The sequence below is a fragment of the Pseudarthrobacter sp. NPDC059871 genome (genome assembly GCF_042731175.1).
Taxonomy (GTDB): domain Bacteria; phylum Actinomycetota; class Actinomycetes; order Actinomycetales; family Micrococcaceae; genus Arthrobacter.
Window position 1 is genome coordinate 109,059 of sequence record NZ_JBHWJV010000004.1, and the last position, 48,657, is coordinate 157,715.

General features: G+C 66.6%; 42 protein-coding genes, 1 tRNA gene, 1 other RNA gene and 1 pseudogene (1 of these 45 cut by a window edge). 20 read left to right on the plus strand and 25 right to left on the minus strand.

Translation table 11 applies throughout. The features are described 5' to 3' along the window. The 3 genes in view from purL to purS are tightly spaced (at most 1 nt apart) and all read right to left on the minus strand, a layout consistent with a single transcriptional unit that may run on beyond the window. Positions 1 to 618, minus strand: the start of a protein-coding gene (purL, locus tag ACFV4R_RS07365; protein ID WP_377201747.1) for a phosphoribosylformylglycinamidine synthase subunit PurL. Its footprint begins 1,692 nt before the window's first position; only the first 618 of its 2,310 coding nucleotides appear in the window; its start codon is at positions 616 to 618; the stop codon falls past the left edge of the window. Next, on the minus strand, positions 615 to 1,400 hold the full coding sequence (gene purQ, locus ACFV4R_RS07370) for a phosphoribosylformylglycinamidine synthase subunit PurQ (protein ID WP_377201748.1): 786 nt from the start codon (positions 1,398 to 1,400) through the stop codon (positions 615 to 617). Before purQ ends, purL begins: the two co-directional genes overlap by 4 nt. A 1-nt stretch (position 1,401) precedes the next feature. Beyond that, positions 1,402 to 1,653: a phosphoribosylformylglycinamidine synthase subunit PurS gene (gene purS, locus ACFV4R_RS07375; protein ID WP_015935902.1), complete on the minus strand. Its 252-nt coding sequence runs from the start codon at positions 1,651 to 1,653 to the stop codon at positions 1,402 to 1,404. A 266-nt stretch (positions 1,654 to 1,919) separates the two neighbouring features. On the opposite strand from purS, the gene ACFV4R_RS07380 reads away from it, so the two are divergent. Together ACFV4R_RS07380 and ACFV4R_RS07385 are read left to right on the plus strand one after the other, a co-directional pair. Then, on the plus strand, positions 1,920 to 2,105 hold the full coding sequence (locus ACFV4R_RS07380; RefSeq protein ID WP_377201749.1) for a hypothetical protein: 186 nt from the start codon (positions 1,920 to 1,922) through the stop codon (positions 2,103 to 2,105). Between the two features lie 114 nt (positions 2,106 to 2,219). Continuing rightward, the gene (locus ACFV4R_RS07385; protein ID WP_377201750.1) at positions 2,220 to 5,549 is read left to right on the plus strand and encodes a S8 family serine peptidase; all 3,330 of its coding nucleotides are present in this window, start codon (positions 2,220 to 2,222) and stop codon (positions 5,547 to 5,549) included. A 109-nt stretch (positions 5,550 to 5,658) separates the two neighbouring features. Here the strand turns inward: ACFV4R_RS07385 and ACFV4R_RS07390 are convergent, their stop codons facing one another. From ACFV4R_RS07390 to ACFV4R_RS07405, 4 genes are all read right to left on the minus strand, one after another. Continuing rightward, on the minus strand, positions 5,659 to 6,036 hold the full coding sequence (locus tag ACFV4R_RS07390) for a serine protease inhibitor (protein ID WP_377201751.1): 378 nt from the start codon (positions 6,034 to 6,036) through the stop codon (positions 5,659 to 5,661). After that, positions 6,014 to 7,030, minus strand: a complete 1,017-nt coding sequence (locus tag ACFV4R_RS07395) for a 3-methyladenine DNA glycosylase (protein WP_377201752.1) — start codon at positions 7,028 to 7,030, stop codon at positions 6,014 to 6,016. The genes ACFV4R_RS07390 and ACFV4R_RS07395 overlap by 23 nt, the downstream gene beginning before the upstream one ends. Further along, positions 6,963 to 7,547 carry an SSI family serine proteinase inhibitor gene (locus tag ACFV4R_RS07400; RefSeq protein ID WP_377201753.1) on the minus strand — a complete coding sequence of 195 codons (585 nt, stop codon included), beginning with the start codon at positions 7,545 to 7,547 and terminating at the stop codon, positions 6,963 to 6,965. Before ACFV4R_RS07400 ends, ACFV4R_RS07395 begins: the two co-directional genes overlap by 68 nt. A gap of 100 nt (positions 7,548 to 7,647) precedes the next feature. Continuing rightward, positions 7,648 to 8,115 carry a MarR family winged helix-turn-helix transcriptional regulator gene (locus ACFV4R_RS07405; RefSeq protein WP_377201754.1) on the minus strand — a complete coding sequence of 156 codons (468 nt, stop codon included), beginning with the start codon at positions 8,113 to 8,115 and terminating at the stop codon, positions 7,648 to 7,650. A 76-nt stretch (positions 8,116 to 8,191) separates the two neighbouring features. Here ACFV4R_RS07405 and ACFV4R_RS07410 point away from each other — a divergent pair, with 76 nt between their 5' ends. Continuing rightward, a complete protein-coding gene (locus ACFV4R_RS07410) occupies positions 8,192 to 8,434 on the plus strand; it encodes a hypothetical protein (protein WP_045730092.1) in 243 nt (80 codons plus the stop codon). Between the two features lie 166 nt (positions 8,435 to 8,600). Beyond that, positions 8,601 to 8,816: a hypothetical protein gene (locus ACFV4R_RS07415; RefSeq protein WP_015935910.1), complete on the plus strand. Its 216-nt coding sequence runs from the start codon at positions 8,601 to 8,603 to the stop codon at positions 8,814 to 8,816. 94 nt (positions 8,817 to 8,910) lie between these two features. Here ACFV4R_RS07415 and ACFV4R_RS07420 read toward each other — a convergent pair whose 3' ends face one another. Further along, the gene (locus ACFV4R_RS07420) at positions 8,911 to 10,269 is read right to left on the minus strand and encodes an aspartate kinase (RefSeq protein ID WP_377201755.1); all 1,359 of its coding nucleotides are present in this window, start codon (positions 10,267 to 10,269) and stop codon (positions 8,911 to 8,913) included. A 206-nt stretch (positions 10,270 to 10,475) separates the two neighbouring features. Between ACFV4R_RS07420 and ACFV4R_RS07425 the strand changes: the two genes are divergently transcribed. From ACFV4R_RS07425 to ACFV4R_RS07435, 3 genes are all read left to right on the plus strand, one after another. Beyond that, the gene (locus tag ACFV4R_RS07425) at positions 10,476 to 11,435 is read left to right on the plus strand and encodes an ABC transporter ATP-binding protein (protein WP_377201756.1); all 960 of its coding nucleotides are present in this window, start codon (positions 10,476 to 10,478) and stop codon (positions 11,433 to 11,435) included. After that, positions 11,432 to 12,565, plus strand: a complete 1,134-nt coding sequence (locus ACFV4R_RS07430; RefSeq protein ID WP_377201757.1) for an ABC transporter permease — start codon at positions 11,432 to 11,434, stop codon at positions 12,563 to 12,565. The genes ACFV4R_RS07425 and ACFV4R_RS07430 overlap by 4 nt, the downstream gene beginning before the upstream one ends. 172 nt (positions 12,566 to 12,737) lie before the next feature. Further along, positions 12,738 to 13,856 (plus strand): hypothetical protein, encoded by a 1,119-nt coding sequence (locus tag ACFV4R_RS07435; RefSeq protein WP_377201758.1) that lies wholly within the window; start codon positions 12,738 to 12,740, stop codon positions 13,854 to 13,856. Between the two features lie 54 nt (positions 13,857 to 13,910). Here the strand turns inward: ACFV4R_RS07435 and recR are convergent, their stop codons facing one another. The 3 genes from recR to ffs form a co-directional block, all read right to left on the minus strand. Continuing rightward, positions 13,911 to 14,510 carry a recombination mediator RecR gene (recR, locus tag ACFV4R_RS07440; protein ID WP_091718033.1) on the minus strand — a complete coding sequence of 200 codons (600 nt, stop codon included), beginning with the start codon at positions 14,508 to 14,510 and terminating at the stop codon, positions 13,911 to 13,913. Positions 14,511 to 14,586: 76 nt separating this feature from the next. Next, the gene (locus ACFV4R_RS07445) at positions 14,587 to 18,327 is read right to left on the minus strand and encodes a DNA polymerase III subunit gamma and tau (protein ID WP_377201759.1); all 3,741 of its coding nucleotides are present in this window, start codon (positions 18,325 to 18,327) and stop codon (positions 14,587 to 14,589) included. A gap of 21 nt (positions 18,328 to 18,348) precedes the next feature. Next, positions 18,349 to 18,445: signal recognition particle sRNA small type (gene ffs / locus ACFV4R_RS07450), an RNA gene on the minus strand. A gap of 427 nt (positions 18,446 to 18,872) precedes the next feature. On the opposite strand from ffs, the gene ACFV4R_RS07455 reads away from it, so the two are divergent. Next, a tRNA-Ser gene (locus ACFV4R_RS07455) sits at positions 18,873 to 18,960 on the plus strand. A gap of 81 nt (positions 18,961 to 19,041) precedes the next feature. On the opposite strand, the gene ACFV4R_RS07460 is transcribed toward ACFV4R_RS07455, so the two are convergent. Further along, positions 19,042 to 19,962, minus strand: coding sequence for an oxygenase MpaB family protein (locus ACFV4R_RS07460; RefSeq protein WP_377201760.1), 921 nt, complete (start codon positions 19,960 to 19,962; stop codon positions 19,042 to 19,044). A 632-nt stretch (positions 19,963 to 20,594) separates the two neighbouring features. Between ACFV4R_RS07460 and ACFV4R_RS07465 the strand changes: the two are divergent. After that, positions 20,595 to 20,948, plus strand: a pseudogene (locus ACFV4R_RS07465) (M23 family metallopeptidase); the annotation flags it as partial. Positions 20,949 to 21,214: 266 nt separating this feature from the next. Here the strand turns inward: ACFV4R_RS07465 and ACFV4R_RS07470 are convergent. Next, the gene (locus ACFV4R_RS07470) at positions 21,215 to 21,652 is read right to left on the minus strand and encodes a hypothetical protein (protein WP_377201881.1); all 438 of its coding nucleotides are present in this window, start codon (positions 21,650 to 21,652) and stop codon (positions 21,215 to 21,217) included. Between the two features lie 158 nt (positions 21,653 to 21,810). On the opposite strand from ACFV4R_RS07470, the gene ACFV4R_RS07475 reads away from it, so the two are divergent. Next, positions 21,811 to 22,323, plus strand: a complete 513-nt coding sequence (locus tag ACFV4R_RS07475) for a glutathione peroxidase (protein WP_377201761.1) — start codon at positions 21,811 to 21,813, stop codon at positions 22,321 to 22,323. 164 nt (positions 22,324 to 22,487) lie between these two features. After that, entirely contained in the window at positions 22,488 to 23,417 is a 930-nt protein-coding gene (locus tag ACFV4R_RS07480) for a phosphodiesterase (RefSeq protein WP_377201762.1), read from the plus strand. Between the two features lie 64 nt (positions 23,418 to 23,481). Here ACFV4R_RS07480 and ACFV4R_RS07485 read toward each other — a convergent pair whose 3' ends face one another. Both ACFV4R_RS07485 and ACFV4R_RS07490 read right to left on the minus strand, forming a co-directional pair. Then, entirely contained in the window at positions 23,482 to 25,119 is a 1,638-nt protein-coding gene (locus tag ACFV4R_RS07485; protein ID WP_377201763.1) for a stealth family protein, read from the minus strand. A 107-nt stretch (positions 25,120 to 25,226) separates the two neighbouring features. Further along, positions 25,227 to 26,156, minus strand: coding sequence for a hypothetical protein (locus ACFV4R_RS07490; protein ID WP_377201764.1), 930 nt, complete (start codon positions 26,154 to 26,156; stop codon positions 25,227 to 25,229). 147 nt (positions 26,157 to 26,303) lie between these two features. Between ACFV4R_RS07490 and ACFV4R_RS07495 the strand changes: the two genes are divergently transcribed. Both ACFV4R_RS07495 and ACFV4R_RS07500 read left to right on the plus strand, forming a co-directional pair. Next, positions 26,304 to 26,603 (plus strand): type II toxin-antitoxin system VapB family antitoxin, encoded by a 300-nt coding sequence (locus ACFV4R_RS07495; protein ID WP_171908923.1) that lies wholly within the window; start codon positions 26,304 to 26,306, stop codon positions 26,601 to 26,603. Further along, on the plus strand, positions 26,596 to 27,273 hold the full coding sequence (locus ACFV4R_RS07500) for a LytR C-terminal domain-containing protein (protein ID WP_377201765.1): 678 nt from the start codon (positions 26,596 to 26,598) through the stop codon (positions 27,271 to 27,273). Before ACFV4R_RS07495 ends, ACFV4R_RS07500 begins: the two co-directional genes overlap by 8 nt. A gap of 66 nt (positions 27,274 to 27,339) precedes the next feature. Here the strand turns inward: ACFV4R_RS07500 and ACFV4R_RS07505 are convergent, their stop codons facing one another. Together ACFV4R_RS07505 and ACFV4R_RS07510 are read right to left on the minus strand one after the other, a co-directional pair. Beyond that, positions 27,340 to 27,990: a TetR/AcrR family transcriptional regulator gene (locus ACFV4R_RS07505; RefSeq protein WP_377201766.1), complete on the minus strand. Its 651-nt coding sequence runs from the start codon at positions 27,988 to 27,990 to the stop codon at positions 27,340 to 27,342. A 56-nt stretch (positions 27,991 to 28,046) separates the two neighbouring features. Beyond that, positions 28,047 to 28,745, minus strand: coding sequence for a DsbA family oxidoreductase (locus ACFV4R_RS07510; RefSeq protein WP_377201767.1), 699 nt, complete (start codon positions 28,743 to 28,745; stop codon positions 28,047 to 28,049). 220 nt (positions 28,746 to 28,965) lie between these two features. Between ACFV4R_RS07510 and ACFV4R_RS07515 the strand changes: the two genes are divergently transcribed. Together ACFV4R_RS07515 and ACFV4R_RS07520 are read left to right on the plus strand one after the other, a co-directional pair. Next, positions 28,966 to 30,027, plus strand: a complete 1,062-nt coding sequence (locus ACFV4R_RS07515; RefSeq protein WP_377201768.1) for a glycosyltransferase family 4 protein — start codon at positions 28,966 to 28,968, stop codon at positions 30,025 to 30,027. 59 nt (positions 30,028 to 30,086) lie between these two features. Beyond that, positions 30,087 to 32,267, plus strand: a complete 2,181-nt coding sequence (locus ACFV4R_RS07520; RefSeq protein WP_377201769.1) for a glycogen debranching N-terminal domain-containing protein — start codon at positions 30,087 to 30,089, stop codon at positions 32,265 to 32,267. Positions 32,268 to 32,288: 21 nt separating this feature from the next. On the opposite strand, the gene ACFV4R_RS07525 is transcribed toward ACFV4R_RS07520, so the two are convergent. Further along, positions 32,289 to 32,822 carry a GNAT family N-acetyltransferase gene (locus tag ACFV4R_RS07525; RefSeq protein WP_377201770.1) on the minus strand — a complete coding sequence of 178 codons (534 nt, stop codon included), beginning with the start codon at positions 32,820 to 32,822 and terminating at the stop codon, positions 32,289 to 32,291. A gap of 15 nt (positions 32,823 to 32,837) precedes the next feature. Beyond that, a complete protein-coding gene (locus ACFV4R_RS07530; protein ID WP_377201771.1) occupies positions 32,838 to 33,797 on the minus strand; it encodes a D-2-hydroxyacid dehydrogenase family protein in 960 nt (319 codons plus the stop codon). 146 nt (positions 33,798 to 33,943) lie between these two features. Between ACFV4R_RS07530 and ACFV4R_RS07535 the strand changes: the two genes are divergently transcribed. Continuing rightward, entirely contained in the window at positions 33,944 to 35,140 is a 1,197-nt protein-coding gene (locus ACFV4R_RS07535) for a CynX/NimT family MFS transporter (RefSeq protein WP_377201772.1), read from the plus strand. Positions 35,141 to 35,377: 237 nt separating this feature from the next. Here the strand turns inward: ACFV4R_RS07535 and aceB are convergent, their stop codons facing one another. Next, positions 35,378 to 37,030, minus strand: coding sequence for a malate synthase A (gene aceB, locus ACFV4R_RS07540; protein ID WP_377201773.1), 1,653 nt, complete (start codon positions 37,028 to 37,030; stop codon positions 35,378 to 35,380). Between the two features lie 222 nt (positions 37,031 to 37,252). Beyond that, complete coding sequence (gene aceA, locus ACFV4R_RS07545) at positions 37,253 to 38,569, minus strand: isocitrate lyase (protein WP_377201774.1); 1,317 nt, start codon at positions 38,567 to 38,569, stop codon at positions 37,253 to 37,255. Between the two features lie 175 nt (positions 38,570 to 38,744). On the opposite strand from aceA, the gene ACFV4R_RS07550 reads away from it, so the two are divergent. Next, positions 38,745 to 40,229, plus strand: a complete 1,485-nt coding sequence (locus ACFV4R_RS07550) for a helix-turn-helix domain-containing protein (protein WP_377201775.1) — start codon at positions 38,745 to 38,747, stop codon at positions 40,227 to 40,229. A gap of 266 nt (positions 40,230 to 40,495) precedes the next feature. Here ACFV4R_RS07550 and ACFV4R_RS07555 read toward each other — a convergent pair whose 3' ends face one another. Genes ACFV4R_RS07555 through ACFV4R_RS07565 form a run of 3 tightly spaced genes read right to left on the minus strand, consistent with a single transcriptional unit; the run spans position 40,496 to position 43,627 of the window. Next, positions 40,496 to 41,533, minus strand: a complete 1,038-nt coding sequence (locus ACFV4R_RS07555; protein WP_377201776.1) for a TAXI family TRAP transporter solute-binding subunit — start codon at positions 41,531 to 41,533, stop codon at positions 40,496 to 40,498. Continuing rightward, positions 41,520 to 42,962, minus strand: a complete 1,443-nt coding sequence (locus tag ACFV4R_RS07560) for a sensor histidine kinase (RefSeq protein WP_377201777.1) — start codon at positions 42,960 to 42,962, stop codon at positions 41,520 to 41,522. Before ACFV4R_RS07560 ends, ACFV4R_RS07555 begins: the two co-directional genes overlap by 14 nt. Beyond that, entirely contained in the window at positions 42,959 to 43,627 is a 669-nt protein-coding gene (locus ACFV4R_RS07565) for a response regulator transcription factor (protein ID WP_377201778.1), read from the minus strand. Before ACFV4R_RS07565 ends, ACFV4R_RS07560 begins: the two co-directional genes overlap by 4 nt. 239 nt (positions 43,628 to 43,866) lie before the next feature. Here ACFV4R_RS07565 and ACFV4R_RS07570 point away from each other — a divergent pair, with 239 nt between their 5' ends. Continuing rightward, complete coding sequence (locus tag ACFV4R_RS07570) at positions 43,867 to 45,285, plus strand: MFS transporter (protein ID WP_377201779.1); 1,419 nt, start codon at positions 43,867 to 43,869, stop codon at positions 45,283 to 45,285. A gap of 162 nt (positions 45,286 to 45,447) precedes the next feature. Here the strand turns inward: ACFV4R_RS07570 and ACFV4R_RS07575 are convergent, their stop codons facing one another. Continuing rightward, on the minus strand, positions 45,448 to 45,735 hold the full coding sequence (locus tag ACFV4R_RS07575) for a hypothetical protein (protein WP_377201780.1): 288 nt from the start codon (positions 45,733 to 45,735) through the stop codon (positions 45,448 to 45,450). 99 nt (positions 45,736 to 45,834) lie between these two features. Here ACFV4R_RS07575 and ACFV4R_RS07580 point away from each other — a divergent pair, with 99 nt between their 5' ends. Both ACFV4R_RS07580 and ACFV4R_RS07585 read left to right on the plus strand, forming a co-directional pair. Beyond that, positions 45,835 to 46,467: a TetR/AcrR family transcriptional regulator gene (locus ACFV4R_RS07580; RefSeq protein ID WP_377201781.1), complete on the plus strand. Its 633-nt coding sequence runs from the start codon at positions 45,835 to 45,837 to the stop codon at positions 46,465 to 46,467. 102 nt (positions 46,468 to 46,569) lie between these two features. Beyond that, positions 46,570 to 48,657, plus strand: a 2,088-nt coding sequence (locus ACFV4R_RS07585) for a carboxypeptidase regulatory-like domain-containing protein (RefSeq protein WP_377201782.1), incomplete at its 3' end; no start/stop codon positions are given.

The following is a 48,657-nucleotide window of genomic DNA, read 5'->3' on the forward strand; positions in this document are numbered from 1 at the left end:
GCCGACAGCCAGCGCGTTAACCAGCGGGTTGCCCTGGTAAACGGAGTCGAAGACCATTTCGCCGCCGATGTTCGGCAGGCCCAGCGAGTTACCGTAGCCGCCGATGCCCGCCACGGCGCCGTGCATGACGCGGGCGGTGTCCGGGTGGTCGATGGCGCCGAAACGCAGCGGGTCCATGACGGCAACGGGGCGTGCACCCATGGAGATGATGTCGCGGACAATGCCGCCGATGCCGGTGGCCGCGCCCTGGTAGGGCTCAACGAACGACGGCGAGTTGTGCGATTCGATCTTGAAGGTCACGGCCCAGCCGTCCCCCAGGTTGGTGACGCCGGCGTTTTCGCCGATGCCTACCAGCATGTCCTTCTTCATCTCCTCGGTGACCTTTTCGCCGAACTGGCGCAGGTGGTTCTTGGAGGACTTGTAGGAGCAGTGCTCGCTCCACATCACGGAGTACATCGCCAGTTCGGCGCCGGTGGGGCGGCGGCCCAGGACCTTGACGATTTCGTCGAACTCGTTCTGCTTCAGGCCGAGCTCAGCCCACGGCAGGTCCGTCTTCGGAGTCTTGCCGGCGTTCTCCACCGTGTCGATGTTGAACTTCTTGGTGGTGTCGATGCTCACTTGTCGCCTCCCACAATCTTGGTCAGTACGGAGGTGAAGAATCCGAGGCCGTCGGTGTCGGAACCGCCGACGCCGGCGGAGCCGGACAAAACAGTTTCGGGGCCGAAGCCCGGCTCCACTGCGTGCTCGGGGTGCGGCATGAGGCCCACCACGTTGCCGGCCGCATTGGAGATGCCGGCGATGTCGCGGCGCGAACCATTCGGGTTGAAGCCCACGTAACGGAAGACGACGCGGCCCTCGGCCTCAAGGGCGTCCAGCGTCTTGTCATCAGCGATGTACTGGCCATCCTGGTTCTTCAGCGGGATGGTGATCTCCTGGCCCGCCTCGTAATCCAGGGTCCAGGCAGTGTTGCTGTTCTCGACGCGCAGGATCTGGTCGCGGCACAGAAACTTCAGGTGATCGTTCTTGATCATCGAACCCGGCAGCAGGTGCGATTCCGTGAGGATCTGGAAGCCGTTGCAGATGCCCAGGACGGGCAGCTTGGCGTCGCTGTTGGCGGCGTCGATGATCTTGGACATCAGCGGCGCAAAACGGGCGATGGCGCCGGCACGGAGGTAGTCGCCGTAGGAGAAACCGCCGGGGATGACGACGGCGTCCACGTCGCCAATTTCCGTGTCGCCGTGCCAGAGTTCGACGGCGGTGGCACCGGCCAGGCGCACGGCGCGGGCCGCGTCCCGGTCGTCAAGGGTGCCGGGGAAGGTAACGACGCCGATCCGGGCGCCGGCGAGGCGCGGCTCCGCCGCGACGGCGATGGCCTCGCCGATCAGGGGAAGTTCAGTCATCTCAGGCCTCGACGACCTCAACGTTGACGACGTCCTCGATCACGGGGTTGGACAGGAGGGTTTCGGCGGCGTCGCGGGCCTGGGCCAGGATCTCCTCCGTCACCTCGCCGTCCACGGTCAGTTCGAAGCGCTTGCCCTGGCGGACAGAGCTGAAGCTGGTGAAGCCGAGGCGGGGAAGAGCGCCGACAATCGCCTTTCCCTGGGGGTCAAGAATCTCGGGCTTGGGCATGACGTCAACAACGATCCGGGGCATCCGGCAACTCCTGTGCGTGAGCTTGGGTAAGGGCGCAGCGGAGTGGTGCCGTCTCACGCCGTACCGGGTTGGGGGCACACTGTAAGGTAGTGTTCCAGACTTTGTGGACGGGCGCTCCGCGAGCTTGCCCTATTATTCTACCGGCCCGGGGGCCTCACCCTGCATTCGGTAGATCCACGTCACGGTGGGGCCCGCGTATGGGCTATCCGGCACTTCCGTCCAATCCCGCTATGGAGTTGAAAGAGACCCTTCACTAGGATGACGGGATGGCAGAGAATTCGAAGTCCGTCCTTTTGCCAGTGATGGCCGTAGCCGTATTTGCCGGCTTGGGCCGGATGGTCTTCCAGAAGATCCAAGCCGACCGCCGTGCCCGGGAAACCCGCACTGCCGGTCCGGTGGACGAGAAGACCCGGCAGTGGATCAGCGACGTGGTCCGGACCCCCCGGCAGTAGCGTCCTGCCGCGGATTCCTCCGCCCTGCCCCTGACAGGCCGCGCTTCCCGGGCTGCCCGTTCAGGCCCCCGCCAGCGCTGTGTATGACTGGCGAAAATTCGCCGTATGTGCCCTATGTCATATTCGGCTATCAGTCTGTACTCTGTGAACCGGCTGGTCTTATCGAATTACAAAACCTGTAATTCTCTGTACCAAGCCGGTCGTTTCCGGCCCTCTAATCCTGACAGGCCGGTTCATCGTGAAAGGGTGCACGTGAAATTAACAGGAAAGAGCCCTGCGAGGGGCAGCGGGTTCCGGAGGGCTGCAGCGTTCTCCGTCGGCATTCCGCTGCTTCTTGGTTCAGTGGCAGCCGTGCCGGCCACAGCGGCCCCCGCCACGGGGCAGGTTCCGTCGGTCCAGCAGAAAAACCTTGATCCCAAGGACTACCAGGCCGGCAGGTACATCGTGGTGCTGGCGGAAAAGCCCGCAGCCACCTATGCGGGCGGCACGGGCGACCTAGGCGCCACCAAGCCTGAAAGCGGAAAGAAGCTCGACGCCGGGCGGCCAGAGGTGCAGCGCTACCAGCAGCATCTCGAAACGCAGCAGCGCGAGATTGCCAAGGACGAAAGCGTCCAAATCAAACGCAACTTCACCGCAGCCATCAATGGCTTCGCCGCGGATCTCTCCGCCGACCAGGCGCTGAAGCTGGCCAAGGACCCGAAGGTCCTCATGGTGGCGCCGGATACCGAGAACGCGCCGGACTACTCCACCACCGATTTCCTCCAGCTCTCCGGCCCGCAAGGCATCTGGAACACATCCTTCGGTGGCACGGAGAACGCCGGCAAGGGCGTTGTGGTGGGAGTCATCGACTCCGGCTACACCCCCTCCAGCCCCTTCTTCGCCGGAACCGACGTCAAGCCGCTGGCCGGAAACCCCGAGGTGGGCGTGCCCTACCGGACAACAGACGGCAAGATCGCCATGTTGAAGTCCGACGGCGACACGTTCGTGGGCGAATGCCAAAAGGGCGAAGGTACCGGGGCTGCCTTTGACGGCAGCGCCTGCAACTCCAAGGTGCTCAGTGCCCGCTACTTCGCCGACGATTTCAAGAAGTACGTCCCGGAGGCCAACCGGGCCCCAGAGGAAGTTCTCTCTCCCGTTGACGTCGGAAGCCACGGCACCCACACCGCCAGCACCGCAGCCGGAAACGCGAACGTCCGGGCCAACCTGGGCGGCCGCGACATGGGCATCACCGGCGGCGTCGCCCCGGCGGCCAAACTCTCCATCTACAAGGTCTGCTGGGAAGACACCGACCCCAACACCGGCGGCTGCTACAGCTCCGCATCGGTGGCCGCCATCAACCAGGCGATCCTGGACGGCGTGGATGTCCTGAACTACTCCATTTCGGGCAGTACCTCCACCACCACGGACCCTGTTGCCCTGGCCTTCCTCTCCGCCGCTTCAGCCGGAGTCTTCGTTTCCGCATCCGCAGGCAACAGCGGGCCCACGGCCAGCACCGTCAACCACGGCGCACCCTGGCTCACCACTGTCGCTGCCTCGTCCTTCTCCACCGAGCTGCAGGGAACTGTTGAATTCGAGGACGGCAGCAAGTACCGCGGTGCCAGCCTGATGGCCAATAACGTCCCGGCCAGCCCGCTGGTCCTCGCAGCATCGGCTGCCGCGGCAGGAGCTGCAAGCCCTGAGCTCTGCGGACCGAACACGCTGGACCCCGCCAAGGTGGCCGGAAAGATCGTTGTCTGTGACAGGGGAGTTGTTGACCGCGTGGCCAAGAGCGCCGAGGTCAAGCGCACCGGCGGCGTCGGCATGATCCTCGTCAACGTCACCCCGTCCTCCGAGGACGTGGACCAGCACGCCGTTCCCACTGTCCATGTGAATCCGCCGGCAACGCAGCAGATCAAGGACAAGCTGGCGGCCAACCCCGCCATCAAAGCCGCGCTGGTGAACAAGGACACCACCGGCCTGCCGCAGGAGCCCCAGCCTCAGATCGCCGGATTCTCCTCGCGCGGCCCGCTGCTTGCCACCGACTCCGACCTGCTGAAGCCGGACGTCGCCGCTCCCGGCGTCGCCGTGCTGGCCGGTGTTTCACCCATCGGTGAGGCTGGCGCCCAGTTCGGCATGATGTCCGGCACATCGATGGCCGCCCCGCACGTGGCAGGCTTCGGTGCGCTGGTCCTGGGCAAGAACCCCACGTGGTCACCCGCCACGGTCAAGTCAGCCATGATGACCACCGCTACGGACGTCAAGAACGCGGACGGCAGCCGCAACACGGATGTGTTCGCTACCGGCGCCGGCCAGGTGTCCGTTGCCAAGGTCCTGGACCCGGGCCTCGTGTACGACGCCAACGAGACCGATTACCTGAAGTTCATCCAGGGAACCGGACTGGACCTGGGCATCCCGGATCTGGGAACTACGGCGCCGCGTGACATGAACGTGGCCTCGTTTGCACTCGGTGCGCTGACCGGCAGGACCGAGGTGACCCGCACGGTGACGGCACTGACCCCCGGCCTGTACCGCGCCCAGGTGAATGTGCCGGGCGTAAAGGTCACGGTGACGCCCTCGATCCTGAACTTCAGCGCGGTGGGCGAAAAGCGGACGTTCAAGGTCAAGTTTGAAAACGCCTCCGCTCCCACGGGCCAGTTCGCCATGGGCAGCCTGGTCTGGCAGGGTGCCGGCAAGAACGTGGCTTCACCGGTAGCGGTCCGTCCGCAGTCCGTGGTGGCGCCGGCGAATGCCGCCTTCAGCTCAGTGGGCGGTACCGGCCAGGGGAAGATTCCCGTGGTGTCCGGAACCAACGCACCGGTCAGCATGACGGTGGACGGCCTGTCCAAGGCGGATTCAACTGCCGTGGAACTGGTCCCCGGGCCGCTGGCCCTGGCGAACAACACCTCCAACGCCATGAAGCAGGTGACGGTGGCGGCGGGTTCGCCGCTGGCCAAGTTCTCCGTCTTCTCCTCCGACGAGAACGCTGACTTCGATCTCCTGGTGTTCACCCCGGATGGGAAGCAGCTTGCCTCCCAGACGGTGTCCGCCAGTGAATCGGTGTCCGTCACCAACCCCAAGGCCGGCGTGTACACGATGTTCGCCAACCTCTATGCCAGCCCTAACGGCCAGCCCACCAAGGCATCGTTGGATGCTGCGGTCCTCGGCGCCAACATGGGCAACGCCTCGGTCAGCCCCAACCCGCTTCGGCTGGCGAACGGCACTGCCGGTGACGTGACGTTGTCGTGGCAAAAGCTTGAACCGGGTTCCTACATCGGCCGGGTCAACTACTCGGGCGGTGCCACTCCCACCTTTGTCTCGGTGGTAGTAACCCCGGGTGCCGGTGCCGTCGTCCCGGATGACGAGCAGACGGACCCGGGCAAGAAGGACAAGAAGGACAAGGTCAAGAAGGAAAAGAAGAAGAAGGAGTTCCAGGACGAATCGGGGAGCCCCGACCTGGGAATCTAGGCGCCAGCCTCCCAGGAGGCCCCGAGCCTGAATAACCCGGACAAAGGATGGCCGGCGGATCGACTGCGATCCGCCGGCCATCCTTGTCTTGGGCCGGGTAACCGTTCGCCTAGGTGGTGCCGGCGGCTCCGGCAGTTCCGCCCAGCAGTGGCGCAAGGGCCCGCCACCGGGAAATCTCGCAGCCATCCGTCAAGGTCAGCGTGGTGTGAACACGCCTGCCGCGGAACGTCCCCGTGACGACGGCCTGCTGGGGCCCGCCGTACTGCTGGGTACACAGGCGCGGCGGCCCGGGTTCCGGGAAGAAGATCGCAGGTCCGTGTTTCAGGACGGCGTCGAGGGCGGCCTGCGGGTCCGGTACGGTCGAGCCGGGGGACACCTTGCCGTGGCTGGCCTGCAGTGTGAACTCATGGTGCGGGCCGTCAGGCGTTTCGCTGAGGTTGATTACCAGGTGGACGGATCCGGGATCAGGCTGCGCCTTGTTCTCCATGGAGGGCTCCTTTCGCGGACCTGGTGGCCAGGCCTGTGGCAGCCGCCAAAGACGCTGCCAGCCGGCCCCGAAGGGTTGCGGCTTCCTGGGCAAAGCCGCGCTGCCGGGCAACGTAGTCGGCCTTTCCATCGGCGGTCTCAATCCGGATGGGCGGGTAGCCCCAGCCGGCGAGGTCGTAGGGGGAGGCCTGCATATCCATGGCGCGGATCCGCCACGAAAGCTCGAAGCAGTCCATGACCAACTCGCTCGGAAGTGCCGGAAGCAGCTTGTAGGCCCACTTGTAGAGGTCCATGTTGGCATGCAGGCAGCCGGGCTGCTCCATGTGCCGTTGGGAGTCGCGGGTAGGCAGGTGCTCATTGAGCGGCAAAGCATCAGGGGTATAGAAGCGGAACGCGTCAAAGTGCGTGCAGCGGATTCGGTTATCCTCCACCACCTGGTCGGTTCCCTCCGAACCCAGGCGCAGTTTCAGGTATTCGTGGCGCAGGTCGAACTTGTCCTGGCGGTACACCATGGCCCATTCGTGCAAGCCGAAGCAGCCGAACTGGGCAGGCCTGGCGGCGGTTCCGCGCAGGATGACCTCGGCAAAGGCCACCGCGTCCGCACGGTCGGCCAGGAAGGCGGCCCGGTCGAAGGTGACCGCCGTGCTTCCCGCAGGCAGGCCGAGCGCAGCCAATTCGCCGTCGTCGAGCACCCGGTAGTGCTTCCAACCTCGCCGTGCTTCGCCCGCGCTGCCCGCCAGGACGGTTCCGGCGCCCGGGTGCCAGCGGCGAAGCTGACCGGGTTTTTGCGTGTAGTAGGTGAAAAGGAAGTCCTCCACCGGGTGTTTCCGTCCGGCGGACCTCCGCTCCAAATAGGGATCGGCGTAGCGGCCGACGCGCAGTTGGTGGGCCTCTTCCCTCGCCCGCCACTCGTTGGCCGCCAGGAGCTTAAGTTGCTCCACCGGCGCCTCCCAGAATGTCTTTCGCAGCGTCCCACGCGCTGATTTCGCAACCATCCGTGCGGGCGAAAGATGCTTCGACGGCGGTTCCGTCAACCACTCCGGTCACGGTCGCCTTTTCCGGTCCGCCATATTGCTGGGTGCAGGCCTGGGCCGTGCGGGGTGCCGGGTTCAGTAGGGCCGCATTCCGTTTGAGGGCGGCGCACGCTGCGTCAGCCGTCGGGTGGCTGCTTTCGCCTGCCGGCACTCCGGCTTCGCACACCAGCGTGTAGTTGACTGCGGCTTGGCCTTCAGCCGGAATGACAGTGACGGCAAGTTCGGCATTGCCCTGGCCAGGCCCGGCAGGCAGCGCGGAGGGCGAAGCAGGTGGCGGGGCCGGAACTGACGTTTCGGTGTCCGGGGACGGAGTGGCTGTTGACGGAGGTGCGGTTGCCGAAGACGTGGCGGAGGAGGTTGGCGACTGATCCGGGGACGTGGAAGAGGGCGGCGGGTTGCCGTCCGGGCCGCCGGTGCAGGCGGAGAGCAGCCCCGCCGTGACGGCAAGGGCCGCTAGGTGAAGCCGCACATTACGCATGGTCCGACGCCTCATTCATGCCTCGATTCTAACTTCCCCGGGTTGTCCCGCGGGCTGCGCTGATCCGGGCCGGGGCGCTGGAGGGAGTGTGCAGCGCTGCCTATGGCTCCGTGCTGCCGGACGTGGCGGCGATGAGCGCCATCATGCTGGCGTGCAGTTCGGTGACCTGCCCGCGGGTCAGTCCCAGCCTTTCCATCATGGTGCCGGGAACCTTAAGCGCCTCCTGCCGGAGGGTGGCGCCTTTCGGCGTGAGTTCCACCGACAGGGCACGTTCGTTCCCGTCAGCCCGTTGCCGGGTGATGTATCCGGCCGCTTCAAGGCGACGAAGCAGCGGTGAAATGGTGGCGGGTTCCTGGGCCAGGGCCTCGCTGATGTTCCTGACGGTGCGGGGGCTGGTTTCCCAGAGCGCGAGCATGACGAGGTACTGCGGGTGTGTCAGGTTCAGTTTTTCGAGGACGGGCTTGTAGGCGCCTACGACGCTGCGGGAGGCCACTGTCAGGGCGAAGCACAACTGGTGCTCCAGGAGCAGGTCGTCTTCGCGGGCGTCCGGGGCGGCTGCGGTGGTCATTGGTCCTCCAACTGTTAGTGCACTAATAATTAGCGTACACTCTTGGTAGGCAGGATGTCAGATGGAAGGAAAGTTCATGGCCAGGCGCAACACTGAAGACAGGGGCAACGCTTCCCAGCGGTTCATGCGGGCCACCGGCAAATTGCGGGCAGTCTTCGGGCCGGCCAACCGTTCCGCCCTCGGCCACGCCATGACCGAGGAAAACCGCCGGCTGCTCGCTCAGCGCCAGGCAGAAAGCCAGCAATGGGAAACCATCACCAGGCCCGACGGAAGCACCTACGTGGTGCCCAAGGATCCGGGCGACAAATCCCTGCGCTGACCGGCCTGCGGCCCCCTCACTCGCTGATGGGCCGCCGCTCCCCGCCGCGAGGTGACGCCGGATGGTCCGGAGCTTTTTACCCCTTCCCGGCGTAAAATGAGGGGCACCGGCTCCCGGGTGGAGCCAATGGCTCATTCCCTCGCACCGGGGAAGGGGGTGGAAAACAGTGGCACACGTACTCAGCGGATTTATGAGCATGACGGACCGGCTCCGCTTCTTCTTCGGTCCCGCGACCCGGCTTGATGCCGATACTCCGGTGATCCACAGGCACGACGATTTCGAGCAGGCCTCGGAGGAGGACCTTTCGCATTTCGTGGTGGAAACCGACTCAACAGGCCACCACTACGCCGTCCGGCGGGAAGACCTGGAACGGGAAAGCTGAACCCTTCCAGCATTCAGGCCGCACAGCATGAAAAAGCCGGGCCGCCTTCCATAAATTAATGGAAGGGCGGCCCGGCTTTTTCTGCCCGCGGCGGTCAGCGGCCGGTGCCGCCATACACGGTGGCTTCGTTGTCGCTGTCCAGCTCGAACGCATTGTGGATGACGCGCACGGCCTCATCCAGCAGGTCTGCATGGGTGACTACGGAAATCCTGATTTCCGAGGTGGAGATCATGTTGATGTTGATGCCGGCGTCGGACAATGCCTTGAAGAAGGTGGCCGAGACACCCGGGTGGGACCGCATGCCGGCGCCGATCAGGGAAAGCTTGCCGATCTTCTCGTTGTACTCGATGGTTTCGAAGCCGATCTTGTCCTGCGCGGCGTGCAGGGCTGCAAGGGCATCGGCGCCCTCAACGATGGGCAGCGTGAACGAGATGTCGGTCTTGCCGGTTCCGTGGGTGGACACGTTCTGGACGATCATGTCGATGTTGGAATGGGCGTCGGCGATGACCTGGAAGATGGCCGCGGCCTTGCCCGGGATGTCCGGAACGCCCACAACGGTGACCTTGGCTTCCGAGCGGTCGTGCGCAACGCCGGAGATGATTGGCTGCTCCAAGGCAACTCCCTCTTGAGTGGTGATCTTGTCTTCGGCGCTGGGGATGACCCAGGTGCCTTCGTGCTGGCTGAATGAGGAGCGGACGTGCAGGGGCACGCCGAACCGGCGGGCATACTCGACGCACCGGAGGTGCAGGATCTTGGCGCCGGACGCCGCGAGCTCCAGCATCTCTTCGCTTGAAATGGTGTCGATCTTCTGGGCGGACGGGACCACCCGGGGATCGGCCGTGTAAATGCCGTCTACGTCGGTATAGATCTCGCAGACGTCAGCTTCCAGCGCCGCAGCCAGGGCCACTGCCGTGGTGTCTGAACCGCCGCGGCCCAGGGTGGTGATTTCGTTGGTGCTCCGGCTCATGCCCTGGAAACCGGCCACGATGGCGATATTTTCCTTGTCCAGCGCGGTGCGGATGCGGTGGGGGTCCACGTCGATGATGCGGGCCTTGCCGTGGATGCCATCGGTGATCATGCCGGCCTGCGACCCCGTAAAGGACTGGGCGGACGCGCCGAGTTTGTTGATGGCCATGGCCAGCAGGGCCATGGAGATACGTTCGCCGGCGGAGAGCAGCATGTCCATCTCGCGGGCAGGGGCGGAGTCGGTGACCTGGGCGGCGAGGTCCAGGAGTTCGTCGGTGGTGTCGCCCATGGCGGAGACCACCACAACAACCTCGTTGCCGGCCTGCTGGGCGTTTACCACCCGGGCGGCCACACGCTTAATGCCGTCAGCGTCCGCAACGGAGGACCCGCCGAACTTCTGCACGATGAGTTGTTTGGTTACCGCACCGCCGGCCTGCAGGCCCTGCGGCTGCGTCGCGTTGTGCACTTCGGTAGTGGGCGTACTCATGGCGCATACCTTCATCGGATCAATGGGATTTTCGGAAGCAAGGCAGCGGGGCGGCCCGGCATCCTCCGACAGTTTATCGCCGCCCGTACCGCGCCGCTGAATTGTGACCGAATCTCAGCCCGGAGGACGACAATCCGGCCATGGCCGCTGGCGTACGCTCGGAGGATCAGCATGCAGCAACACTGTGGGGGACAGGTGCGCACACTATGGCAATAATTTCGGAACAGCCCGGCGGGCAGCAGGTTCCCGACGACGGAATCACGGCCCAGGGAGTCAGCCGCAGCTTCGGCGCGGTCCGCGCGGTTGACTACATGGACTTTCACGCGCCGGCGGGCAGGGTCACGGCCCTCATCGGCCCCAATGGTGCAGGAAAGACCACCTTGCTTCTCATGCTGGCCTCGCTGCTGGCCCCGGACCAGGGCAACATTACGGTTGGCGGCCTGGACCCCGTCCGGAACCGCGCGGAGGTCCGGAGCCGGCTGGGCTGGATGCCGGACACCCTGGGCGTGTGGGAATCGCTGACGGCCCGGGAGATCCTGACCCAGATGGCCAGGTTCTACCGGCTGCCCGCGTCCGGGATAGCCCCGCGGGTCACCGGCATGCTGGAGCGTGTCCGGCTGGCAGACCTCGCCGACCAGCCCGCCAGGGTCCTGTCCCGCGGGCAGCAGCAGCGGCTGAGCCTGGCGCGCGCACTCATCCACGATCCGTCGGTGCTGCTCCTGGACGAGCCTGCATCAGGCCTGGACCCCGGGTCCCGCGTTGAGCTGCGGACCATGCTCCGCCAACTCGCCGCCGAAGGAAAAGCCGTGGTGGTGTCCTCGCACGTCCTCAGCGAACTGGATGAGATCGCCGACGGTGCGGTGTTCGTCAACAACGGACGCACCGTCCGGCAGCAAACCACCGAGGAAGCGGCCGCCGCCGGCCGCCGTTATGCCATCACCGCGGCCGATACAGCGGCGCTCGCCGCGGAACTGGCGCGGCTGGGACTCGAATTCCGCCGCGAGGAAGGCCGCCGGCCGGGCGTCAGCCTCGTTCTGCACAACGAAGTCGGGGCGGAGCGGCTCCTGCGGGACCTGGTGCTCGCCGGCGTCGGAATCCGTTCCTTTGCCCCGGCCGTCGGCGCGTTGGAGGAGACTTACATGAACCTCGAGGGGGAGCGACGATGAGCAGCATGACGGAAAACCGGGAAGGCGCTGCCCGCCGCGGAGCGCCCGGCCCCTACATGGCGGGGATCGGGCATGTGGTGGCCCTGGAGCTGAAACAGCGGCTCCGGTCCCGCGGCTGGTACATCATGCTGGCCATCTGGTTCGCCCTGACCGGACTGGTGACCTGGCTGACGTGGGCGAGCTGGAGCGCGTCGAATGCCTTCCAGCGCGACTTCGGTGGCGTATCCGGAACAGGATTCACCGGCCCGGGCTCTCTGATCTTCGAAGTAGTCCTGGCGTTCGTCTTGCTGTTCGCGCTGCTGGTGGCGCCAGCACTGTCTGCCAACGCTGTGAATGGTGACAGGGCGGGCGGCACCCTGGCCATCCTCCAAGTCACACTGCTGGAACCGGGACAGATCCTGTGGGGCAAGTTTTTCGCGGCTTGGGCTGCTGCCCTGGCGTTCCTGGTTGCCAGTACCCCATTCCTGGTGATTGGTGTTGCCCTGGGCGGTCTGACGCCCGCGTACATACTGGTATCGCTGGTGATGCTGGCCGTTGAGGTGGGCATTGTGTGCGCCATCGGCGTCGGGATTTCCGCGCTGGCCGGGCGCCCGCTGTTTTCCATTGTGGTGACTTACCTGGCGGTGGCCGGCCTGGTGGTGGGCACCCTGATCTCCTTTGGGCTGGGCACAGGGCTGACCCAGGGCACGGTGATGGCCAACAACCCGCAGTACCGTGCCTACGCGCCGCTGCAGTCAGAGCCCATGGACGCCGGATACACCTGTGCCGGACCTCTGCAGGAACAGTCCGCCCTGCATACCGAGCGGGTGGCCTGGACGCTTGCCATGAATCCCTTCGTGGTGGTGGCGGACGCCATTCCGGATCCGGACAGGACGGAGCGGCAGAACTTCACGTCCATCGGCGCGATCGAAGGCATCAGCCAGGCGGCCCGCCAAGCAATGGCCGGGCCTGAGGGGACCATGCCGTGCGCCAACGGCAAGGTCCAACCAACATACTTGGGACAGAAAACTCCGCTGTGGCCGCTGGGCTTCGGCCTCCAGCTCGTGCTGTCCGGGCTCCTGCTGTGGCTCGGCTGGCGTTCGCTCCGGACGCCCGCCCGCAAGCTCGCCCGCGGGACCCGCATCGCCTGAGCGTGGCGGCGGGCTGAACCGGCCGGCCGGGCTGGACCTTTCGAGGTTCGGCCCGTCGGGATCTGGACAGTCAGGCGCCGGTATCCCACGATTGAACCAGCTGTAACTCAACTGGCCGGCAACCGCCGGACACTTCCGGGGCTGGGGCCTGTCCAGGGAAGGCGGACCCGGTATGCCCGATCAGCGGCAACCTTCCGGAAGTCCCACGCCGGAGCCGTTCTTTGAACTGATCGGCCGGGACCCTGCCCAGCCGGGCATGGATCCTTCCGAATCCCCAGGCGCACGGGATGACGCCGACGACGACGCCGGGCGCGCGGCCGGTCCGACGTTCCGGGCGGCGGTGCTTTCGGCAGTTGTGGCCTGGCGGGGCAGTATTGCCTCGCTTCGCTTTTGGGCCGTTGCCGTGGGCGCAGCGTGTGCGACGTGGGCCGTCGCCGCAGGCCTGGTGTGGGTGTCGGCCGCCGCGGAGGGCGACCAGTCCGGCTTGGCTCCTGCTGGGCTGCTGGTCTACGTCCTTGCATCCTCGCTGCTTCCGGGTGCGGCGGCCCTGGTGGGGATGCACTGGGGCATGGCCTGCCAGCTGCGGCGAGCCTCGGCCGGAGAGCCTTATTCGGGTTATCTTGCCGCCGTCCTGGCAACTGCACTGCAGGGCCTGGTGTTCGCCGGGTTGGTGCTGGTCAGCCTCCTCATCCAGGCAGCGGCTGCCGGTGGCCCAGGATCCGTTGCTCTCACCGCATCAGGGCTGGCGGCGGTGGAAGGGACCCTGTTCGGTGCCATGGGTGTTGCGGTGGCCGTCCTGGTGGGCCGCCCTGTCCTGGCGAGGGTGGCGGGTTGGGTGCTCAGCCTGTTCCTCGTGGCGGGTACCCTGGTTGCCGGTACCCTGCTGGTGCCGGCTGTCCGCTCCGAAGAACCGGTCACTGTGGCCCAGAACGTGCACCGGGCCGCAGACGGAACTCCCCTTGCCTACGAGTGCTCGCAGATCCCGGCCGGCTCCGTGGAGGTCTACCGCACGGAACGGATCATGTGGTTGCCGGCTGTGAGCCCCATTGTGGTGTTGACGATGCTGGCCGGCGAACCGGGGCCGGGGCAGGAACTGCCCGGCTGGCTTTCGGCGGAACTGCAGGCCGCGGCCGACGGCCCCAGGGTTCCATGCGTCAACGGGGAACCAAGGAACATGGATTCGCCGCGGACTCCCCTCGCAGCGGCTGGCCTCCTACTGCAGACCGGCTTGACCGGCGCCCTGCTGGGTGGCGCGCACGCGGCTGCGTCCCGTCGTCGTCCGCCTGCCTGACAGATACTGGCGCTCTGCACTCGCCGGACACCGGGTTCTTTCCCGACCCTGTGGTCAGCTCAGGGCGTTCCGCCGGCCTTCGAACGCGCGGCCCAGCGTGACCTCGTCCGCGTACTCCAGGTCGCCGCCCACGGGCAGCCCGGAGGCCAACCTGGTGACAGCAATTCCGATGGTCTTGAGCATCCGCGCCAGGTAGGTGGCTGTAGCCTCGCCCTCCAGGTTGGGGTCGGTGGCGATGATGACTTCCTGGATGGCGCCGTCGTTCAGCCGGGTGAGCAGCTCACGGATGCGCAGCTGTTCGGGGCCGACGCCGGCAATCGGATTGATGGCTCCGCCCAGCACGTGGTACCGCCCGCGGAACGAGCGCGTACGCTCCACCGCAAGGACATCCTTGGACTCCTCCACCACGCAGATGATGGCAGGATCGCGGCGCGGGTCCCGGCAGATGTTGCAGAGCTCCTGCTCCGTGACGTTGCCGCAGACCGTGCAGAATTTGACCCGGTCCTTGACAGTGGTGATGGCCTCCACCAGCCGCTTCATATCCTGTGGATCCGCCTCAAGGATGTGGAATGCCAGCCGCTGCGCCGACTTGGGACCGACTCCCGGAAGGCGTCCGAGCTCGTCGATAAGCTCCTGGACCGCACCTTCGTACACAATTCCCTCTTTAGCTTGGTTTGGTTGTCTTGCAGGTCATGGCGTCGTCGCCGCCCCGTTGCTGGACTGGCCGCCGTCAGTAGCGCGGCGCCAGGGGGCTGCCGTCCGGCGAGCGTTCTTCGATCAGCTTCCCGCCCAGAATACGTTCCACGGCAGCGCGTCCGAAGACGCCGGACTCCTCGATGGTTTCGTCGTCCGCGCTGGGAATGTCCTGCACATAAGTGGCTGCTGCCGCGGCCGCCCGCGCGGGGGCCTTGGCACGTCCGGCCTCGGCTTCCGGGCTGTTGGACAGCCTTTGGTAGAGGCTTTGACGTGTCGCGGCGGCAGTGGCAGACGCCGGGGCGGTTGCAAGGGCCGGCGAAGGTGCGGATGCCGGGGCGGAGGATGCCATGGCGTACTCGCGCGCCTGCTGCGGTTCCGCGCTGGCCGGCACCGGCGGCGCTGCTGGCGGTGCCGCCGGTGCGGATGCCGGTGGTGTGGCCGCCACTGGTGCCGACGGTGCTGCCGCCGGTGTGGCGGCTGCTACTGGTGCCGACGGTGCTTCCGCTGGAACGGCGCGGGCCGGTCCGGCCGCCGGAGTAACGGGGATGGACGGTGGGACCTGGGCGGTGGCGGGCTCGTAGTGCGGGGTGCTGGTCACAGCCGAGACACCTGCTGGCCTGGACGGGTTGTCCAGTTCCGCTCTGGCCCCGCCTGGGACGGGAGCGGCTCCCACGTTGCTTTCCGTCCCCACAACCCAGACGCCGGGTGCCTGTTCCACAGCCCGGGTCCAGGGGTCGTGGGCGCCGTCGGCTGTGCCTGAAGCCCGCTGCGGGGCTTCCACGGCGGGGGATGCCGCTGGTGCCTGTGAAGACGCGGGCGCCGGTGAGGACCCCGGTGTTTGGGTGGACATGGGGGCCGGTGCTGGCGCTGGATTGCTTCCCTTTAAGGGCGAGGGAGCCCAGTCCATGGGAGGTTCTTCCTCAAGCGGGGGAGCGTCCTCGTCCCTCGGCGGCCCCCAGTCGTCGTCTGAGTAGGAGTAGTCGCCTGCAAGGGCCGCATAGGGGTCCCCTCCGGCGGCTGCGTTGGTACCTGAAGGTGCGGCGGAGCCGGCCGGACTGTTGACGGTAGAACGCGCCGAAGCGCTGCCGGCCGTGCCGGCGCCGGACAGTGCGGGTCCGCTGGAGTTACCGGCAGCGCCGGGGTTGCCAGGGGCGTGGCTGCCGGGAAGGTGGCTGCCGGGCGCCCGGACATCGGCCAGCCCACCCTGCGTCTGGTCCTGCGACGTTGGCGGCGTGGAGACTGCTTCTGCGTTTTCGGCCGCTTGCGCTGCGCCGGTTCCCGCAGGCACAGCGGAGGAACCGGTGCGGGTTGGCTGGGAGGATGTCGCGTTGTGGCCTGAACGTCCGGTGTCGGCAGGTTCAGTCGCTGGTGTAGGCGCTGGTGCTGGTGCTGGTGTGGGCGCCGGGGCGAGGCCCCAGGCAACGTCAGCTGAGCTGGCCGGAGCCGCCTGGAGCGCAGAAGCTACCTGGCTGGCGGGTGCCACCCGGCTGGCCGCGGGCACCTCATTGGCCGGAGCCACCTGGCTGGCGGGTGCTTTTGGGTTTGGTTCAGCGCTCGCTTGGCCTGCGCCGGCCGCTACTGCGTTGATCTGGCAGTCGATGCCCACGGTTTTGTGGATCGCCTGGCGGAGGTTGTCGGAGTGGTCCGCCCGCCCGAAGGCACCGGCGAGACCAGAGGTTGCGAAAGCGAGCGTGAGGACGCTGCCATCGAAGGCGCTGACCTGGGCGTTCGGTTCCACCAGTGCCCAGGTGCTGCGCTTGATTTTGGACAGGGTCTGCAGCACGTCTGGCCACGCCCGGCGAAGGACTTCAACGTCGCCCATGCCTGCCGGGCCGCCAGGGGCCGCAGTAACGCGTGGCGCGTTCTGTCCGGCACTGCCCGTGCTGCCGGCGCCAGCAGTGGCGTCGCCGCGACCCTGCGACGTGGATGCTGAACTTGCCGGGGCGGATGCGTCCTGCGTCGCGGAGGACGAAGCGGGCTGAGCCTGCTCCGGTGCGCCCTGTGGGCCCTGCACCGCAGCGGCAGGTCCGGACGCGGGCGCCGGTCGGCCCGCAGCGGGCTGGACCGGAGAGCTGCTGCCGCCCGGTTGGCCCTCGTTGCCAGGTTGATCCACGGGCCAGTCGTTGGTGCTCACGCGCGGGGCCGTCAGCGTCGGGCGGACGGCCGCGGTTTCTGCACCCGGAGCGCCTTGAGTTGTCCGGGGCGAAGATTCCCCTGGTGCACGGTGGGAAGGTGCATCTGGACCAGCCTGCGGCTGGGCCGACGCGATGGGGGCCGTGGGAGTCTGCTCCGGAGTCCCGGCCGCAGGGTCCTGCACTGAAGGCGCCTGCGGTGCCTGAGCCTGGCCCGCGTGTGCCTGCCCAGCGGGAGCACGGCCAGCTGCGCCCTGCTCAGCGGGAGCCTGGGCTGTGTGGGACTGGGCTGCAGGAGCGTGGGGCTCGGAAGCCTGGCCGCCGGTGGCAGCGGCAGCCTGCGTTGCTGCCGGACTCGGTGCAGCTGCAGGGGCGTGTGGTGCCGAGCCGGCACCCAGCGCGGAGCTGGCGCCCTGGCCGGCGGCAGCACCGGCGTCGTTCCCGGAGTAGTTCAGCCGCCGCTCGACGCGGTCGATGCGCGCAGCAATGCCGCGTTCATTCTGTTCCGAACTTGGCAGCAGGATACGGGCGCAGAGCAGTTCCAGGTGCAGCCGCGGAGACGTGGCACCTGTCATCTCGGTCAGCGCCGTGTTGGTGACATCGGCAGCACGGGACAACTCTGCGGCGCCAAGGTTGTGGGCCTGGTTCTGCAGCCGGGCGATCTGGTCCGCGGGCATCCCGCGCAGGATGACCTGGGCGCTCTCCGGCATGGCCTGGACGATGATCAGGTCTCGGAAACGCTCCAGAAGGTCTTCGACAAAGCGCCGCGGGTCATGACCGGTTTGGATGACGCGGTCCACCGCACGAAAAACGGTGGCTGCGTCCGAGGCAGCAACGGCCTCCACGACGTCGTCCAGGAGCGAGGCGTGCGTGTAGCCGAGCAGCGCAACGGCGAGTTCGTAGTCGAGGCCGTTCGGCCCAGCGCCCGCCATGAGCTGGTCCAGGACGGACAGGGAGTCACGGACGGAACCGCCGCCGGCGCGGATGACCAGGGACAGGACACCGGGGGCCACCGGGACGTTCTCCTGGTTGCACAGCAGCTCCAGGTAAGCCATCAGCGGCTCGGGCGGCACCAGACGGAATGGGTAGTGGTGCGTGCGGGAGCGGATGGTGCCAATGACCTTGTCCGGTTCCGTGGTGGCGAAGATGAACTTGATGTGTTCCGGCGGCTCTTCAACGATTTTCAGCAGGGCGTTGAAGCCGGCCGAGGTGACCATATGCGCTTCGTCGATGATGAAGATCTTGTAGCGGTCGCGGACCGGGGCGTAGGTGGCGCGTTCACGGAGATCGCGGGCATCATCCACACCGCCGTGGCTGGCCGCGTCAATCTCGATCACATCGAGGGAGCCGGAGCCTCCGCGGGCCAGTTCAACACAGCTGGGGCACACGCCGCAGGGGGTGTCAGTGGGGCCCTCGGCGCAGTTCAGGCACCGGGCCAGGATGCGGGCGGAAGTGGTCTTACCGCAGCCCCTGGGGCCGGAAAACAGGTAGGCATGGTTGACGCGGTTCTTGCGCAAAGCCGTCATCAGTGGTCCGGTGACATGCTCCTGCCCGATAACGTCTGCGAACGAATCGGGACGGTATCTGCGGTAGAGAGCGGTAGTAACTGTCACAGGAAAAACCCTACCAATCCGGGCCGACATCCTGCCGCCCTGTGGGGGAATAGTAAAGACCCCCCATGCACCCGCCAGAGCCCGTCTACCCTTGCTACCTTCCGGTCCTGGGGGAGTTCAACAGGATGACGCCACATGAGGGGCCGTCAGATACTTTACCCGAACATCGGGCCCGACTCGAATCGGGAGCGGTCCCGCCCATCCTCCGCCCGTCCCGCCAGCCCGGGGATGGAACAGAGAGTACGGAGGGGGCCTATTTTCATTGCTTATCCCGTCCGTAGCCGCGATCATTGGTAAGTACACCGATTGGGGCAATCTCAAGGTTGTGAGCTGTGTGGCCTGGCTGAACGGGCCGGACCCGGCAGCTCAACGGTGTCCGATGGAATGGGCGCGTTGGGGGCGCCCATTTCTGGCGCATGGACCTTTTGGGTGGCTGGCCAGCCGGGCGGGTGGAACCCTGTAACAGCCTCCGCGCGGCGGCCGGCCAAGCGCCGTCGTAACGCTGAAAATGGCCCAATTGGGTGATGCGGGAATCTTCAGGTAGTCTAGTATCTGCTTTTGATTCAAGAGCAGCTGGAGAATTCGCCTAGCGGCCTATGGCGCACGCCTGGAACGCGTGTTGGGTTAACGCCCTCGGGGGTTCAAATCCCCCATTCTCCGCCAGCCAGGAACCCGGTCCCACAATGTGGGGCCGGGTTTTTGCATGTTCTGGCCAGAATGCGGGCATTCTGAAAGTCACTGTGCTCAGGCTTCCGGTGCTGCCATTCCCAGCCGTAGCAGACGCGCCCGCGCGGCAATTTCACTCGGCCCACGGGGACCAAGCGTGAGGCGTACGACGCCGAGGACGGCTTTGGTCGCCAGCCTCACCGGCAGCGGGAACGGGCCCAGCCGCGGGACAGAGAGCCCCAGCATCTCGCGGTACCTGGGCTCGAGGCTGTACACGGCGCCGGCAAAGAGAACACGATAGCCAGGCCGCAGCATCGGGTGCAACGGAGCCTTCCGGATGAACTCCACCGTCTCGGCGACCCGATGGTCCGCGCGCAGCTGGCCGCTTTCGTACCAGCGGTCCAGTTCGGCCCGCATCTCAGCCTCCGTCAACGGTGGCTGGTCGACCCCCATCAACCTGCCGGCCTGGGCCCACTCACGGACGTAGGCGTCAGGGCCTCCCGGGACAGGCCCGCCCCAGATTTTGTGGGAGGCCAGGAACGCGTCCGTGAAGGCGATGTGGATCCAGCCTGCAAGGCGGGGATCGTTGGCGCTGTAGCTGTGGGCTTGGCCATCGTTGCCGTCATAGGTCCCGCGCACGGGCACATGCAGGCGGCGGACCCTGCCCGAGGCTTCTTCGGCGGCTTCCCGTGAACCGTACGTCACCGTGAAGATCCAGCGGATCGTGTGGGCAAGGCGGCCCAGCGGGTCCTCGCGGAAGTTCGAATGCTCGTGGACACCCGCCAAAGCCCCCGGATGGAGCGACTGCATCAGGAGCGTCCGGATTCCGGCCACGATAGGGGACATGGAGCCGTGGACTGCCCACACGGCGGAACCAGGGTGGTGGTATCCGGCGTCGTCCCCCTCCTCAAGCCGCACGGCCCAGTCCGGAGGGGCGTCCGACCTTCCAGTGAACGTCTTCCTGATTTCGCCCTGCCACTTCCGAAGAAAGCTCCGCATACCCCATTGTTGCCCGGTTCTGCCGGTCGATGGGAGGAACCTGCCCTGCACGGCACACCTGTGACCAGGGTTTGGATGTCCCTCGCCAGTCCAGCCTGCGGTTTTCCACATAATCCCCGCAATGTGTTGTTAGGGGTTCACACCGGTCCGCCCGTATGGTCCCATGAGATGTACCGTCATGAAAGCGCGGGTGGCTACCTTCTGGAGCCAGTCAATTGGGCAAGCATTGGGGAACCGGTATGGGCGGAGATGCCCGGCGCTTCAGCCATCCGGCCGCGCGTGCGCTGGTTGCTACCGGTGCTTTAGCAGTGGCCTTCGGTGTGGTGAACCTCAGTGCTTCTTCCACCGGTCTTTGGCCAGGTTCAGCCGATACCTTCCGGACTGCGGCCACACCCGGGGCGAATGAGCCGTTAACGGGTGCGGGGAACAGTTTCCAACTTCCCGGTGCACCTGCCCAGGACACCCAGGCGTCCGGCCGTGTTGGTCCCGGCCTGCTGTCCCCGGCAATCCTTACGGATCCCGGGGCTGCCATCGCTTTTCCACGCCCCCAGGTGGGCAGCTCGGGAGTTGGCTCCCAATCCACGGTGTCAATGGAACTGTCGGGTATCGGCAGGCCGCCCGCCGGTTTCCTGATGGCACCGCTGGCCCTCCTGAATGCGAGCTCTCCCTTCGGGTTCCGCACCAGCCCGCTGACGGGGACGGCAGGTGATTTCCATCTTGGCCAGGACTACGCGGCTCCGTGCGGCACCACCGTTTACGCCGCCGATTCCGGCGTTGTGCGGGCTGCCGGCTGGCATCCCTGGGGCGGCGGCAACCGGGTGGAAATCGACCACGGCAACGGCCTCATCACCACCTACAACCACCTTGAGTCGATTGCCGTCGGCGCGGGTGACAAGGTGCAGGTTGGCCAGGCCATCGCCAGGGTGGGCACCACCGGGTGGTCCACCGGTTGCCACCTGCACTTTGAAACGATCATGGACGGCCGGTACGTCAGCCCCCGGGGGTGGAGCCTGATGACGCTCCGCGCACTGGGAGGACCTGCATCCGAGCCCATGGTTTCTTATGCCCCTGGCGCCGGAGCCTCCTCAGGAGCCACGGTGTGGACCATACCTTTGGGGGTGGGAGCGGATCCGTCGGCCGGCCAGGAGGAAACCGCGGCGACGACGACGCCCCCCACTACTGCGTCTCCGTCTCCCTTCCCGTCGGTAACGCCAGGACCCACAGGGACAGTTTTGCCTCCGCCGGGAGCGCCTCAGGCACCGTCGCCATCGCCATCGCCATCGCCATCGCCTACGGCTACGCCGACACAGACCCCGACACCGTCGCCTAGTCCGACGGCGCCGGCCGCAACTCCCAGCCCGACGCCGACACCTTCGCCCTCACCTGGCCCGACGCAAACGCCCAGGCCCACTCCAACACCAACGCCTACCCCGTCGGCACCAACGCCTACCCCGTCGGCACCACCGCCAACACCAACGGCAACGCCCACGCCCTCACCCGCTCCGTCTACGAGCCCGACGCCCACTTCTACGCCAGTGCCCACTCCTACGCCGCCTCCGACGCCGGTCCCCACACTGGCGCCCACTCCTGCGCCCACACCGACGTCGTCTGCCCTGACGCCGACTGCACCGCCGCCGTCGTCCGCGCCGCCCAGCCCGGTGCCGAGCTCCACCGCAACTCTGACCCCCACCGTCGCGCCGACCCCAATGCCGCTGCCCTCCGCCACTTTGCCTGCAACCGACCCGTAGGCCGGGAGCCCCTCAGGCCCGGGCCGGACCATATCCCCGCACGTACAGGAAACACGCAGCCGCGACCAGTACCGTGGGCGGTTGGCAACGAAGCACCGGCATGGACAACTACCTGAGGACGCAACGCGTGGCACCCCTGTACCCAATTCACCTGACCCTGAATGATGGCACCACCACCGAGTTCGCCCGGTTCAAGGGGAACGTGGTTCTTGTAGTCAACGTGGCCTCGAACTGTGGTTTCACCCCGCAGTACGCGGGCCTGGAAGCCCTCTACGGCAAGTTCCGCGACCGGGGATTTGAGATCCTGGGCGTCCCCTGCAACCAGTTTGCAGGCCAGGAACCGGGCAGTGACAGCGAGATCGCTGAGTTCTGTGAGCGCAACTTCGGTGTCTCCTTCCCGCTGACCGCCAAAGCTGATGTGCGCGGCAAGAACCAGCACCCGCTCTACGCCGAACTGACCAAGTTCAAGACAGGGATCCTTCCGGGACTGGTGAAGTGGAACTTCGAGAAGTTCCTGGTGAACCGCGACGGCGATGTGGTGGCACGCTTCGCCCCCACCGTGGAGCCGGATTCAGCGGAGGTCATCGACGCGATTGAAAAAGCACTCGGCTGAAATGTAGGCTATTTCCCGAATTTGCCCTGCAGAAAGCGCAGTTCTTTTAGGTTTTTCCACATCAGCTCCGGCGATTTGCCCAAAGTTTGCCAAATGTCTGATTGGATAAATATTACTGAGGGGTACAAGGGAAGCGCCGTTTCCCACCGACCACAGAGGTAGCAATGGAGCACATCGAGGCCGAACATCCCCGGCCACGCCACTTCCTACTCCACCTGAGCGATCCCCATTTATTGGGAGGTCCGGAACCCCTGTACGGCGTCGTTGACAGCGAAGCCCGCCTCGCGCAGCTCTTTGAAGAGGTCAAAGCGTCCGGGGCAAGGCCGGAGGCCGTCATCTTTACCGGCGACCTTGCCGACAAGGGCGAGCCGGACGCTTACGCCAAGCTTCGCGCGATCGTCGATCCCGCCTGCAAGGAGCTCGGCGCCGAGGTCATCTGGGCCATGGGAAACCACGACAACCGTGCCAACTTCCGCGAGGGCCTGCTGGACCAGCCCGGCGATGACGCTCCGGTGGACAACAGCTACTTCATCAACGGCCTGCGCGTGATCACCATGGATACCACCGTTCCGGGGTACCACCATGGGGAGCTGAGCGGGTCCCAGCTGGAATGGCTGGCCAGGGAACTGGAGACGCCTGCGCCGGACGGCACCATCCTCGCCCTGCACCATCCGCCCGTGCCCTCGGTGCTGGACCTGTCGGTGCTGGTGGAACTGCGTGACCAGGGGTCGCTGGCTGCGGTGGTCCGGAATTCAGATGTGCGGACCATCCTGGCCGGGCACCTGCACTATTCCACCACCGCAACGTTCGCCGGGATCCCGGTGTCGGTGGCCTCTGCCAGTTGCTATACCCAGGACCTCAACGTCCCGGTGGGCGGCACGCGGGGGCAGGACAGCGGCCAGGCGTTCAACCTGGTCCACGTCTACGAACACACGATTGTCCACTCCGTGGTCCCCATGGGAAGCGCCGCGACGGTGGGCGAGTACGTGACAGCGGAAGAGACTGCGCGGCGCCTCGAAGCCGCCGGGGTCCGCATCCCCGAGACCGCGAAGCAGCGCACCACATCAAGGACAGGCGCCACCACCGGGCGCTGACCGTTGGCTTTGCGATGACGGCAGGAAGCGACAGTGCCACAGCGAGGGCTGTGGCACTGCGGTGCTACTTCTCCCAGGGCGCCTTGATGGGGTAGTACTTCTCCAGGAAATCCGTGACCAGTTCCGCGCGTTCATCGGCTGCGACTTCCGGGAAACTGCCGTCGTTGAGGCAGAAGAAGTCCATGTTGCGCTTGGACAGCAGCTTGGGCAGGTAGTTCAACCCGGCCCGCATGGTGGTGTCCACGTAGCGCACCTTGGCCGCGGTCTGCGTAACAGCCCGCCCGGTCAGCAGAGCGTAGTAGTGGTAGAACGAGTTGGTCACCGAAATGTTGTCGGCTGCCCGGAACCTGCTGGCGGCAGTCTTCCGGAACTCCTCCGGAAACTCCTCCTCCATCTGCGCGATGAGGCTGCGGCGCAGCGGCGCGGCAGTGTGTTCCAGGTGGCGGGTGGTGATCCGGCCAAACCTGTTCCACAGCAACTTGCGGTTGACCCGCGCTGCATTCTCGAACCCGCTGCGTTCCGCGGCGTTGTCTCCCAGGCCGATCCTGGTTTCCGCCTCAATGAACTTCGTGATGCCGCCGGGGGTGAAGAACAGGTCCGGGCTGACCGGCCGGCCGAAGAACATGTCGTCGTTGGAGTACAGGAAGTGCTCCGAGAGCCCGTCGATGTGGTGCAGCTGGCACTCGACGGCCTGGGAGTTGTGGGTGGGCAGCACTGAAGGATCGGAGAAGAACTCCTCGCTCCGGACGATGGTCACCGAGGGGTGCTCAGCCAGCCAGGCCGGGGCGGGGGAGTCCGTGGCGATGAAGATGCGGCGGATCCACGGCGCGAACATATAGACAGACCGCAGCGCGTACTTGAGCTCGTCGATCTGCCGGAACCGGGCCTCGTGATCGTCGCCTTCGCCCAGGACGGCGTCCTTCTGCTGGGCACGCCGGGCGGCAATGTACTCGGGAGAGCTGCCGTCCACCCAGGAGAACACCAGATCAACGTCGAAGCTGATGTCACTGGCATGGTCGGCGAACATGTTCTCGATGGTGGGCCAGGTGTGGCCATAGCGCTCCACCGTTCCGCGGACAGCGTCCTGGCGCAGGAGCGTGCGGCGCGTCAGCGAGTTTTCGATGGGCAGGATGATCTGCTCGCCCTCGAAGGACCACAGCTCGATCTGCACACCGGCGGAGGCGCCGAACTCGAAGCCGCCCACCGGTTCCACGCGGGGCCGGTAGAGGCGGAAGATGCGCGCCTGCCGGTTGGAGGAGAGCTCGCCGTCCGCAACCAGGACTGACGTCTTCTTCTTGGCATCAACGGTCATGGAGTAGAAGGGTTCGTCCCGGCAGGCCTCCACCAGGGCGGCCCGAAGCTTCTTCCGGTCCCGCCAGCCCAACGCGATGACGGGCCGGTCGTTGTTTCCGCGCACCAGAAGGTAGGCCAGCCCCGCGTTGGCCAGCACGTTGCGTAGGAACAGCAGGTCTTCCACCATGGCCTGGTAGGGCGTCCTGTTGTCGTTGACGACGGCGTAGCGGCCCTTGTGCCGGATCACGTCAGGGCGGAGCCTGAACCGCTGTTCAGCCTCAGCCGAGGTCACCTCGGAATGGAACTGTTCCTCGCTCGAGGGCTGTCCGGCGTAGTAAACCTCGTCCTGGACCGGTGCTTCTGTGATGGTTGTCTCCGTGCTGGTCAAAGTAAGCCTTTCTACCTGCATGATAGCCGCGCCGGGGAAACAGCTTGTTTCGCATGCGTCGGCTTGCCCGCGTCAAGCGGGATGTGGCGGGCCACCCGGGACCGGGTGCCGCGGGGAAGGATCCGGCGTCAGGCGCCCAGCGCCTCCCGCCAGCTGCGCAGGAAGGCGCCGCCGGCGTCGTCGTGGATGACCGAATCTGAGAGCCCCAGGTCCGTGGCCGTCAGGATATCGTACGGTTTCTCCGGGACGCCGTCAGCGGGACGGACGTCCACATGCTTGACCGGATGGTCATTGTGGTGCAGCCAGTCAGCCATGGCGTAATCGGTCCGGGAATCACCAACGGTCCGCCAGGCTTCAGGCGTGATCCCCTGGGCGGCCAGCAGTTCAACCGCCCGGCTCGCCCCAAGGTCCTTGCCCAGCCGCACCGACTCAATGTCGGTGGAGATGATGGTGGGGTCCACGCGGTAGTCCACGTCGTCGTCGGAATTCGGTTCGTGGTGGTCCAGGCGCACCACGCCCAGGCCGTGCCGGGCCATCAGCGCCATGGCATCGGCGTCAAAGAGTTTCTGTTCGGCAAGGTAGTCCGCGCTGGCCACCTCAATGTGCTGCTCCACGGACACCATGGCCCGCTTGGTTTCATCGAAGAACATGTGCGCGCTGTAGTCCTCCGCGACCAGGCGCCGGATATCGTCACCGTACGCGGCAGGGACGGCCAGCTCGCGGTCAACGTGGACGGGTCCGGGGCCAGCGGCGGTGTAGCTGAACCACACCGCGCCCTTCTCGCAGACCGCATGGATGACGGTGCCGTCCGGGATGCCCGCAGCGAGCATCGGCTCCATGACCTGCTCGCGGATGAAGGCATCCGAGCGGCCGGTGTTGAAGATGACGGGGATGCCGGCGGCGGCCAGTGCCACGAGGTCCCCAATGATGTCCGGTTTGACGTCCCGCGTGACCGGACTGGCTATCGGCCCGTCCACATCCAGCAGGAGGGCCAGCGGCGGGGTTGACGGCAGGCGGGTTCCGGTCACGGACACGGCAGGGGCTTCGGATGCTGTCATGGAGCCATTGTCTCAGTTGGGTGGTCAACTCCCCGCTCCGGCTGCCCAAAGGTCACCGCGTGTGACATGGTCACCGTTTGGCTACAACCTTAAGGCGGCACGGCCGGGTACTTCCGCTGCCGTCGGCAGGGTGCCTAGGGTGGCATGGTGATATTCAAAGCTGTGGGCGAGGGCCGCCCTTACCCCGACCATGGTTACAGCACGCCCAAGGACTGGGCCTCGCTGCCGCCGCGGCCGGTCCGGCTGGACGAACTGGTAACCACCAAGCGCACCCTGGACCTGGAGGCGCTGCTGGCCGAGGACTCCACTTTCTTCGGCGATCTGTTCCCGCACGTGGTCCAGTACCAGGGCACCCTGTACCTGGAGGACGGGCTGCACCGCGCGGTCCGGACTGCCCTGCACCAGCGCACCGCCATCCACGCCCGGGTCCTGGTGATAGATGGCTAGGAAGAAGAAGCCGCAGGACGTCAGCGTCCTGCACGGACACCATGTGGTCAGCGGGCAGGAGCTGCGTGCCACATTCGACGCCGGCCAAAATGCCGACGACACTGCCCGTGTACGGCGCCGGGTGCTGCACGGCGTGGTCCTGGTGCTCCTGATCGGACTGATCGCAGCGGGCATTATCACGGCCCTTGCCATCATCAACGGGAGATTCAGCATCCCCTCTGCGGAGCCTGCCGCGAAGACCGTCAGCGCCTGCCCGGCCACGACGTTCGACTACACGCCGAACGAACAGGTCAACCTCAACGTCTACAACTCCACCAGCAGGCCAGGGCTGGCGAAATCCGTGGCGGATGATTTCCTGGCGCGCAAGTTCGTGGTGGCGACGGTCGGCAACACCGAGCCGAGCTACCGGGGGGTTGCCGCCGTGATCTCCGGAGCTGCCGGACAGTCCGCAGCCTTCAGTGTCCAGCGGAACCTGCCGGGCTCGGACTATTTCCAGGACAGCCGGACGGACGGCACCGTGGACGTGATCCTGTCGCAGGATTACCGGTCCCTTGCTCCGGCGGAACTGGTGGACCAGACTCCCGGCACGCTGAGCTGCCCCAGGGAAAGCCGGCGGGTGGCGGACGATGACATGTGGCCCGTGATGCCCTCGGCAGCGCCCGCTTCCTGACGCGCGTTGCCCTATCAGATCGGGCTGCTAAACCGGCCTTTTGGGGACTCGAAGTGATGGGGGAACTCAGCCGGCCACGGCGCGAAGGGGAGTCAACCGCACGGGCCGGCCGCCGTCGTCGAACCTTGCGCCGGCGCCCAGCTGGATGAACCGCACGGTCCGTGCCACCCGCGCTTCCAGTTCCGCGGGCTCGTCGCTGCCCCTGGCCGCGCTCGAGGAAAGGGTTCCCAGAATCAGCTGCGATTGCTGGCCCACGTCCGCGGCAGGCAGGTAGCCCTGGTCCATGCCGTCACGCAGGATGCCCTGCAGGAGAACGCTCAGCTCGCCTACATGGTCGGCGAGTTTGGCAAAGGACGACGGCGAGAGCACCGCGCCCATGGCGGGTCCGGGCGGCAGGTGGCGCCGGGTGAGGTCCTCCACCTGCGCGCGCACGTACAGGGCCAGCCGCTCCACTGGATTGTCCAGGCGGCTGAGCGCGTCCCGCAGCTCCGTAAGGAACTTTTCCGTTTCCTCCAGGGCGTAGGAGATCAGCAGCTCTTCGATGTCCGCGTAGTAGTTGTACACGGCGGTGCGCCCCACGCCGGCGTGCCGGGCAACATCGGTCATGGTCAGCCCGGGCAGGCCGTGCGAGAAGAGTAGTTCGCCGAAAGCCGTCAGGATGCGGCGTTGGGTATCGGCGCGTTGTGCTGCGTTGGTGGCCGCTGAAATCCTGGGCATACAGACACTTTACCGTGATGTGTCACTAAACGGTGAGTGCCTCTCCTGCAGCCGGGTCAGACGCTGCAGCCATCCGGGCCGCAAGCTTCGCCGTCGCCGGAATTGACCAGCACCAGGGGGTTGGCGTCCTGCCACGCCTGGTTGAGGGCAGCGGTGAACGTTTCGGTGGGCTGCGCTCCGGAGAGGCCGAATTTCCGGTCGATGACAAAGAACGGGACCCCGCTGATGCCCAGGGCGCGGCCTTCCTCGAAATCGTTGCGGACGTCGTCGGCGTACTTGTCGGTGGTGAAGAGCTCCTCAACGTCGGCGTCCGGCAGGCCCAGGCCGCCGCCGAGTGCGGTGAGGTAGTCACGGCTGCCGATGTCCTTGCCGTGCTCGAAGTGGTCGCTGAGCAGGCGCTCCTTGGCTGCATCCTGCTTGCCGTGTTCCGCAGCCAGGTGGATCAGGCGGTGGGCGGTGAAGCTGTTGGCCACCACCACCTTGTCGAACCGGTACTCCAGGCCTTCACCCCTGGCCTGCTCCGCCACGTGATCGAACATCTGGGAGACCTGCTGCGGCGCCATGCCCTTGCGGGTGCTGAGGTACTCAAGTTCGGTGCCGTCGTAGTGCTCGGGGAGGCCGGGATCCAGTTGGTAGCTGCGCCACTGCACCTCAACCGCGTCGCGGTGCGGGAACTCGGCCAGGGCCGCCTCGAAGCGGCGTTTGCCGATGAAACACCACGGGCAGGCAACGTCGGACCAGATCTCAATCTTCATGGTCTGCATAACCGGTGCGGTTCTGCGGCCATTCCGGACCCGGGTGTGAGATACCCCACGGTAGGTCTTGTGGGCCGCCGCATCCTGCGGAATAGTCTGATCCAGAGGTCAAGCAGAAGGCCACACAAAATCGACAACACGCCACTGCGGCAAGGCGTGCCGCGGCAGGGTGGCGCCCGGCCCGTTGGGGAGCCTGGCCCGTATCGCCTGGGAGGTCAGGATGCGGATCGGCCTGGTTTCAGGACCATGGATTCCTGTTCCACCGGCAACGTACGGCGGGACGGAACGGGTGGTGGATACCCTGGCCCGGGGCTTCGCCGCCGGCGGCCACGAGGTGCTCCTTGCCGCACCCACTGAAAGTACCTGCCCGGCGCCTCTTGTTCCCGGAATGCGCCGGGCCGACTACGCGGGTATGGGCACCAGCCTGTCCGAGCTCAGCCATGTGGTCAGGGCCTACGAGGGGCTGGCGGACGTGGACATCATCCATGACCACACCCTTGCCGGCCCCCTCTACCTGCACCGGCCCAAAGGGGTTCCCCTGGTGACCACCATCCACGGACCCCTGCATGCCCAGGCCGCGGACATTTACCGGGCCATTGCCCGGGGAGCGGCGGTAATCGCCATCTCCCGGGACCAGGCCTCCCATGCCCCCGGCGTGCCCGTCACCCGGGTGATCCACCACGGGATGGACCTTTCCGCGGTCCCGGTGGGAACGGGACGGGGCGGCTACCTGTGCTTCGTGGGCCGGTCCTGCCCGGACAAGGGCCTGCCGGAAGCCATCAGCATCGCCCGGAAGGCGGGGATGCACCTGAAGATCGCGGTGAAGATGCGCGAACCCGAGGAGGTGCGCTACTTCCGGGACGTGGTTGAACCCATGCTGGGCCCCAACGAGGACTTCGTGGGGGAGGTGGACGACGCGACCAAGTACCGCCTCATGGGGGAGGCCGTGGCATTCCTTAATCCCATCCAATGGTCCGAGCCCTTCGGCCTCGTCATGATCGAGGCCCTCGCCACCGGAACGCCGGTGATTGGAACCGCCGTCGGGTCCGCGCCGGAGATTGTGGAACACGGCCGGACCGGCTTCCTGGGCAGGACTGAACAGTTGGCGTCCTTCATTCCGGCCGCGGCCGCCCTGGACAGGGCCGTGTGCCGCAGCGCGGTGCAGGTCCGTTTCAGTGCGGAGCGGATGGTGGCGGACCACCTGCAGCTCTACACGGAACTGATTGAAAGGCGGCCTCCGGCGGGGGTTCCGCAAGCCGCCGCGGTGGACCAGAATCGATAGGGCAACGGTGCTTCCCGGATTTTCGGGCAGCACCTCGTCGCTTGAGAGGGGAGTCCCTGATGACCGCCTGGAACGCCGATAACGAAGCATCCGTATCCGATTCCGGATCGGTCACCGTCCTGGAGGGATCCTCGTTCTGCATCTCGTCCGGGAGCGGAGACATCCCGTCCGACGGCGGAACGAACGGTGCGTTCTTCCAGGACACCCGCATCATTTCGGGCTGGATGCTGCGCGTCAATGGAGCGGTCCGCGAGCCGCTGACGGCGCAACGTCCGCAGCCCTTCAAGGCGACATTCGTGGGAAGGGCGAAGTGGCCCGGGGGCAGGTTCGACAGCCCATTGGTGGTCCGGCACGTGCGGCACGTCGGGCCCGGCATGCAGGACGACATCACCTTGGAGAATTACGCTGCCGAGCCCGTGGACTGCGACATTGAGCTGCTGGTGGAGGCGGACCAGGCAGACTTGTTCGACGTCAAGGGCAGCCGGGCCACTGGCGGCGACGACACCACGCGCACCGTAACCGACGGGAAACTTGTCATCGAAGCCGTGCGGCACGGCCAGCAGCGGGGAACCGCCATCGGGGCCCGGGGAGCCGAGGTCACCCTGGAGGGCCTGCGATTCCGCGTTACCGTCCCGGCACGGGGAAAATGGGCCACCAGCATCATCGTGGTCCCCCTGGTCAACGGCGAAGCACCGGATAAACCGTTCCGAGAGGGACAGTTGCCACACCACCGCGAAGGCGTCCGCCGGCACCTCGACTGGGAAGAGGGCGTACCGCGGATCAGGATCGAGGACGCCAGCCTCCAGGACCTGCTCAACCGCAGCCAAAGCGACCTGGGCGCGCTGCGCATTTTCGACCCCCACCATCCGGACCGGGCAGCCGTTGCCGCCGGGGCGCCCTGGTTCATGGCACTGTTCGGCAGGGACTCGCTGCTGACCTCCTACATGAGCCTGATGGTCAACCCCAACCTCGCCCTGGGCACGCTGCAGACCCTGGCAGGCATCCAGGGAAAGAAGGTGGACAACGATTCCGAGGAGGAGCCCGGGCGCATCCCGCACGAGGTCCGGCTGGGGGTCACCGCCGGATTGTCCCTCGGCGGCACTGCCTACTACGGCACCGCCGACGCTACCCCGCTGTTCGTGGCCGTCCTCGGTGAACTGAGCCGCTGGGGCCTGTCCAAGGACGTGATCCAGCCGCTGCTCAGCCACGCGGACCGTGCCCTGGAATGGATAGAGAAATACGGGGACCGAGACGGCGACGGGTTCGTGGAGTACCTGCGCCCCAACGATCATGGACTGGTCAACCAGGGGTGGAAGGACTCCTGGGACGGCATCAACTTCGCCGACGGGACCATTGCCGAACCGCCCATAGCCCTCTGCGAAGTGCAGGCCTACGTCTACTCGGCCTACCTGGGCCGCTCGCTGCTGGCGCACTGGGGCGGGGACTCAGACCTGGAACACCACTGGGCTGCCAAGGCAGCGGCCTTCAAGGAGGAGTTCAACAAAAAGTTCTGGCTGCCGGACAAGGGCTATTTCGCCGTCGCGCTGGACAAGGACAAGCGCCCGGTGGATGCCCTGACCTCCAACATCGGGCACTGCCTCTTCTCCGGCATCGTGGACCGGGACAAGGCGCAGTCCGTGATGGAGCACCTGATGTCCCCCCAGATGTTCACGGGATGGGGCATCCGCACGCTCGCCTCTGACATGGGCGCCTACAACCCCGTCAGCTACCACAACGGGTCCGTTTGGCCGCACGATACCGCCATGGTGGCCACCGGCCTGATGCGTTACGGGTTCGTGGACGAGGCAAGACGGGTGGCCCTGGGCGTCTTCGAAGCAGCCGAACACTTCGATAACCGGCTGCCTGAACTCTTCTGCGGCTTCGACCGGGGTGAGTTCCCCGGCCCGGTGCCATACCCCACGGCATGTTCGCCGCAGGCGTGGGCTGCCGCGGCGCCCGTCCAGCTGGCTCGGATCCTCCTCCGCTTCGACCCCGTCTTTACCCGCGGGGTGGTGCACCTGGCGCCGATCCTCCCGGACACCGTAGGCACGTTCAGGGCCGAAAACGTCCTGCTGGATTCTTCCCGGGTCACCATCACCGCTAACGGCACCAACGGCAGCATAGAAGGACTTCCCCCGGGCCTGAAGCTCCTGGCCCAGCCGCGCCCGCCCTTGGCGTACCCGCCGGGAAGCCCGGAGGCCGCTTCCGAGCATGCCGGCTTGAACCAGCCCGGCACGTAGGCAGTCCCGGCACGTAGGCAGCTACGGCAGGGCGCGTTCCAGCACGAAGTCGTGTTCCACGGTGCTGCCCAGCCGGAAGGACTTGGTGCCCACCTTTCGGAACCCGGACTTCCCGTAGAAGCGGATGGCGCGGGCATTCTGGCTGTTGACGCCCAGCCAGATCCCGGCGCGGCCAGCCTCGGCGGCAGCCTGCACGCTGGCATGCATCAGTTCGGCGGCGGCCCCCAGCCCGTGGTGTTCGGGATGGACATAGCACTTGCTGAGTTCAACCGACGGCGTCAATGTCAGGGCAGACGCCACGTCCGGGTCCGACGCCGGCCGGTCCGCCAGCAGGCTGTACCCGTTGAGCCGGTCGCCGCTGTCCAGTACCAGGATGGTGATGTCCGGATCGGCGAGGTAGCCCCGGAAATGGTCCTCGCTGAGCGTGTTGGCCAAGTGCGCCGCGATGTCCTCCGGCGACGACGACGGCGGGCAGGCCAGCGGAAAGGTGACGGCCGCCAGCTCAGCCAGCGCGCCGGCGTCGTCCGTGGTGGCGCGGCGGATGGTGTGGCTCATTCGTATCCTCCCGGGTCAGGCGGTGATGGTGCGGATGGGGGAGCCCGCCAGCCAGGCGGTGACGTCCTCGAAGGCCCCGCCGTAGAACTGCCGGTAGCTCTCCTGCGTGACGTAGCCGAGGTGTGGTGACAGCACGGTGTTGGGGGCCGCCAGCAGCGGGTGGCCGGCCTGCAGGGGTTCCTGGTCGAAAACGTCCAGGGCGGCGCCGCGGATCCAGCCTTCGTTCAGGGCCCGGATCAGTGCTTCCTGGTCCACGAGGGGGCCGCGGGCGGTGTTGACCAGGATGCCTTCGGGGCCCAGCAGCCGCAACTCCTGCTCACCCACCGTGTTCTCCGATCGTGGGGAGAGCCGCAGGTGGAGGGTGGCGACATCGGACACGCGGAAAAGCTCCTCCTTGGACACCAGCCGCACCCCGGCTTCCGCCGCGGCTTCGGCTGTGAGGTTCTGGCTCCACGCCACCACATCCATGCCGAAGGCCTTGCCGTAGCCCGCGATCCGGCGGCCGATCTTACCCAGCCCCACCACGCCCAGCGTCTTGCCTGACAGTTCCACCCCTACGGTTTTTTGCCAGGAGCCCGCCCGCAGTGAGGCTTCCTCGGCTGGCAGGTGCCGTGCGATGGCCAGCAGCAGCGCCCAGGTCAGCTCCGGGGCTGCCGCGGGCGACCCCGGAGTTCCGCAGACCGTGACGCCGTGGTCCGTGGCTGCGGCGACGTCGATGGAGGCGTTGGCCATCCCCGTGGTCACCAGCAGTTCGAGGGCAGGCAGTTTCTCGAACACTTCGCGCGGGAAGGCGGTCCGTTCCCGCATGGCGATCACGATGGTGGCGCCGGCGAGCGCCGAGACCAGCGCATCCTGTGAGGCGAAGGGTTCGCGGAACGTGGAAACTTTGACCCCTTCAGATTCCAGGGCCGCCCAGTCGGCGTAGCCATGGGCCACGTCCTGGTAGTCGTCGAGGATGGCAAGGCGGTGCGGCATGGCGGTGTCCTGTCCTTCGCGGTGTCCGTTGGGGGCAGGTTCATCCTAAGCCTGGGGGTCACGCGGTGCCTTGCGGAACCTGCGGCGCTGCGCGGCGTGATAGCAATGAAGGTGATGAGTGACTTCCTGTTCCCCTTTTCTGCCCCGTGAGCGGCCGGCTGCTTTCCCGAATTCCCGGAAGCTGGATCCTGCTCGCCTGCATTGGCCTGCTGGCCCTGAACCTGCGCGGGCCGTTCGTGGCCGTCGCGCCGGTGGTGGGTCCCATGCAGGCAGAACTGCATTTCTCCCCAGTGGTGCTGGGGCTGCTGACCAGCATTCCGGTGCTCTGCTTCTCGCTCGCTTCTCCGCTGGCGTCCCTGGCCGCAAGGAAGTTTGGCGCCGAGTTCGCAGTTAGCCTCACCATCCTGGGGGTCCTGGCGGGCGTGCTGGTGCGGTCCGCCGGAGGACCCGCCCTGGTGGTTGCGGGGACGGTGATCATTGGCCTGGCCATCACGGTGGGCAACATTGCCGTGCCGCTGATCATCCGCCGCGACTTCTCGCCCTGGCGGCAGGGGACAGCCATGGGCATCTACACCGCTGCCCTGAACATCGGCTCGTTCCTGACATCCGTGGCCATGGCGCCGCTGGCTGAATGGACCGGCTGGCGTGCAGCCCTGGCGTCGGTGGCCCTCCTGGCCGTGGCCGCCATCGTGGTGTGGACGCTGGCAGTGGGGCCGCGGACCGCATTCATCGCCTCCGCCGCCGAGGACGCCGGCGAGGCCAAGCTCCCGGCGGTGGCGGGCACCGGCTGGATCACCTTCGGCCTGACGGCCGGCTTCGGCGGCCAGGCCTTCTCCTACTACGGTGTCACCGCCTGGCTGCCCAGCTACTTGCACGATGAGCTGGGCATGTCCGCCGCGGAAGCCGGTGCGGCGTCCTCCATCTTCCAGATCCTCGCCATCGTGGGCGGGCTTGGTGTGCCGTTCGCCGCAAAATACATGAGTACGACGGCGGTGGCGGTCACCTTGGGCGTGTTGTGGACGGCCGTCCCGGCCGGGCTGCTGCTGATGCCGCAGCTGTGGTGGTTGTGGTCGACCTGCGGCGGGATTGCCCAGGGCGGCGGCATCACCATCATCTTCATCGCCATCATCCGGCTGGCCCGGAACCAGGCCATGGCGGGCCGGATGTCCGCCACCGTGCAGGGCCTCGGCTATTGCCTCGCCGCTGTTGCCCCGCCCCTGGTGGGCTTCGTCCACGACGTCTCGGAGTCCTGGACGCCGGCGCTGCTGGTCATCCTCGCTTCGGTGCTGACCTTCTTCGTCAGCACCACCCTCTCCGTCCGCAAGGTGCCCCGGGGCCGCTAAGGCAGGTGCCGCCGTCGGACGTCCCTTTCAGAATCCCAACGCGCGCTCACTTGATGGGGTTAAACCAAGGACGCGCGCTCACTTTCCTAAGGGAAGTGAGCGCGCGTCCGGCGTTATGACGCAACAAGTGAGCGGGCGTGTAAAGGGGTTCCGTTGCCGGGCCGGCGCCCCGGATTTCGGGGGGCCTGTTGCGAAGGGCGTGCCGGCCCGGCGGACGGAAGTCTGGGCAGCTGCGGCTCAGGCCGCTGCGAGCTCCTCCACGGTGGCCTTCTCGCGGGCTTCGGTGAGGTAGCGGGCGTAGGCCGGGAGGGTCAGGAAGGACGGGAACTCCGTGGCGAGGGTGACTTCCTCGAAGATGTCCCGGGCGTCCTCGAAGCGGTCACCGTCGAAGCGCTCCAGCCGGGCAAATTCGCCGTCCAGCAGCTCCTCCACCCATTCGTGGGTGATGATCTCGCCGTGGTCGGTGATGGCCCGGGCGTAGATCCACTGCCACAGCTGGGAGCGGGAGATTTCCGCGGTGGCGGCGTCCTCCATCAGGTTGTGGATGGCCACAGCACCGTTGCCGCGAAGCCAGGACTCGATGTAGCGGATCCCCACTTCGATGTTGTTGCGGATGCCCTGCTCCGTGATGGTGCCGTGCAGGGAGGCGATATCGATGAGGGCACGGTCGTCCGGGGTGACGTCCTCGCGGAGCTTGCCGAGCTGGTTGGGGCGCTCGCCGAGGACGGCGTCGAACACTTCACGGCAGATGGGCACCAGATCGGGGTGGGCCACCCAGGAGCCGTCGAAGCCGTCGCCGGCCTCGCGGGTCTTGTCCGCACGGACCTTCTCCAGGGCGTTGGTGTTGGCCTCCGGGTCCTTGCGGTTGGGCACGGCCGCGGCCATGCCGCCGATGGCCATGGCGCCGCGCTTGTGGCAGGCCCGGACCAGCTGTTCGGTGTAAGAACGCATGAACGGGGCGGTCATGGTCACCTGGCCGCGGTCCGGGAGGACGAAGCGGGGGCCGCGGGTGCGGAAATTCTTGATGATGGAGAAGATGTAGTCCCAGCGGCCGGCGTTCAGGCCCGAGGCGTGGTCCCGCAGTTCGTAGAGGATCTCCTCCATTTCGAAGGCTGCGGTGATGGTTTCGATCAGTACCGTGGCGCGGATGGTGCCCTGCGGGATGCCGAGCAGGTCCTGGGCCAGGATGAAGATGTCGTTCCAGAGCCGGGCTTCGAGGTGGTTCTCGATTTTGGGCAGGTAGAAGTACGGACCCTTGCCCTGGGCCAGCAGGCGGCGGGCGTTGTGGAAGAAGAACAGGCCGAAGTCCACGATTCCGCCGGCGATGGGTGTGCCGTCGATGAGCATGTGCTTTTCGGGCAGGTGCCAGCCGCGGGGGCGAACCACGATGGTGGGCAGCTCGCCTGCAGGCTTCAGCCTGTACTCCTTGCCCTCTTCGCTGGTGAAGTCGATCCGGCGTTCCAGGGCGTCCGTGAGGTTCAGCTGGCCCTTGATGACGTTCCTCCACGTGGGGGTGGAGGAGTCTTCCATGTCCGCCAGCCAGACCTTGGCACCGGAGTTCAGGGCGTTGATGGTCATCTTCTTGTCCACCGGCCCGGTGATTTCCACCCGGCGGTCCTCCAGCCCCGGGGCCGGGGGAGCCACCCGCCATGACGCGTCGTTGCGGATGTGTTCGGTCTCCCGCAGGAACCTTGGGTCCTGGCCGGCGGCGATGTTGGCGCGGCGGGTCCTTCGTGCCTGAAGCAGCTCCTGCCGGCGTTCCGCGGTAGCCCGGTGCAGCTTGGCAATAAACGCCAGTGCGTCTGGCGTGAGCACCTCGTCCTGCCGGCAAATGGGCTGGGCCGTCAGGGTGATCCCATTAATGGTGAAGCTGTCAGTAAAAGTGTTCATTTCAAGTCTCCTTAAAGACGAAAAGGGAAGTTCGACGGCGGCCGGCGGCACAGTGGCGACAAAGGCACAAGGCTGAGGAGCCGGTGTCGCGGCAGCCTGCGTAAAAGGGGCCCCGCGTCCCGGTCGGGCCTCGCTCAGCGAGGTCCAAACCCGGGACGGGGGGAATAGCAGGCAGAGCGACTCCGGTCCGAAGGCCGGAGGTGAGCTCCGCCGTCGGGAGTTTTAGTGGAACTGGCCCTCTTCGGTGGATCCCACCAGGGCCAGGGTGGACGCGTTCGGGTTGAGCGCGGTGGAGAGGGTGTCGAAGTAGCCGGTGCCGACTTCGCGCTGGTGCTTGGTTGCGGTGTAGCCGCGGGATTCGGAGGCGAATTCCTTCTCCTGGAGTTCGACGTAGGCGCTCATGCCTTCCCGGGCGTAGCCGTGGGCGAGATCGAACATCGAGTAGTTCAGGGCGTGGAATCCGGCCAGGGTGATGAACTGGAACGTGAAGCCCATGGCGCCGAGCTCGCGCTGGAACTTGGCGATAGTGTCGTCGTCCAGGTGCTTGCGCCAGTTGAACGACGGCGAGCAGTTGTAGGAGAGCATCTGGTCCGGGAACTCGACCTTGACGGATTCGGCGAACTTGCGGGCCAGCTCCAGGTCCGGGGTGCCCGTCTCCATCCAGATGAGATCGGAGTACGGGGCGTAGGCCTTGGCCCGGGCGATGCAGGGTTCGATGCCGTTGCGGACCTTGTAGAAGCCCTCGGCGGTGCGCTCACCGGTGATGAATTCCTGGTCCCGCTCGTCCACGTCCGAGGTGATCAGGGTGGCGGCCTCGGCGTCGGTGCGGGCAATAACCACCGTGGGGGTTCCGGCGACGTCGGCTGCCAGGCGGGCGGCGTTCAGGGTCCGGACGTGCTGCTGGGTGGGGATGAGGACCTTGCCGCCGAGGTGGCCGCATTTCTTTTCCGAGGCGAGTTGGTCTTCCCAGTGCACGCCGGAGGCGCCGGCCTGGATCATGGATTTCATGAGTTCGTAGGCGTTCAGCGGGCCGCCGAAGCCGGCTTCGGCGTCGGCAACGATCGGGACCAGCCAGTCTTCAACGGTCTGGATGCCCTCGGAGAATTCGATCTGGTCTGCGCGGAGCAGGGCGTTGTTGATGCGGCGGACCACAGTGGGGACGGAGTTTGCCGGGTAGAGGGACTGGTCCGGGTAGGTGTGGCCGGAGTTGTTGGCGTCGGCCGCCACCTGCCAGCCGGAGAGGTAGATGGCGCGCAGGCCGGCCTTGACCTGCTGCACTGCCTGGTTGCCGGTGAGGGCACCCAATGCGTTGGTGTAGCCGCCGGTTTTGTGCTCTTCGGTGAGCTGCTTCCACAGCTTTTCCGCGCCGCGGCGGGCCAGCGTCTGCTCTTCGGTGACGCGGCCGCGGAGGCGGACGACGTCGGAGGCTGAGTAGTCCCGGGTCACACCTTCCCAGCGGGGGTTGGCGGCCCACTCGAGCTCCAGGGCGGCGGCCTGCTGTTCGGGCGTCTGCGAGGTGGGCTCAAATGCTGCAGTCATCGTTGATCTCCTTGATTGAGCTCCGGACGGGGTAGGTGGGAACCGCGTCGTTGAGGTTCCCACCGGCATTCCGGTGCGGTGTTTCTTTCCGTATGAACTACTTTTCAGCACTTTCAACCCTCTTTCCAGATGAAAACTATGGAAAGAAACGCACTTCTTCACGTATTCTTCAGAAATGTCGCCTTCAAGCTGGAACAGGGACGTTTCCCAGCCGCCGTCAGCCGCCGCAGCGGGACTCGACGTCATCGCGCTGGGCCGCCGCGTCCGCCATCTGCGTAAACAAGCCGGGCTCACGCTCGATGGCCTGAGCGCCGCCGTCGGGACCGCCCCCAGTCAGCTCAGCCTGATCGAAAACGGCAAGCGTGAACCCAAACTGACCCTTCTGCAGCATCTGGCCGCCGCACTGGGCGTCAGCATAGACCAGCTCCTGGGGGCCGAACCGCCCAGCAGGCGCGCGGCCTTGGAGATCGAGCTGGAACGGTACCAGCGCGGGCCGCTTTACGAGTCCCTCAACCTGCCGAAAATCCGCATCAGTTCGCGGCTTCCGCTGGATGTGCTCGAAGCCCAGGTGGGGCTCCTGCACGAGCTGGAGCGGAAGATGAACGAGCAGGTGGCAACCCCGGAAGAAGCCCGGCGCGCCAACGGTGAGCTGCGTGCCATGATGCGTGAGCGCGGCAACTACTTCCCGGAGTACGAGGCCGAAGCGCAGAAGGTCCTCAAAGAGGTGGGCTACACCGCCGGTCCGCTGAGCCAGCACGTCATCGCGGACATTGCCGCACACCTGGGATTCGCCCTGTACCACGTGGGCGATTTGCCCCACTCCACGCGGTCCGTGACCGATCTAAAGAACCGCAGAATTTACCTGACGCAGAGCCAGCGGCAGGACCATGACCCCCGTTCCGTGTTGCTCCAGGCCCTGGGACACTACGTCCTGGGCCACGAAACGCCCCGCAACTACGGCGACTTCCTGGCCCAGCGGGTGGCGACCAACTATTTCGCCGCGGCACTGCTGCTCCCGGAGCAGGCCACCGTGGAATTTTTGCAGAAAGCAAAAGCAGCCAAGGAAATCGCTGTGGAGGACATCCGGGATGCGTTCGCCGTTTCCTATGAGACCGCGGCGCACCGGTTCACCAACCTGGCCACCAAACACCTGGGCATCACCACGCATTTCCAGAAGACGCACCAGAGCGGGATCATCTACAAGGCCTACGAGAACGATGGCGTGAACTTCCCCCAGGACCACACCGGCGCCATCGAAGGCCAGCCGTCGTGCAAGGCCTGGACATCCCGTGCCGTGTTCGACGTCCCGGACAAGTTCAGCGCCTATAGCCAGTACACGGACACGCCCTCGGGCACGTACTGGTGCACCGCGCGTACCGAGCGGTCGGCTACTGGCGAGTTTTCACTCAGCATCGGGGTGCCCTATCAGCACGTGAAATGGTTCCGCGGGCGTGAGACGACAGCCCGGGCCACCTCCAACTGCCCCGACCCGAACTGCTGTAAGCGCCCGCCGGCCGCCCTGACCTCGGAGTGGGCCGGTAACGCCTGGCCCTCCGCGCGCGCCCATTCGCACCTGCTGGCGGCCATGCCGCCCGGCGCCTTTCCCGGCGTGGACGAAACCGAGGTGTACAGCTTCCTGCAGGCCCACTCGGGGAGTTGAGCTACAGCCAGTCTGCGGTTCCGGTCGTGACATGTTCTGCGGTCCGGCCTCCTATCGCCGGAAGCGCGTATGTGGATAAGACACCGGAACCGTGATCCAACGCCCGCTCAGCAGTAGTGGGTTTCCCCGCAACGCGCGCTCACTTTCCTGAGGAGACTGAGCGCGCGTCGGTGGGGGAGCCGCCACGAGTGAGCGCGCGTCGGTGGGGGAGCCGCCACGAGTGAGCGCGCGTCGGTGGGAGAGCCGCCGTAAGTGAGCGGGCGTTGCTAGCCGTGGAGGGCGCGGTAGGCCGCGGCGGCGGCCGGGTGCAGCGGGATGCCGGCGGTGTTGATCAGCGTTTCCGGGCTGAGGAACTGGACTCCCAGGCTGGACTGCGGAATCAGTTCGCCGGCGTGGTTCACCAGCAGTTGGACGGTGCGCTCGACGGTGGCGGCGTCCAGGTCGGCGCGGCACAGCAACAGGTTGGCTGCCCCCACGGTCCAGACGGCGGGTACGCCCGGGTAGCTTTCCGCGGGGATGAACACGCGGTCGTACTGGGCACCGTGCCGGGCGCGCAGTTCCGGCAACAGGGATGAGAGGTCCAGCAGCGCCAGCGGCACCTCCCGCTGCGCGGCGGAGATGGCGGCCGTGGGTACGCCGCCGGACCAGAACAAAGCGTCCACGGTACCGGCCTTCAGGGCTGCGAGGCCGTCGTTCAGGCCCAGGCTTACGACGGCGACACTGCCCACCGCCGCCGGCCCAGCCTCCGCTGAGGTGCCAAGGCCCGCTGCCGCGAGCAGCCGCGGCGTGGTGAGCGACGTCCCCGAACCCGGCTGGCCCACTGCCACGGTCCGCCCGGACAGCTGTGACAGGGCAGTGATGCCGCTGCCTTTCCGCACCACGCAATGGACGTAGTTTTCGTAGACCTTCCCCAGTGCGGCCAGTGGCGCGGCGCCCTCGCCAGCCGCGGTGGCCGCCTCCACAGCAGGGCCGGCAACCGCATCGGCCAGGGACACGGCAAGCGTGGCCCTTCCATCCCGCAACTGCGCCAGGTTGTCCAAGCTGCCGCCGGTTGCCACCGCTACAGCCTTTTGGGCCACGCCGTGGCGTTCCAGGGAAGCGGCCAGCAGCGAGGAGAACTCAAGGTAAAAGCCACCCGCCTCACCGCCCGCCACTGTCAGCAGCCCGGGCCGGTTCCCGCTACAGGCGGACAGTACGGACGGGAAGAGGGCCGCTGCTGCCAGGCCCGCCCCGGTTTTCAGGAGGGACCGCCTGGGCAGGCCTGCACCGGTAAGGCCGGACGTCCTGACCTCAGCCACGCCCATCACCACCTTCGGAGGGGCGCTCCGCGACCGGAACAGGAAATTCGAGCCGTGCTGACAGTCCGTGCGGTGCAGCCGTTCCCAGGACCAGGCGGCCACTGTTGGCCGCCGCCAGTTCACCCACGATCGTCATGCCCAGGCCTGTTCCCCGTACCGAGGCGTGCTGCGGCGCCCGCCAAAACCTCGTGGACGCCTGGGCGAGGTCCTGTTCGGAAAGCCCCGGGCCGTCGTCGTAAATTTCCACCGTGACCGTGGAAAGCTCAGCCCGGACGGAAGCAGTGACGGTGGCACCCGGCGCGTACTTGACCGCGTTGCCCACGAGCTCGCCCACCATCTGGGCAAGCTCGGCTGGCTCGCACGCCATCAGGACCGGGGACGGCGGCGGGGGAGCGAGGACCAGCCGCACACCGGCGCGGCCCGCAGCGGGGGCCGCCCGCTCCATTTCCTCCTGCAGGACGGGGTAGGGGTCGATGGGCGCAGCAACGGGCCTGGCCTCCGGGCTGTTGAAGGCCCTGACGGCGTCCTCACTGACCCGGTGCTCGGCGGCGGCCAGCTTCAGGACGTCGTCCAGGATCTCCTCCACCCGCTCCAGCTCGGCCACGGCACTGGCGGCGGCGTCGTGTTCGCGTTCGGTCTTCAGTTCAAGCTGGAGCACGTCCAGCCGCAGCCGCAGCGCGCCGATGGGGTTCCGCAGCTGGTGCGACGTGTCGGCAATCAGCTGGCGCTGCGACTCGATGCTGTCGCTGACCGTCCGCGCCATGGCAGTGAAGGACCTGCTCAGTTCGCGAAGCTCCGGGGGACCGTCCTCCGGCAGCTGCCCGGCCCGGCCCGTGCGGCCCAGCTCGGTCACCGCGGAATTCAGCCGCAGGACGGGCCGGAGCACCCAGCCGGTCACGCGCGCGGCGGCGAGCAGCAGGACCGCAGCGAGGGCGACGGCGGCAGCCCCCACCACGAGCCAACGCTGCTGCAGCTTCGTCCTGGCGGCGTCGAGGTTGACGTCCATGGCCACGCCGCCCAGCACCTGGTTGGCGCTGCCGAAGGGGCGGAAGATCACCTCGGAGCCGGAACCGAGCGGCTCCAGCGGCTCCAGCGCGGTGCCGTTAACGTTCAGCCGGGCCAGGGACAGCGCATCCTGCACGTCGGAGCGTGATTCACTGAGCCCTCCCGAGCTGAGCGTCTCCTGCTGCAGCCGGACCACGATTCCCTCGGCGTACAGGGCAGAGTACGTGTCCATCTCGCGCTGCAGCCGTGCGGTATCGCCGTCGCCGGCCGCATCGAAGGCCACCTGCGCCAGCCGGTTCAGGGACGCCACCCGGTTGATCTGGACCTCCTGCGTCAGCTCCCGCGCCGCCGAGGACAGGATGGTCCCGGACACCAGGAACACCACCACCAGGCACAGCACGCTGAGGACGCCAAGGACCCGCAACCTCATGCGGGATCCGCCTCCACCCGGTAGCCCACGCCCCGGACATTAATAATGAAACCGGGTTTCTGCAGTTTGGCCCGCAACCCGGTCAGGTGCACATCCAGGGACCGGGACGAGGCCAGGAAGGCATCACCCCACAGGGCGTCGAGGATCTGCTCCCGGGTGACCACCGAGCCGGCGTGCCGGGCAAGAAGGGCCAGGAGTTCGTATTCCGTGGCCGTCAGCGGGAGTACAGCGCCGTCCCTGGATGCGATGCGGCGGCCCAGGTCAATGTCGAGGTCGCCCAGGACGATGGTGTCCGGCACGCTTCCGGTGCGGCGCCCGGCCCTGCGGGTGACGGCCTCGATCCGTGCCAGCAGTTCCACGAGTTTGACGGGTTTGACCAGGTAATCGTCGGCGCCGGAGCGAAGGCCCAGCACCACGCTGCGTTCGTCGTCGCGGGCGGTGAGGATGAGGATGGGGCAGTCGGTGATCTGGCGGAGCTTGCGGAGGACGTCCAGGCCGTCCATGTCCGGCAGCCCGAGGTCCAGGAGGATCACCTCGAAGTCCCGGTGGACCAGCAGGGCGTCTGCTCCGCGCGCCACCCTCGTGGTCCTGTGGCCCGCCGTCGCAACACCCGCCGCCAGCGCACCTGCCATGGCGTCGTCGTCCTCGACGATGAGCACTTCCATGGCCGTGTTCCTTCTCTGTGGGGGCGGGCGTGGGGCGGGACAAGGGTCGGGTGCGGGGATTAGCCCGCCTCTGGAGATTACCGCCTCACGGGGAACCGGCGCTGGGGAACGAAGAAAATGCCTATTCCTAAGGAAGTGTTAGGAAACCCGCTTCCGCGTTGGCTGTGCCGTGGATCACCCATAGTTTGGTGGAGGTCCTCCGCGCTTTCGGGAGACCGTCACACCAAGGAAGGTTCATGATGAGCACCGAACAAGCAGCGCCGCTGACGGGGGCAGCCCAGTCCGAGGCGGCACAGACCCGCCGGGCCGTGGGCAACATCCTCAAGGGCTCCGCCGGAAACCTGGTGGAATGGTACGACGTCTACATCTACACGGCGTTCCTGGCCTACTTCCAGCCGCACTTCTTCAATTCCAAGGACCCGCTGCAGGGTGCCCTCGAAGGCATGGCCGTCTTCGCCGTCACCTTCCTCATGCGGCCCATCGGCAGCTGGTTCTTCGGGCGGTTCGCCGACCGCCGGGGCCGGAAAGCCGCCCTGACGCTGAGCGTGACCATGATGTCCGCAGGTTCCTTCTTCATCGCCATCCTGCCCACCAAGGACGTTATCGGCGTCTGGGCCCTGGTCCTGCTGGTCCTGGCGCGCCTGGTGCAGGGTTTCTCCGTGGGCGGCGAGTACGGCACCAGTGCCACCTACATGTCCGAGGCCGCCACCGCCAAGCGCCGCGGCTTCTTCTCCAGCTTCCAGTACGTCACCCTGATCGGCGGCCAGATGCTGGCCCTGCTGGTCCTGGTGATCCTGCAAAACGCCCTCGGCAAGGACGCCCTGACCGAGTGGGGCTGGCGCATTCCGTTCGCCATCGGCGGCGTGGCTGCACTGGTGGTCCTCTGGCTGCGGCGCTCCATGGAGGAGACCGTCTCAGCCAGCCAGGTGGAAGCGGCGGCAAACGCCAAGTCATCCGGCGAAGCACAGCCCGGCACGCTGAAGCTGCTCTTCACCCAGCACTGGAGGGCGCTGCTGATCTGCATCGGCGTCACCCTGGGCGGCACCGTGGCGTTCTACACGTACACCAACTTCATCCTCAGCTTCATGAACAACACCAGCGGCATCCCCAAGGAAACCACCTCGGTCATCAACTTCTGGGCCCTGTTTATCTTCATGCTGCTGCAGCCCGTCTACGGCATCATCTCCGACAAGATCGGCCGCAAGCCGCTGCTGCTCTGGTTCGGCATCACAGGCGTGCTGTTCACCTGGCCGCTGATGTCCGCGCTGGCCGGCACCAAGGACCCGATGGTCGCGTTCCTGCTGATGATGGGCGGCCTGCTGATCGTGGGCGGCTACACCTCCATCAACGCCCTGGTGAAGGCCGAGCTCTTCCCCGCCTCGATCCGCGCCCTCGGCGTGGGACTGGGCTACGCGCTCGCCAACTCTATGTTCGGCGGCACAGTCCCGCTGATCGGCGCAGCCCTGCAGAAGGCCGGACAGGTGGAACTGCTCTTCACCTACGTCACTGTGGCCATTGGGGTGTCGCTGCTGGTCTACATCTTCGCGCTCAAGAACAAGAAGTCGACGCACCTGGACCAGGAACAGGGCCACGCCTGGGACGCCGGCACGGCTTCCGGCGCGGACGACGACGATCGCCTGGCTGCCGCCAAGCGCTGAGCTTCCGCAGCACGCACCGGCGCCCGTTCCCCACTCAGGGGGACGGGCGCCGTCGTCGTTAAGGCGTCCGCTCGCCGCACCGCCGTGCCGGCAGGCACAGGTGCCATGGGCTGCCCAGGGAGGGGACCGTCGTCGTGCGCTGTCCGTTGCTGCCGGATGCGCCTAGCTGCGCCCGCTGCGGCGCCGGGCCAAGGAAGCGTGCGCCCGCATCATGCGGGGAACCACCAGGTAGACGGCGGTGGGAACCACCACGAGCGTGAGCGCCAGGGCCTTGAACACCGGGTGCCACCCTTCGGTCAGCGAAGCGGAGGCCAGCATGCCGAGGGCTACCAGCGGGAAGATTGCCAGCCAGGTGATGACGGCCCGGACGTGGACGGACGGTACAGCCGGCGGCGAGGCCGGCGCCGACGGTGCGGGGGTCAGGACGGCGGGGCCGGGAGCGGTCTCCATGAAAATCTCCAACTAGATAGTTGCCTTTGCTGTGCACCGAGAATATGCGCGTCGGACAATAATTGCAACTACCTGGTTGGAATTGCGTAGGATGGTGTCATGGCCTGGAACACCGAACGCACCAAGGAGCTGCTGCTGGCGGCTGCCACCGCGGAATTCAGTGCGAACGGACTGGCCGGGGCGCGGGTGGACCGCATTGCCGCTGCAGCCGGGGTCAACAAGGAGCGCATCTACCAGTACTTCGGCAAGAAGGACGAGCTGTTCGACGCCGTCCTCGCCGCCGAAATGATCCGCGTCATGACGGAGGTCCCCATCCAGGGCCATGGTCCTGAAGCCTTCGGCGACTACGCCGGCAGGCTCTTCGACCGGCACACCACCGACGGCGTGCTGCCGCGGCTGGTGTTCTGGGAAGGGCTGGAGCGGGGCAGGGAAACCGTCAGCAGGGCCACCCGCACGGACCACTGCGCCATCAAGGTGGGGCAGGTGCTGGACGTGCTCCCCGGTGTGGGCCGCGAAGACGCAGCAGACCTGCTGATCACTGTGGTCACCCTCTGCGACGGGTGGCCGGTCCTGCCCCAGATCGACGCACTCCTGGCTGGCAGCGGCCCGGACCGGGCCGCCCGCCGTCGGGCGTTCATCGTGCGGACCGCAACGCTGATGGCCGGCGCCCTGCTGGAGGACGCCGCAGCAAGCCGCTCCGCTGTGCAGGCGGTGGCGGCAGCCGCGGACTGAGGCGGGCAGAACTCCCCATGGCCCCCGCCGTGACCGGCGCCTAGGATGACTGTGAACCGCTCGGTTCGCACTGTCACTTTCTGGGGGAAAAGGACTCATCCCATGCCGTTACCGCGCCCTGCCCTGTCACGCCCGCATCAGAACCCAAGGCAGGGGGCGTGGGTCCGGGCCCGGGCCGTCCTTGCCGCAGCCGTACTCCTTGCCGCCGGACTCTTCGCCGGAGCCGTCCCTGCGCACGCCGCAACCTACACGTTCAAGGGCGTGGTGAAGGGAAAGCTGACCGCCACCGCAACTCCCGCGGCCCTGGGAAGTGCGTGGGTGGGCGCCTACACCAACGACTCAAGTGCCTCCTACGTTGCCGGCGCCTGGTCCGCCGCTGACGGTACCTACAGCTTCACCGTCCCCGCCGCGGGCAGCTACAAAATCTGGATCACCTGCGGAAACAACCCCTGCGCGGACACGTACGCCGACGAATGGAACGGCGATTCCTCCGGTGCCTACAACTCCACTCCTCTGGCCGTCTCCGACGCCGCACCCACCACTACCTACAACCCCCAGCTCGAGGCCTACGGCACCATGAGCGGCCGCATCACCAACAGCGCCGGGCAGCCCGTTACAGCCGCCGAGATCTCCGCCTCACCAGCAAACGGTGGGCAGTACAGCACGGTGCGGCCGGACGCCAACGGGTACTACACGCTGGCCAAGGTGCCGCCGAACCGGGCCTACATCAGCGTGCGGGACGATTCGGGCCAGCGCCTTTACACGGAGCAGTACTGGAACGGGATGCAGGGCGTTGACACCTATACGGCGGCCACCGTCCCGGCGGGCGTCAAGTGGACCAACGCGAACTTCGTCCTCAAGAATGAAACAGTCCTGGAAGCCACCGTCACGGATCCCGCGGGCGCACCCATCGCAGAAGTGGGCTACGTCCCCTACGTCTTCAACGATGCCACCGGCGCCTGGGACGGCCCCCAGATGGGCCCGCTGACCTCCGACGCCAACGGCAAGATCTACTGGCGCTTGACAGTGGGCAAGAAATACAAGATCTGCGTTTTTGACACGTACTACGGTGAACCGCGCCAGTACCGCTACAAGTCCGAGTGCTACAACAACGCACCCGCCATCGACACCGCCGCCGTCCTCACCGCCACCGCGCAGGGCCAGCGTGTGCAGGCCAACATGCAGCTGGAGGTGGCCGGACTCTCCCTGTCTCCGGGCAGGATCTTCGCCTATGGTTCGGTCCAGGCAGGCCAAACCCTGACCGTTGATCCGGGCGTCTGGGGTCCGGCGCCGGTGACCCTCACCTACCAGTGGCAGCGCACCAAGGGTACGGAGACAACTGACATCACCGGTGCCACCGCTGCAACCTACACTGTCACGTCCGCAGATGCCGGCTTTGACATCTTCGCCAAAGTCACCGGAAGCAAGGCCGGTTACGCCTCCTACTCGGACACTGTCCACGCCGGTCAGGCCGGTGCGGACGCCACCACCGCGTCCAAGCCGTTCACCATCACCGGAACCCCCAGCGCCGGCAACACCCTCACCGTCGACCACGGAACGCTTACGCCCACCCCCGAGTTCGGGCCGTACTACGACTGGTTCGTCAACGGCGTCCCGGACTACCGCTCCAACACCAAGGCCTTCGCCCTGACCACGGCGGACACCGGCAAGAAAGTCACCGCCCGCCTCAGCGTGCACGCCTGGCCACTCCAGCCGTACTACGGCCAGGCCTCGGTAACCGTTGCCGCGGGCACGCTGACGGCGCCGGTTCCCACCATCACCGGTACCGCCAAGGTGGGTGCCACGCTGACCGCGAACCCGGGTACGTGGGGGCCCGCTCCGGTGACGCTGGCGTACCAGTGGTTCCGCAGCGGGGTTGCCATCACGGGCGCCACGGCGGCGACCTATCCGGCCGTTGCGGCTGACCTGGGCAAGACATTGACGGTCCGGGTGACCGGCACCAAGTCCGGGTTTACGACGTCGGCGAAAACCTCCGCGGCCACGGCCGCCGTGGTTGCAGGGTCGCTGACGGCGCCGGTTCCCACCATCACCGGTACCGCCAAGGTGGGTGCCACGCTGACCGCGAACCCGGGCACGTGGGGGCCCGCTCCGGTGACGCTGGCGTACCAGTGGTTCCGCAGCGGGGTTGCCATCACGGGCGCCACGGCGGCGACCTATCCGGCCGTTGCG

Coding starts and splice junctions, on each gene's coding strand:
- purQ (WP_377201748.1), bottom strand. CDS start 1,400: ATGACTGAACTTCCCCTGATCGGCGAGGCCATCGCCGTCGCGGCGGAG.
- ACFV4R_RS07500 (WP_377201765.1), top strand. CDS start 26,596: ATGGCTAGGAAGAAGAAGCCGCAGGACGTCAGCGTCCTGCACGGACAC.
- purS (WP_015935902.1), bottom strand. CDS start 1,653: ATGCCCCGGATCGTTGTTGACGTCATGCCCAAGCCCGAGATTCTTGAC.
- ACFV4R_RS07400 (WP_377201753.1), bottom strand. CDS start 7,547: ATGCGTAATGTGCGGCTTCACCTAGCGGCCCTTGCCGTCACGGCGGGG.
- ACFV4R_RS07510 (WP_377201767.1), bottom strand. CDS start 28,745: ATGAAGATTGAGATCTGGTCCGACGTTGCCTGCCCGTGGTGTTTCATC.
- ACFV4R_RS07580 (WP_377201781.1), top strand. CDS start 45,835: ATGGCCTGGAACACCGAACGCACCAAGGAGCTGCTGCTGGCGGCTGCC.
- ACFV4R_RS07405 (WP_377201754.1), bottom strand. CDS start 8,115: ATGACCACCGCAGCCGCCCCGGACGCCCGCGAAGACGACCTGCTCCTG.
- ACFV4R_RS07395 (WP_377201752.1), bottom strand. CDS start 7,030: ATGGTTGCGAAATCAGCGCGTGGGACGCTGCGAAAGACATTCTGGGAG.
- aceB (WP_377201773.1), bottom strand. CDS start 37,030: ATGAACACTTTTACTGACAGCTTCACCATTAATGGGATCACCCTGACG.
- ACFV4R_RS07445 (WP_377201759.1), bottom strand. CDS start 18,327: ATGTCGGCCCGGATTGGTAGGGTTTTTCCTGTGACAGTTACTACCGCT.
- ACFV4R_RS07490 (WP_377201764.1), bottom strand. CDS start 26,156: ATGACAGCATCCGAAGCCCCTGCCGTGTCCGTGACCGGAACCCGCCTG.
- ACFV4R_RS07380 (WP_377201749.1), top strand. CDS start 1,920: ATGGCAGAGAATTCGAAGTCCGTCCTTTTGCCAGTGATGGCCGTAGCC.
- ACFV4R_RS07525 (WP_377201770.1), bottom strand. CDS start 32,822: ATGAGCCACACCATCCGCCGCGCCACCACGGACGACGCCGGCGCGCTG.
- ACFV4R_RS07505 (WP_377201766.1), bottom strand. CDS start 27,990: ATGCCCAGGATTTCAGCGGCCACCAACGCAGCACAACGCGCCGATACC.
- ACFV4R_RS07475 (WP_377201761.1), top strand. CDS start 21,811: ATGGACAACTACCTGAGGACGCAACGCGTGGCACCCCTGTACCCAATT.
- ACFV4R_RS07530 (WP_377201771.1), bottom strand. CDS start 33,797: ATGCCGCACCGCCTTGCCATCCTCGACGACTACCAGGACGTGGCCCAT.
- ACFV4R_RS07430 (WP_377201757.1), top strand. CDS start 11,432: ATGAGCAGCATGACGGAAAACCGGGAAGGCGCTGCCCGCCGCGGAGCG.
- aceA (WP_377201774.1), bottom strand. CDS start 38,569: ATGACTGCAGCATTTGAGCCCACCTCGCAGACGCCCGAACAGCAGGCC.
- ACFV4R_RS07410 (WP_045730092.1), top strand. CDS start 8,192: ATGGCCAGGCGCAACACTGAAGACAGGGGCAACGCTTCCCAGCGGTTC.
- ACFV4R_RS07385 (WP_377201750.1), top strand. CDS start 2,220: ATGTCATATTCGGCTATCAGTCTGTACTCTGTGAACCGGCTGGTCTTA.
- ACFV4R_RS07515 (WP_377201768.1), top strand. CDS start 28,966: ATGCGGATCGGCCTGGTTTCAGGACCATGGATTCCTGTTCCACCGGCA.
- ACFV4R_RS07485 (WP_377201763.1), bottom strand. CDS start 25,119: ATGCAGGTAGAAAGGCTTACTTTGACCAGCACGGAGACAACCATCACA.
- ACFV4R_RS07420 (WP_377201755.1), bottom strand. CDS start 10,269: ATGAGTACGCCCACTACCGAAGTGCACAACGCGACGCAGCCGCAGGGC.
- ACFV4R_RS07565 (WP_377201778.1), bottom strand. CDS start 43,627: ATGGAAGTGCTCATCGTCGAGGACGACGACGCCATGGCAGGTGCGCTG.
- ACFV4R_RS07575 (WP_377201780.1), bottom strand. CDS start 45,735: ATGGAGACCGCTCCCGGCCCCGCCGTCCTGACCCCCGCACCGTCGGCG.
- ACFV4R_RS07570 (WP_377201779.1), top strand. CDS start 43,867: ATGAGCACCGAACAAGCAGCGCCGCTGACGGGGGCAGCCCAGTCCGAG.
- ACFV4R_RS07555 (WP_377201776.1), bottom strand. CDS start 41,533: ATGGGCGTGGCTGAGGTCAGGACGTCCGGCCTTACCGGTGCAGGCCTG.
- ACFV4R_RS07425 (WP_377201756.1), top strand. CDS start 10,476: ATGGCAATAATTTCGGAACAGCCCGGCGGGCAGCAGGTTCCCGACGAC.
- ACFV4R_RS07520 (WP_377201769.1), top strand. CDS start 30,087: ATGACCGCCTGGAACGCCGATAACGAAGCATCCGTATCCGATTCCGGA.
- ACFV4R_RS07480 (WP_377201762.1), top strand. CDS start 22,488: ATGGAGCACATCGAGGCCGAACATCCCCGGCCACGCCACTTCCTACTC.
- ACFV4R_RS07560 (WP_377201777.1), bottom strand. CDS start 42,962: ATGAGGTTGCGGGTCCTTGGCGTCCTCAGCGTGCTGTGCCTGGTGGTG.
- ACFV4R_RS07550 (WP_377201775.1), top strand. CDS start 38,745: ATGTCGCCTTCAAGCTGGAACAGGGACGTTTCCCAGCCGCCGTCAGCC.
- ACFV4R_RS07435 (WP_377201758.1), top strand. CDS start 12,738: ATGCCCGATCAGCGGCAACCTTCCGGAAGTCCCACGCCGGAGCCGTTC.
- ACFV4R_RS07460 (WP_377201760.1), bottom strand. CDS start 19,962: ATGCGGAGCTTTCTTCGGAAGTGGCAGGGCGAAATCAGGAAGACGTTC.
- ACFV4R_RS07390 (WP_377201751.1), bottom strand. CDS start 6,036: ATGGAGAACAAGGCGCAGCCTGATCCCGGATCCGTCCACCTGGTAATC.